The following is a 43,656-nucleotide window of genomic DNA, read 5'->3' on the forward strand; positions in this document are numbered from 1 at the left end:
TGCCCATTCGCTGAAGGTCGCGCGCGACACCGGCCTGCCCCGCTATCAGGTGATCCAGCCCGAATACAATCTCTACAAGCGCGACAGTTTCGAGGGGCCCTTGCGCGATCTGTGCCGCGAGAACGAGATCGGCGTCGTGACCTATTTCAGCCTCGCCGCCGGGTTTCTGACCGGGAAGTACCGCTCCAAGGACGATCTGGAAGGCCGCGCGCGTGGGGCCATGGTCGAGAAGTATCTCGACGCGCGGGGCGAGCGGATTCTCGAAGCGCTCGATGATGTGGCCTCGGCCAAGAATGTCACCTGCGCGGAAGTCTCGCTGGCCTGGCTCATTGCGCGCGAAGGGGTCAGCGCACCGATTGCCTCTGCCACCAGCGTGGCGCAGGTCGAAAGCTTTGCGCGGGCCGCAACACTGACCCTGTCGGACGAAGAGATGTCACAGCTCACCGATGCCGGGGCCTAACCTACCGGGCGCGACTGGCCGGGCGGCCCCAAAGCGCCGCCCGGCCCCCTACAGGCGATCCAGCACGCGGTATCTCACAAGCGCCAACGGCAGTGCCGCGCGCCGCCATGGCCCCATCTCAAAGCGCTTGGGCGTGCGGCTGAAGAATTGCGGCAAATCGCTTGCTTGGCCCAGCAGCCGACGCGCAAGCTGATCGCCGCACCAATTGGCCATCGCGACCCCGTTACCGTGATAGGCAAACGCGCCATGCACGCCGCTGCCCGCGCCCATCTCGCCCACGAAGGGCACCATCTCGCGCGAAAAGCACAGCAGGCCCGACCAGAAATGCGGCGCCTCGACATCGCGCCATGCCGGAAACATCGCGTCGAAATGGGCCCGCGTCTCGCGGCGATGCGTCTCCAGCGCATTCGGCGTCCACCGCGTCGCGCCGCGCATGCCAAACAGCATCCGGCGATCTGGCATCAGGCGGAAGTAATGTAGCAGATGGCGGGAATCGTAGGCCATCAGATCGCTCGACCAGCCCTGCGCGGCGATCTCGGCGTCGCTGAGCGGGCGGGTGACGAGGACCGAGGATTGCAGCGGCAGATAGCGCCAGCGAAGCCAGCCCGGCACATTATCGGAGGAATAGCCATTGGTCGCGATCACCAGATGTTTCGCGCGGATCTCGCCCTGCGTGGTGCGCAGAACGTGATACCCATCGGCCTGCGTGATCTCAAGCACGGCGCTGTCGCCATGGATCCGTCCGCCCGCAGCGCGCACCGCCCCCGCCAGCCCAAGCGCTAATTTGCGCGGGTTGAGCGCGAAGCCCAGATCGAGATGCAGCGCTCCATGCATGCCAGCCGCGCCCAGCCCGCGCTCGGCCAACTCAGCCGGCGCGATCAGGGAGGCCTCAACGCCATGGCGCTTGGCCAGATCTGGGGCATCGCGCGTCATCTCGGCAAAGGCCTTGGGCGAATGGGCCAGTTGCAGCTCACCGCGCGAATGGCGGTCGACCTCCAGCCCAAGGCGTTCGATCTGCGTGCTTACATGATTGATGGCGGCCCGTTCGGTGGCGTGGAAGCGCTCGGCCTCGGTCGCGCCGTAGCGCGCGCGGATCTGCCCACTCGTGGCCGATGCGCCGCCCACGCAACAAAACCCGCCATTGCGACCAGAGGCCCCCCAGCCGGGACGGTGCATGTCGAGCACCGCCACATCCGCCCCGCCCTGCGCCAGCCGCAAAGCGGCGGAGAGGCCGGTGAACCCCGCGCCGATCACCGCAAACTCGACCTTCGCCGCGCCGCTGACGGGCCCGTCATCCGGGCAATCGGGCGCGGTCTGCGCCCAATAGCACCCTGCCAGAGAGCCCGCCTCATAGGCGCCTGGCTCGAAGATGTGGCCGCGCAATTCGGAGGGGCTCACGCGCGCCCCCCTTCTTGCTCTTCGCGGCGCTGCCGGATGATCGCGCGTTTCGAGATCAGCGAGGCCGAAATCACCCCGATCGCCACGACTGAGATCATCAGCGTCGAGAGCGCGTTGATCTCGGGGCTGACCCCAAGCCGCACCGCCGAGAAGATCTTCATCGGCAAGGTGGTGGCCGATGGGCCGGTCGTGAAGCTTGCGATCACCAGATCATCGAGCGAAAGCGTGAAGGCCAAAAGCCAGCCCGACACAACCGCAGGCAGGATAATCGGCAGGGTCACAAGCCGGAAGCTCTCGAAGGGCGAGGCTCCCAGATCCAGTGCCGCCTCTTCGAGAGAATGATCAAAGGTCATCAGCCGCGACGAAACCACCACCGAGACATAGCACATCGAGAAGGTCGTATGCGCCAGCATGATGGTGAAGACCCCGCGATCCAGCCCGATGGCAATGAACAGCAGCAGCAGCGACAGGCCGGTGATCACGTCAGGCATCACCAGCGGTGCATAGATCATACCCGAAAACAGGGTGCGCCCGCGAAAGCGCCCCATCCGCACCATCACGATTGCCGCCATCGTCCCCAGGATCGTGGCCAGCGTCGAGGAACTGACCGCGACTTTCAGCGTAACCCATGCCGCATCGAGGAAGGGTTGGTCGTGAAACAACTCGACATACCAGCGCGTCGAGAATCCGGCCCAGACCGTCACCAGCTTCGAGGCGTTGAAGCTGTAGATGATCAGGATCAGCATCGGCAGATAGAGGAAAGCAAATCCCAGCGTCAGGGAGGTGACATTGAACCAGCTCAGACGTTTGTTCATCGGCCCGCCTCCTCATTTTTCTGCTGGTTACGCTGGAACAGCATGATCGGGATGATCAGGATCAGCAGCAACACCACCGCGACCGAGGAGGCCAGCGGCCAGTCGGCATTCGAGAAGAACTCTGTCCAGAGCACCTTGCCGATCATCAGCGTGTTCGATCCGCCCAAGAGCTGCGGGATCACATATTCCCCGATGGCCGGAATGAAGACGAGAAAGCACCCCGCGATCACGCCGGGGCGCGACATCGGCACGGTCACCAGCCAGAACGAAGACAACCGCGAGGCGCCCAGATCGACGGCGGCCTCACCCAGCGAGTCGTCCATCTTCTCAAGGGCCGCATAGATCGGCAGGATCATGAAGGGCAGATAAGTATAGACGATGCCCAGATAGACCGCCTTGGAGGTGTTCATGATATGCAGCGGCTCGGCGATGATCCCAAGCCACATCAGGAACTGGTTAAGCAGCCCCTGATCCGAGATGATCCCCATCCACGAATAAACCCGGATCAGGAACGAGGTCCAGAACGGCAAGATCACCAGCATCAGCAGGGTCGGACGCCATTCATCGGGCGCGCGCGCCATGCCATAGGCCATCGGATAGGCGACAATCAGCGTCAGCACGGTCGAGATCGCGGCAATCTGAAGGCTCGACAGATAGGCCTTCCAGTAAAGATCGTCCTGCGTGAGGAAGACGAAATTGTCGACGCTGAGCTGTGAGAAGAAATTCTCGATCCCAGCCCAGCCCTGCGTGAGGCTGAAGGTGGGCGTGTAAGGTGGCATTGAGATCGCGGCGCTCGAGAAAGAGATCTTTACAACGATCAGGAACGGCACGAGGAACAGAGCCACCAGCCACAGATAGGGCACGGCGATCAGGATGAAACGGCGCAGGTTCATAACGATACCTCAGCTTTCCAGCACGATGCCGGCAGTCTGGGTCCAGCTCAGCCAGACCTCATCCTCCCAGGTGAATGCGCGACGCTCTAGCCGGCGCGCGTTGGTCATCGTCGCCGAGATCACCTTGCCGCCGGGCAGTTCGACCCGGTAGGTCGAGACATTTCCGAGATAGGCGATATCGATCACCCGACCCTGCGCGTGATTGGCGCGATCCGGATCGGGCTCGAACCCAACGCTGATCTTTTCGGGCCGGATCGCATAAGAGACCCGGCTGCCCTGCGCGATCGGTGCGTTTGCGACCGCGCGCACCGGCGGCTCGCCCTCGGCATAATGGATCTGCACCGCGTTCTCGGGACCGTCGGGACCCGGGCTGGCATTGCCCTCAAGAATATTCACGTCCCCGATGAAATCGGCGACATAGACGGAGTTGGGCTGCTCGTAGATATCGGCGGGCGTCGCGACCTGCATGATGACGCCATTGTTCATCACAGCCACCCGGCTTGCGACGGTCATCGCCTCTTCCTGATCGTGGGTCACGATGACGAAGGTGGTGCCGGTGCGCTCCTGAATATCCATCAGTTCGAACTGCGTATCTTGGCGCAGCTTCTTGTCGAGCGCGCCCAGCGGCTCGTCGAGCAACAACAGCTTGGGTGCCTTGGCCAGTGACCGGGCGAGCGCTACACGCTGGCGCTGGCCGCCGGAAATCTGGTGCGGCTTGCGGCGCGCGAATTTCTCCAGCCGGGTCAGGCGCAACATCTCGGAGACCCGCTCCTCGATGCGCTCTTTCGAGGCCCGCTCGCGCTTGAGTCCGAAGGCGATATTTTCCCAAACCGACAGATGCGGAAACAGCGCGTAGCTTTGAAACATCATGTTCACGGCGCGCTTGTTGGGCGGCACATCGGCGACATTCTGGCCGTCTATGGTGATCGCGCCCTCGGAGGGCGCCTCAAAGCCCGCAAGCATGCGCATCAAGGTGGTCTTGCCGCAGCCCGACGGCCCGAGAAGCGCGAAGAACTCGCGTTCGTAGATATTGAGATCGATATTGTCGATGGCCGTAAAATCGCCGAAGCGCTTGGTGATGCCGCGACATTCGATCAGCGGTTTCGCCTTAGGATCGTTCCAAGGGTCAAAAACGATTTTCGGCTTTGCCTGCGCCATGGGGACCTCGATTTGTCTGGAGTATAAACGAGTACCGCGCCGGGCTGACCCGGCGCGGTTGCATGTCTGGAGGTGATCAGGTCCCGGACTTCACTTTGGTCCAGAGCCGGGTGACGATGCGCTTCACCTTCGGCGGATAGGCGGTCACGGTGTAGAGGTTGTCCATCGTCGCGGCAGGCGGGTAGATCGCCGGATCATCAATGACCGATTTGTCGAGATATTTCTGCGATTCCTTGTTGCCATTGGCATAGTTCACATAGTTCGACGCAGCGGCGATATTTTCGGGGTCCATCATGAAGTTGATGAATTTCTCCGCGCCCGAGGGGTTCGGAGCGTCCGCCGGGATCGCCATCATGTCAAACCACATCAGCGCCCCTTCCTTGGGGATGTGATAGGAGATCGTCACGCCGTTCTTAGCCTCGGCGGCACGGTCGCGCGCCTGCAGAATGTCGCCCGACCAGCCGAAGGCCACGCAGATATCGCCATTGGCCAGCGAGTTGATATATTCTGAGCTGTTGAATTTCCGCACATAGGGGCGGATCGCTTCGAGCACGGGCTCGGCCTTCTCGATCACCTTGGGATCCTTCGAGTTCGGATCCTCGCCCAGATAGCGCAGCGCAGCCGGGATCATCTCTGTCGGCGCATCGAGCATCATCACGCCGCAGCTTTGCAGCTTTTTCATGTATTTCGGATCGAAGACCAGCGAGAGGCTGTCGACCGGCGCATCCGCCCCCAAGACTTCCTTCACCTTTTCATCGTTGATCCCGATGCCGGTGGTGCCCCACATGTAGTTGACGGCATATTGGTTGCCCGGATCGTATTGCGCGGTGCGCTCTTTGATCTTGTCCCAAAGATATTTCGAATTGGGCATCTTGGAGTAATCGAGCTTCTGGAACACGCCCGCCTGGATCTGGCGCTCAAGGAACGAGCCGGTCGGCACGACCACATCATAGCCCGAACTGCCCGACAGAAGCTTGGTCTCCAGCACTTCGTTCGAGTCGAACACGTCATAGACGAGCTTGATCCCCGTCTGATCTTCGAACTTCTGCAAAAGCGCAGGATCGATGTAGTCCGACCAGTTGTAGACATGCACCTCTTCGGCGGCTGCCATAGTGCCACTGATCGCGATTAGTGTCGCTGGAATGAGTGTCTTGAACATCTAGTTTCCCCGTTGGTTGTTCTTTACAGACAAGCCTTGCGGCATTATTTGATCAAATCAAGCGCCTTTCTGCAGAATGTCCCGAACCACCGACCACATTTGTGTTTTTTTCAGGCATCGGCGCATTTTTGGGCGCCTCAAAAACGACAAGGATCTCAAGTGGCACGCATCTCTTTGGACAAACAGCCCGCACATTTGAGCATCTACACCGCTTTGCGCAACATGATTCTAAGCGGCGACCTGGCCCCCGGTCAGGCGGTGACGATCCAAGGATTATGCGAGCTTTTGGGCGGCTCGACGACGCCCGTGCGCGAGGCGATCAGGCGCCTGACCTCAGAGAGGGCACTGCATTTCCAGGGCAATCGGCGGGTCTCGGTGCCGGTGCTCACTCTTCCCCAGATCGACGAGCTGACATTCGCGCGGGTCGCGCTTGAGCCGGAACTTGCCCGTCGCGCTTTGAAAAACATGACATCTGAGTTGATTGACGAGCTTGCGCAGATCGATGCGCAGGTGGATCTGGCCATCGAGCTGGGCGACGTGAAGAGCTACCTGCAAACCAATCACCGCTTTCACATGACGCTCTATGATGCCGCACATTCGGACATACTGCTGCCTGCGGTGAACAGTTTCTGGCTGCGTTCATCGCCTTCCCTGCGGGTGATTTGCGGCCGCAAGGGCACCCAACATCTGCCCGACAAACACCAAGAGACGATCGCCGCGCTGCGTGCGGGTGACGGCGAAGCCGTGGCCCGCGCCATCGGGCAAGATATCCGGCAGGGCATGGACAATATCCGCGCCGCACTGCTCGAAACACGGGCGCAGGACGGCGAGGTCACGCGCAAGGTTTCTTGACCTTACAAATTTGATCATATTATCTAGCTACAATCCGGGCGCACGACGCGAGTCGCGCCCCGCTCTCCTTCACAGTCTCAACAGGATGCGCCCCATGTCGGAAAACCACCTGCCCACCGCCGAGTTGCAAGCTCTCGATGCCGCCCATCACATGCACCCTTTCACCGAAGGGGACGCGCTTAATGCCAAAGGCGCGCGCATCATCACTGCGGCGCAGGGCTGCTATCTGACCGATAGCGACGGGATCGAGATCCTCGACGGCATGGCCGGTCTGTGGTGCGTCAATATCGGCTATGGACGCCAAGAGATGGCCGATGCCGCCGCCCGCCAGATGCGCCAGCTTCCGTTCTACAACACCTTTTTCCAGACGAGCCATCCGCCCGCGATCCACCTTGCCGCGAAACTGGCCGAGATCGCCCCGGGCGATCTGAATCACGTGTTCTTCAACGGTTCGGGTTCGGACAGCAACGACACCAACCTGCGCATGGCGCGCGTCTACTGGGCCCATCAGGGCAAGCCCGAAAAGCAGGTCGTGATCTCGCGCTGGAATGGCTATCACGGCTCGACGATGGGGGCGGCAAGCCTCGGCGGGATGAAGGGCATGCATAAGCAAGGCGGCCTGCCGATCCCGGGCATCGTGCATATCAACCAGCCCGACTGGTGGGCCGAGGGCGGCGATATGAGCCCCGAAGAATTCGGCATCGCCCGCGCACGCGAGCTGGAAGAGATGATCCTTGAGGTCGGCGAAGACAAGGTCGCGGCCTTCATCGCAGAGCCCGTTCAGGGTGCAGGCGGCGTGATCGTGCCCCCCGACAGCTACTGGCCCGAGATCAAGCGCATCTTGGCGAAATACGACATCCTGTTCATCGCCGATGAGGTGATCTGCGGCTTCGGGCGCACGGGCAACTGGTTCGGCTGCCAGACCTATGACCTGCATCCCGACATCATGACGATCGCCAAGGGCCTGTCCTCAGGCTATCTGCCGATCGGCGGCAGTCTGGTATCGGACAAGGTGGCGCAGGTGATCAATGCGGGCGACGAATTCGCCCATGGCTACACCTATTCCGCCCATCCGGTTGCGGCGGCGGTCGCGCTCGAAAACCTGCGCATCTTGCAAGACGAAAAGATCATCGAGACGGTGCAGGCCGAAACTGGCCCCTATCTCAAGGAGAAATGGGAGGCGCTGACCGATCACCCGATGGTGGGCGAGGCCAAGATCGTGGGTATGATGGCCTCAATCGCGCTGACACCTGACAAGGCCAGCCGCGCGAAATTTGCCGCCAAAGCGGGCACGGTCGGGCTGATGGCTCGCGAGCGCTGCTTTGCCAACCATCTGGTGATGCGCCATGTCGGCGACCGGATGATCATCTCGCCGCCGCTGGTGATCACCAAGCCTGAGATCGACTTGCTGATCGAGCGCGCCCGCAAGGCGCTCGATGAAACCTATGCGCAGGTGAAGGCCGACGGCTTGTGGAAGGCCGCGGAGGCCTAAGCGCCCCCCGCACTTGCCCCCTTGGACTTGGACGGGCCCGCGTCTGTGCTCACAGGCACGACGCGGGCCTTGTTCACCCGCACCTCGACGGACAGACCGGGGACAAGTTTGTCCAGATCGGGCTGACCCGGATCAATCGAGATCCGCACCGGCACGCGCTGCGCCACTTTGGTGAAGTTGCCCGTCGCGTTGGAGCTGGACAGCAGCGAGAACTGCGCAGCCGTCGCGGGCGAGAACCGCTCGATGCGCCCGGTGAAGGTCTCGCCGCCCAGAGCATCAACGCTGAACTGTACCGCATCGCCGACCGTCATCCCTTTCAGCTCGGTCTCTTTGTAATTCGCGATCAGCCACAGATCGTGGGGGACCAACCCCATCAAGGACGACCCCGCCGACACGAATTGCCCGACCCGGACGCCGACTTGCCCCAGAGTACCAGCCTCCGGGGCGCGGATCACGGCATGATCAAGCTGCACCTTCGCGGAATCGAGCGCCGCCTGAGCTGCATCGACATTTGCGTCAAGCGAATGGCGGTTCAACTCGGCTGTCTTGACCGCCTGCGTCGCAACCTCGATGGCGCTTTTGGCCTCGCGCAGATTGGCATTGGCCTGATCGAGCGCAAGCTGGGCCTGATCGGTGTCGGATTGCGACATGTAATTCTTGGCATTCAGCTTGGTCGCGCGATCCATCGTGGTTTGCGCGGTTCGCGCGCTCGCCTGCGCCGACGCCAGCGCCGCATTGCGCGCATCGAGCGTTGCTTTGGCCGAGGCCACGGCCTGCTCGCCATTGGCCTGTGCCGCACGGGCCGCTTCCAGCTGGGCCTTGGCCTGCGCAAGGGCTGCAACGAGCGAGCGGTCATCGAGCTTCACCAAGACTTCGCCCTTGCTGACCGTGTCGAAATCCTTGACCGGGACTTCGGTCACCAGCGACGAGACTTGCGACGACAGCGTGGTCACGCGGCCATGCAGATAGGCATTGTCGGTCCACGCCACTTGGCTGGTGAAAGGCGGCAGACGCCATGCATAGAGCACGACCAACAGCCCCAAGACCCCCATCAGCACGACGATGCCGGTATTGATATGACGTTTACTCAAAGACATGAGAGACCTCGTTACGCTAAAGACGGCGCAGCGCCGCGCGCTGGGTGGCGCGCAAACCAAGCGTCCATACAGACATGAAGGATCAGGCCAGCCAGCGCCGCGAGGGCAAGCCAGCACACAAGAAGAAAGGAGTCGTTATAGGCCAGCACACTGCTTTGCTGTGACAGGGACGCGCCGATCTGCTGCATCGCGCCCGCTTTGCGCATCGCCCCATCCGAGATCGTCGGCGCATATTGCGCCGCCAGCGCCTGCACCTGCCCCGCAAGCTGCGGATTGGCCGTGGAGATCTGCGGCGAGAGCTGCGCTGCGTGATAGGCGGTGCGCTCGATCACGAAAGTTCGGTACAGCCCAGAGCCCACCACGCCGCCAAGGCTTTGCGTGGCAAGAAACACGATCACGAAGCTCAGCAGGTAATTGGGCCCCTTGGCCAGCGCCGAGGCCAGCCCTTTGGCCATGGCAGGCGGCAGGAAGAGAATGCTCGCAAGACCGATCAGCGCTTGGCTGAAATACATCTGCTCGGGCCGTGTCAGGACGGTGGAGTGCGAATCCAGAAATGCGCCCGCTGCAATCAGCACAAGCGAGATGGCATGAAACAGAGGCGCCCGCTCGGCCTTGGTGAACAGCGCGCAGATCCCGCCCGCCACCGCCGTCGCAAGCGTCACGATCCCCCACAGCCCGATCTGCTGGTCGGGCACGAGACCAAAGGTGCGAAACATGCCCACCACGCCCGCGCTCTGCTCGGACAGCAGGATGCGAAACAGCAACAGCGTGCAGGCGAGGTGAAAGATCGTCGGGCTGAAGACCCAGTTGAGATCCACCAACGGCTCCTTGCGGTTCAGCTCGATGGCGGCTGCCGCGACCAGCGACAGCACCACATAGGCCAGCAGCACACCGATCCAGCGCGTCTGCGTCCAGTAGTCATAAGCGCCGAACATCGAGGCCACGACCAGCCCGCCGAACCCCGTCGCGATCAACCCGAAGCTGAGAAAATCGAGCGGCGCGATCACCTTCTCCAGCGGCTTGGGCGTGAGCGGCAGCAGATAGACGAAAGCCAACGCGATCATCGCCATGCCGATCTCGAATTCGGTCACGCCAACCCAGCCATTTGGGGCCGAGAGGAAGGGAAGCAGCATGCGTGCAAGCGGACGTCCCGCCATGATCATCGTGAGCGCCACCGAGAGCCCCACCGAAAGTTTGTATTTCGCCGGGAGGTGCTCGAGCATGTAGAGGATCGCAAGGCTCGAGAGCGGGGCGGCCGCGATCCCGCTGATCAGCGCGACGATGATGGCCGAATGCAGGTCGTCCACCCAGAAGTTCAGAAAAGACGCGCCGAAAAAGCACAGGATGCCGATTTCTGCGAAACGACGCAGGCCGAACTGGGTGCGGATCTTGATCAGCATCAGCGACATCGAGGCGCGCGGCGCAAGGAATGCCGCCATCACCCATGTCGCCTGAATGGTCGTGGCGTGCAGATCACCCGCAAGCTGCGGCACATTGGCCGACACGAACCCCATCGAAAGCGATTGCGACAGCGCAATGATCGACGAGGCGAGCACGTAAATCAGGATCTTACCCAGCGGCGCGGGGGTCTCGGCCGGGGCCTGAGACGGGGCTGGGGCTTCCTGGGGCTGCAACTCAGCGCGGGGCTCAGGTGCCTCTGCGGCCCCTGCCCCGGGCTTCACGGAAAGCGCCGCGTTTATGTCAGCGCGCTGGTTCATAGCAGACGCATCTCCGCCATGTTGGCCGCCATCTTGTCGAGCGTGCGCTGTAGCTGCGCCATCTCCTGCACAGAGACGCCCTTGTAGACCTGAGCCCGCAGATCCTGCAGAAATCTCTCGATCTGATCGGCATTGGCGCGGGCATGCGCGGTCAGGTAGATCTGGCGCACACGTTTGTCATCAGGATCGGGGCGGCGCTCGAGAAAGCCAAGCTTCTCCAGCCCGTCCAGCGTGCGGTTGAGCGTCGGCGTCTCGATATCAAGGCACTCGGCCAGAGCGGTCTGGTTCAACCCCTCGCGGCGCGAGACCTCGAGGATCGTCTGCGCACGGGCATAGGTCAGGCCCATATCATGCGCCTGATCATCAAAGACTGAGCGCATCCGACGCACCAACCGTACCATCGCGCGCGACGCGGTCAGGCGCGGATCGGTATCATGTGCCGCCACTGGATCTTTGTATGTCTCTGTCATCTCGGCCCCAACAAGTTAGCTAGCTAACATTTCGCATGCGAACGAGATAACGCGGCCCTCGCGTCTCTTCAACACGAAGGACTGCACAGGGGGGCGTGCAAATCTGCAAAGAGGTTGATTGGAACCCCGCCCGCGCGCCTCAGAGAGCGAGAAGCGCGATCAGTCCCAGCGACAGCACCACCAGAAGCAGCAACGACATCGTGACCGTTGCGATCACACGCGGACCGGCTGCGGCGACGGCGCGGGCATCAACCCCAAGCCCCAGTGCCGCCATCGCAATCACCGTGAACACGGACGCGCCGCCATCGAGCACTGGCAGGGCTTGGTCCGGGATTGCCCCGAGTGACCGCAGCGCGATCATGGTAAGAAAGCCCAAGATGAACAGCGGCGGGATCAGCGCCGCGCGCGGCACGGCGCGCAGCCCCATGCCCCGAGGCGCGACCTCTGCCCGGCCCTCCGAGGGCAGCGTGGCGGCCATGATTGAGAGCACGACCGTGATCGGGCCCAGCATCAACACACGCACCAGTTTGACCAGCGTGCCGATCTGGATCGCCGCCGCCCCCATCGGTGCGGCCGCCGCCAAGACCTGCGGCACGGCGTAAACGGTCAAGCCCGAGAGCACGCCATAAGACAGAGCGGGCATGTGGATCGCATGACCAAGGACCGGCAGCAACAAGACGACGAGCACGCCCAGCACAGCGGTAAAGGCAATGGCCGCGCTCACATCGTCACTATCCGCGTCGATCACGGGGGCCACGGCGGCGATGGCGGAGTTTCCGCAAATCCCGTTTCCGCAGGCAATCAGCAAGGCCATGCGCGCAGGCAGGCCGAAGGCGCGGCCCAGCAGATAGGCGCCGGGCACGACAAGCGCCACCACGGCGACCACGCCGATCAACATCTCCGGCCCGACCGATAGCAGAGTCTGCGCCGAGACCGACGCCCCGAGCATAACGATCGCGATCTCAAGCACGGTCTTTGCGGCAAAATCGATCCCGGCCTTGCAGCGCGCGGGCGGCACCCACAGGCTACGCAAAGCGGCGCCCAGCACGATGGCCAGCACCAACGGCTCCAGCCATTGCGCCCCGAACACAGCCTCCTCCACGCGCCCCAGCGCCACGGCTGCGATGCCGACCGCCGCGCTCAGGGCAAGCCCCGGCGCATAGGTACGGATCGATGAGAGCTGATGCTCGAACGCGGGTCTGGCTTTCAGGGGTTTTGGCAACACGGCGGGCCTCGCGGCTGGCTTGAACACCTGCGACATGTTGTCCAGTGAAACCAATTGTTCAAACGAAATGTTTTTGTCATTATGATCGAGAAAATCGATTGAAAGACCTCGCATGACCCCCGATCAACTCCGTGTCTTTCTCGCCGTGGCCGAAACCGAGCACATGACACGCGCTGCGCAGACGCTGAACATGACGCAATCGACCGCCTCTGCGGCCATCGCAGCACTGGAGCGGCGCCATGACGTCAAACTGTTCGACCGGGTCGGGCGGGGCATCGTGCTGACCCAAGAGGGACGCGCGTTTCTGCCCGAGGCCCGCGCGGTGCTTGCGCGCATCGCCGAAGCCGAAGCAGCACTTGCCGAGACGCGCGGGCTGGCGCGAGGCCATATCCGCATGATCGCGAGCCAGACGATTGCGGGCTATTGGCTGCCGGGCCATCTCGCGGCGTTTCGGGCGCGCTACCCGGGGATCTCGCTCACGCTCGATATCGGCAATACGGAGGAGGCCGCCGCTCAGATCGGGGCCGGCGGTTTCGATCTGGGCTTTGTCGAGGGGTGGATCGACGAGAGCCATCTGGTGCGCCACGAGATCGGATCGGACCGCATGCATCTCGTGGGCGCGCGTCCCGCACCCGAAGCCCCGCTGCGCCCAGAGACGCTCTCACGCCAGCCTTGGGTGCTGCGCGAAGCCGGATCCGGCACCCGCTCGACGGCGCAGGCGGCGATGGCAGAACTGGGGGTCTCGGGCCGTGCGGCAAAGCAGGCGCTGATCCTGCCCTCGAATGAGGCGGTAATGAGCGCGGTTGAGGCAGGCGCCGGGATCTCGATCCTCTCGGCCCATGTCACCGCCCGCTCGCTCGCCAGCGGCGCGCTTTTCGATTGGGGGATCGCCCTGCCCCCGCGCAGCTTCTACGCGCTGCGCCACCGGGACCACCACACCAGCCGCGCGATGCACGCCTTTCTTGAGCATTTGCAAACGGGCGCAGGCGGCACCTAAGCCGCCGGTCGTTCGGCGCTAGATCAGGCCCCGGGGGGCTGCTGAGGCCGCACGATATCGTCGAGCTTGGATTCGAGATCCGAGGGGATCGCGGGCTTGGGGCACAGACGCGCCTCGGGATAGCGTTGCAACAGTTCGCGCGCATCGGCATGGCCGGAATGGAACAGGATCGTCACCCCGGCTGCATACAAAAGGTCGGCGAGCTCATAGACTTCGCCATCCGCGAGCATGACATCCAACACAGCCGCCGTGGGCATCTCCCGCTGGGCCTCGGCCAATGCGCCGCGCACCGTGGCACAGGGCCCGATCACGCGCGCGCCCAGATCCTCGAACATAAGCTGTAAATCCAAGGCGACGACCGCCTCATCTTCCGCAATCAATATCCGGCATGTCTGCTCGCAGGTGCCTGCTTCAAATGTCTTCATCTGCGTCAAAGGCAATCCTGTAAGTCCGATGCGTCTCTGTTACGTCCTCAGTTACCTCAGCGCCAATTTGCGCAGCAGAAATCTGAACGAGCGTCGAGCCAAACCCGGGCGTCGATGGAGTGGAACTCGCTTTTAACGTCTCATCGTAGATTTCGTTCCATTCAAATGTCACTTTTTTGTCGTCAACGACCGACCAGCGCAATTGAAGGCGGCCCGCGACCGGCCCGAGCACCCCGTATTTGGCGGCATTCGTGCTCCATTCATGCAAGATCAGCGCAAGCGAGGTCAGCTTTTCAGCCCCCACGGCGCAGGGCGGCCCGTCGATATCGACCGTATCGCCAAGCTGATAGGGCGAAAGCGTGGTGCGCACCAGCTCCTCAAGCGCGATCTTGGCCCCGTCACGTCGCGCACGCGCCAGATCATGCGAACGGGCCAGCGCGTTGATCCGCTGGGTGACATCTTCCACCAACGCGCGCGGCGTCTCGGCCTTGCGTGAGGCGATCCGCAGCATGCCCGACACGATGGAGAACAGGTTCTTCACCCGATGGTTCATCTCGCGCAGCATCAGCTCACGCATCCGCTCGTTCTCGATCTCCGAGGTGATGTCGACGCTGAGACCGATCATGCGCTGCGCGTCAGGCTCGGAGACCATGCGCCCCATCCCGCGCAGATGCATCTGCTTGCCTGAGGGCAGCGAGACTTGGAAGGTGGCGTCATATTCTTCACCGCCCGCGGCAGCTGTCGTGACCGCGCTCCAGACCTGTGACCGATCGCTTTCGATCACACGCTCCAGCAATGTTTCAGCCGAGTAAATACCTGGGCTCTCTTCACCAAAGAAGCGGGCTGTGCGCTCGTCAATTTCGATCAAGCCCGAGGCCGGATCGAGCGACCAGATCCCGATCTGCGCCACCTCAACGGCCAGCCGGACGCGCTCGGCCTCACGCGCAAGGCTGCGCTCCAGCATGAACGCCTCGGTCACATCCGTGAAGATCAGCGTGACCCCGTCGACCTTGTTATCCGCCGAGCGATAGGGCGTGGCCGAGAGCGACCAGACCTTGGCGCCATCGCCAGAGCGGATCTGAACCGGGCGCGCCTCATCACCCGACAACGTCGCTTCGATCTGACGCTCGATTTCTGCGGGCGTATCGACGTTGAATTGCAGGTCGTTGATCGGTCGCCCGCGATCACTCTGGCGCAGTCTCATAACCTCGCTTGCGCCTTCGGTGAAGTTGCGCAGCCGCCGCTTGCGATCCACGGTGATCAAGGCGTTGACATCGGAATCGAAGAAGTTCCGCAGATCGGAATTGACCTGAGACAGCTCCTCGACCTTGCTCTTGAGCTCGTCATTGACGGTGGCCAGCTCTTCATTGGTCGATTGAAGCTCTTCGTTCATCGACATCATTTCCTCGTTCGAGGATTTGAGCTCTTCGTTCGCGGTCTCCAGCTCTTCGACCGTCATGCGCAGGCGCGAGCGGGTGGCGCGCAACTCGGCCTCCAGCACCTGCACGTGGCTTTCGCTGGGCGTAATCTCGTCGAATTCTTCCTCGCTGATCGCCTCGAAGGGCGCGCGGTCGCGGAACACCACAAGGATCGTCTCGTCGGGCAAGGGATCGGCCACGACGTCTACGCGCTGGCGACCGGTCTCCGAGATCACCTCGACATCGCGGGCCATCTTGCGCTTGCCGTCCTGATTGGCGCTGCGCAGCAGGGCAGAGAGCGACTCGCGCAGTCCGGGGCGGGCCACGCTTTGCGCGAAATCCTGTCCGGTCTCAGCCGGGTCGGTCTCGATATAGCGCGAGAGCCGCCCCGTGGTCGCAAGGATCGCCCCGTCTCGACCCAACTGCATCGTTGGGGGGGCATAAATATCTATGATGCGGTTCTTCGCCACGTCACTCTTCCACTCACTATCGTCATAATTCAGACGCGCGACAGGCCGTCGGGGCGAGACGCGCGGTTTGCTCGGAGAGCCAGAAAATTCCACCGGATAGGGCGAGCGCCCGCCGGTGCTTTTGAACAGCCGCGCCTTGCTGGACACGGCTTCAAACAACTCTTCCACCCGACCGATGCTCTCGGACGGACCCAGGAAGAGAAAGCCCTCGCTGTTGAGGGCGTAGTGAAACAGCGGCAACACTTTCGATTGCAGCTTGTCGTCGAAATAGATCAGCAGATTGCGGCACGAGATCAAATCCATGCGCGAAAACGGCGGATCCTTGATCAGCGAATGGCACGAGAAGCGCACCATGTCGCGCAGGCGGAGATTGAGCTGAAAGCTGCCTTCGCGCCCAATTGCATAGCGATCGCGTAGCGTCTCGGGGATGTCGAGCAGCGCCGAGATCGGGTAGCGCCCGGCGCGCGCGATCTCGAGCATCCGCTCGTCGATATCCGAAGCGAAAACCTGCACCGGAACGGTCTTACCAGTGCGCATCATCTCGTCATCAAAGAGCATTGCGATGGTATAGGCCTCTTCGCCGCTCGAGCAGCCGGGCACCCAGACCCGGATTTCACGATCGGCGGTGGCACCTGCGACCAAAGGCGCGATCACCTCCTCGCGCAGCTGGTTGAAGTGATCCTTGTCGCGGAAAAACTTCGTGACGTTGATCAGCAGATCGCCCAGCAAGGCCTCGGCTTCCTGCGGGTCCGAATTCAGCTTGTCGAGGTATTTCAAGCTGTCGGTCAGCTCGACCACCTGCATCCGGCGCTGGATCCGGCGCTCCAGTGTCGAGCGCTTGTAATTGCCGAAATCATGACCGGTAAGCTGACGCAGCGCGGCGCAGATCTCGGCCAAAGTACCCGAGACCGGCACCGCCTCTGCGGCACTCACCACAGCAGGGTCGACATTGCGGTAGCGCGCGATGCGGTCCGTGACCTCGCCGGGGGCGCAGACGAAATCGACAAGCCCTGTGGCCACCGCCGAATTAGGCATCGAGTCGTAGCGCGCCGAGGCATCCTGCGCGATGCACAGACCGCCATATTCCTTGAGCGCACGCAAACCGACCGAGCCGTCCGACCCGGTGCCCGACAAGATCACGCAGATCGCACGATTCTGCTGATCGCGCGCAAGGCTTTCGAAGAAATCATCAATCGGACGGCGCAATCCGCGCGGCTGCTCAAAGGGCTCCAGCCGCAGCACGCCCTGCTCCAGCCGCAACCCGCTGCCCGGGGGAATGGTGTAGACATGCCCCACCTGAACCACCGTGCCATCCTCGGCCTGCCGCACGCTCAGCTCGGTCTGTCGATCCAGCAACTCTGCCAGAAGCGAATCGTGGTTGGGGTCGAGATGCTGGACCACGACAAAAGCATAGGGGTCATTCGCGCGCGCGGGCTCCAGCAACTCGCTGATTGCTTCCAGCCCACCCGCAGACGCCCCGATCCCCACGATATAGAAGGGATCAGGCTGGGTTTGCATGTCGGGAGAGGACGTCACAAGGCACCGCCCAACGGGCTTTGCCCCGCCACATGCCTCCGAAAGGAGCGCGCGCAACAGTTCATATTGCCCGGAGCGATCTCACTGTCAGAGTATTCGCGCAATAAGATATGACATACCGGCGGCATAGAGTTCACGAGCCTTCATCGCGATAGATCAAGTTCGCCATCATCGCGACACTTTCGCTCAGCACTTTGGCCGAGCCGATCATCGCAAGCCCGAAGCCACGTGAAATAATGTCGATATCGCCTACGGCCGCATCGAGAGCGGCATCATTTTGTGACAGTCCGGCCCGCCGGGAGGCTTGGCTGAGATCGAATTGCGACCCCAGAAACAGACGCGTCGCGCCCGAGGCGTCACGCATTCGTGACATGAAAACAAAGTTTTCGAACACATCGCCAGATTTGCGCTGATTTGCGATGCGAAACCGCCCTGCATCCTGCGCCTCGTCCCTCAGAAAGGCCCGCACCTCGTCGCGTTGCGACTCGGTGGTCTCGTCGCATTGCAAGAAGCGGCAATTGCGATCGAGAACCTCATGGGCTTCATAGCCCGTCAGCTTGAGGAAAGCCGCGTTGACATAGACCAAAGGCAGGTCGTCCCGATCGGCGGTCGCAAGGGTCAGGGCCACGTTGGACTTGTCGCAATAGGCGATCAAGGGCTCCGGCAGGGTCGTAATTTCAGAATAGGCCATTCGTTTCCCGATGCTCTCCGGCGCCGCGCATGGATCAGAAGATTGCACGATCCGGTCAAAAGTCCAGAAAGAACTTGGTTTTGCGCAGGATACGCATGCATCCGCAATCCAGATTTCCTGCAAGGGGAGATGGTACCGCCTCCCCGGCTTGAACGGGGGACCTCTGGATCCACAATCCAGCGCTCTAACCAACTGAGCTAAGGCGGCACTGGCGGCGGATTTAGACCGGGCTGCGCCGGAATGCAAGCCCGATGCGGTACGAATTTTACGCCGAGGCTTGCTTGACGCGCAGTTGAGCGTTACCTGAGTTTTCTCTCATGAGGGTCAGGAGGCTACCGATGGGCATCGACAAGCAAAGCGATATTTCGGCCAATCTGCAAATCGGGCCGACCGATCTGGGTATGGTCCGGCTTTATGTCGAAGGGGACGGCATCGAATTGCCACTCGATTTCGACCCCGAAGAAGCCGAAGAAATCGCCGAAGAATTGCAGGCAGCGGCCCAAGCGGCGCGCGAAATGGGCAAGGGTGGCAAAGGCAAGAAGGGCAAGCGCTAACGCCTTGCCCTAAAACGCGCCCGGGGCACCGGCCTCTCCCGCCAGCCCCGGATCGCACAGACGATGCAGGCGCCGGGCGGCGGCCCGCGCGAAATCCAGCGTCAGAGCCTTCCGGCGTGCGGGTGCCAACTGGCTCAGAGGGGCCTCGCGGATCATCTCTGCCCCGTAACCATCCGCGATGAACAGCCCCGTCTCCTCCGGCAAAAGCTCGGTCGGGAAATCGGCATCTACCGCCCAGAAATAGCGGTCGCACCACTCCAGATAGCCCTGCCACTTGCGGTCGGACTGAAAATCGCTCCGGCTCGATTTGCACTCAACAATCCAGATCTCGCCCTTGCGCCCCACAGCCATCAGATCGGCGCGCAGGCGGGGGCGCAGAACCATCTCGGGCAGGCTGTCAAAGCCTAGCGAGGCGAGCGCGCGGGCAGTCCCACGCGCGAGCACCTGGCCCGGTTGCAGATCGGAGAGCGGCGGTTGCATCATCATCTCGCAATGATGAACGAAAGGCGAACATCTGTCCAGCCGTGCAGCCGTGTTTCCGTGCCCCCTTGTCGACGCCGGTCTGCGCGCCTATCTGTCATCCCGACGGTTACTGCTCCTTGCGTGAGAGACCCTTTTCCAGTGGCCTATACCATTCCTGAGGGAGCTGGCTCTGTCGTGGCCCTGGCCTCGTTACCTGGCACCCACCTGACTTTTCAGGTCTCCGGGAATTCTCGTCTCCACCTCCGCTGCGGTTTCCGTCACTTTCCAATCTGCGCAGCAAAAAGCCCCGTCCGATCCGGCGGGGCTTTGCGCTATCTGGTAGTTGCGGCCTCCGGAACCCGGAGTAAGAATCAGCGGCGGCGGTGCAACTGACGATCGCGCTGCGTGCGGGTATCGATCGTCTCGACCGGGATACGGATCGCAATGCGCTCGGGGCTTCCCGGATAGTCACGCAGACCACCAGAGCTGTCTGAATCGTCTGCCAAGCGCATCACGGAGATCGCGAACTGCACGCCTGCAAAGACGATGGTGTTGAAGACGATGAGCAGCGAAAGCGCGATATAACCGACATCCGAAGTGGAAATCAGGTGCCACAGGTTCGCAACATTGAACCAAAGCAAAAGGCCTACAAAGGCCAGCGCGAGGCCGAAACCAAAGGCGATATTTTTAACATAGAGACGCACGAGTTCAGGCATTGTGACTCCTCTCACTTGGACTCTAAGATAATGCCTGACGCCAGAATTTCCAGTGCGAATGCGTCGATTGGCGGCGCAATCGGCGGCCCCCCGCCACCGCATCGCACGCGCCCCGTGTCGGCCCGGTCTCAGCCCGATCTCAGAACGCGTCGGGGCGCATCGCATGGGCCATGTGATCGAGCACGGCATTGACGAATTTCGGCTCTTTGCCTTCGGGGAAGAAGGCCCGGGCCACGTCGACGAATTCCGAGATCACCACGCGGGGCGGCGTCGCGGGGCTCGACAGCTCGGCGCCTGCGGCACGAAACAGCGCGCGCAGCACCGGATCGATCCGGTCGATCGGCCATTTCGCCACCAAGGCGCGGTCGGTCGCTTGGTCGATCTTGCCCTGCCACGTCACCGCGTCATCGATCAGGCGGCGAAACAGGTTGAGATCGCCTTCGGCCATCTCGCCCTGATCTTCGTAAACGGCACCGAAACGGTGAGTTTCGAACTCCGCGCGCACGCGGTCAGCCCCCTGCCCGGCGGCTTCCATCTGGAACAGCGCCTGCACGGCGTAAAGCCGCGAGGCGGATTTCATCTGGCGCTTTTCGTCCTGCGTCGGCTTGCGGCGCTTGGGGGCGTCTTGGGCGGGCTCTTCGGTCATGCTTGGCTCGATCCGTCAGTATCACCGGCGACGCGGAAGGATTGGGTGGGCTTGAACCCAATACCTTTCGTCCGGCGCGCCCATTTGCGCGACAATGAGATAAGATGCAAGGCCGCAGCGGCCGCACCGCCGCCTTTGTTTTGATCGGCAGGGTCGGCGCGCACCGCCGCTTGCTCGTAGGTTTCGACCGTCAGGATGCCGTTGCCGATGCAAATCCCTTCCAAACCCATGAGGGTCAACCCGCGCGAGCTGTCATTGCAAACTGTCTCGTAATGCGTGGTCTCGCCACGGATCACGCAGCCCAGCGCGACAAAGCCGTCATAATCGGCCATCCGGGCCGCCATCGCGATGGCTGAGGGCACTTCAAGCGCGCCCGGCACCTCAATCAGATCGACATATGCGCCGCAGGCCTCAGCGACGCCGCGCGCGCCTGCGACGAGATTGTCGGCGATGTCTTTGTAGTAAGGGGCCACCACAATCAGCAGCCGCGGGGCGCTGTCGAATTGCGGCAGATCGAGCGTGTAATGCGAAACGCCAGCCATGGCTTCACTCCTCGGAAATGGGGCGCGTGCCCACGATGCTCAGCCCGTAGGCGTCAAGCCCGACATAGCGGGTTGCGGGGTTATCTGTCAGCAAGATCAGCTCGTTCAATCCCATGGTCGACAGGATCTGCGAGCCAAGCCCGATCTGTTTGATCGTGCGGGGGCCCTGCTCTTCTTCGCGCAGCAGCTTGGCGCTTGGGTCGCGGAACAGGCAGACCGCGCCGCGGCCTTCTGCGGCCACGATTTCCATAGCCCGGCGCACCTCGTTGGCCGGGCTCGTGCCAATGCCCAGCACGTCATCAAGAATATTGAGCGAATGGGTCCGCACCAGCACCGGCTCGGGTGTGGTGACATCGCCTTTGGTCAGCACGACGTGATCCACGCCCTCGGCCTGATCGGTGAACACCCGCATCTGCCACGTGCCGCCAAATTCCGAATTCACGCTCTGGCTCAGCGTCTCGCGCACGAGATTGTCGTGGCGGCGGCGATAGGAGATCAGATCCGAAATCGTCCCGATCTTCAGCCCGTGCTGCCGCCCGAACGCGATCAGCCCCGGCAGATGCAGCATATGGCCGTCATCACCCATAATCTCGCAGATCACACCGGCAGGCGGCAGTCCGGCCAGCCGCGCGATATCGACGGCGGCCTCAGTATGGCCCGCACGCACCAGCACGCCTCCCTCGCGGGCACGCAGCGGGAAGACATGGCCCGGAGATGCCAGATTTTGCGGCCCCTTGGACGGATCGATCGCGATCGCCACGGTCTGCGCCCGATCATGCGCCGAGATCCCGGTCGTGATGCCTTCGCGCGCCTCGATAGAGACGGTAAACGCGGTCTCATGGCGCATCGAATTGGCCCGCACCATCGGCGCCAGCCCAAGCTGGTCGACCCGCTCGGCGGTCAGCGGCAGACAGATCAGCCCGCGCCCATGCATCGCCATGAAATTGACCGCCTCGGGCGTGCATTTGGCGGCAGGGATATAGAGATCCCCCTCGTTCTCGCGATCCTCGTGATCGACCAGAATGACCATCCGTCCCGCGCGCGCATCCGCGATGATCTCTTCGATTGGCGAGATTGCGTGGCGCAGGCTTTCCTCGACCGCGCCGGGCACGTCATGAGTGCCGGATTTATCGACGGGCGTCGGCGTTTTCATGCGTTCCACTCCTGAAGACGGGCGACGTAGCGCGCCAGCGTGTCTATCTCGAGATTGATCCGATCACCGACTTTCGCCCGCCCCCAATTGGTGACCTGCTTGGTATGCGGAATAATGTTGACGCCGAACGTGTCGCCCTCAACTTCGTTGACCGTCAGCGAGGTGCCGTTGAGCGTGATCGAGCCTTTCGGCGCGATGAACTTCTCCAGACCCGACGGGGCGCGAAAGGTAAAGCGGGTGCTGTCGCCCTCATCGGTCATCGCGACAATCTCGGCCACGCCATCGACATGGCCCGAGACGATATGCCCGCCCAGCTCATCGCCGACCTTCAGCGCACGCTCCAGATTGATGGAATGGCCCAGCTCCCAGCTGTTGCGCCCGATATTGGTCTTCTCGACGCTCTCCGCCGAGATCTCGACGTCGAACCAATTGCGCGGTGAGGTGCCGGTTGCGATCACCGTCAGGCAGCAGCCGTCACAGGCGATGGACGCGCCGATCTCGATGCCATCCACATCGTATTCGGTCGCGATCCGCGCACGCAGATCGCCGCGCTGCTCCAGCTCCAAAATCTCTCCAATATCGGTGACGATCCCGGTGAACATCGCTCTTTTCCTCTCAGATTGCGGTCCTCACCTAGCCCGCACAGATCGAAGCTGCAAGGTTATGCGCGCACAAGCCCCCTGCACCGCTTAACAGTTTGGTCGCACCTGCGCCCTATTATTGCCGCAAGATTGCGGGAAAATCCTTCTCAACCCGTGACTTCGTGGACAAATTGCGCGATCACCAAAGCGCGTCCAAGGAACCGACCCGCAATGACTGCCGCGACCCAAAACACCTTCTTGCTGCTTCAGGGACCGCATGGCCCCTTCTTCCACCAATTGGGGAAGATCCTGCGCAAGGCAGGCAGCACGGTCTGGCGCGTCAGTTTTAACAAGGGCGATGAGAATTTCTGGTTCGATCCCGCCTCGCTGATCCGCTACCAAGGCCGCCCCGAGGAGTGGCCCGCGCGGGTTGAGGCGCTGATCCACGAAAAGGCCATCACCGATCTGGTGGTCTATGGCGACACCCGCCCGATCCATGCGCAGGCCATCGCGGCTGCGCGCGCGGCGGGGCTTCGGGTGCATGTCTTCGAAGAGGGCTACTTGCGCCCATATTGGGTCAGCTATGAACGCAACGGCTCGAACGGCTACTCACGGCTGATGGATATGAGCGTGGCGCAGATGCGCGAAGCACTGGCGCGCCTTGAGATCGAGCATCCCGACGCCCCCTCGCGCTGGGGCGATACGCGCCATCACATCTTCTATGGCGCGCTTTACCATTTCTTCGTGCTGACCCGAAACCGCCCCTATCGCAAGATGCAGACCCATCGGGCGATCTCGGTTTTCGCCGAGTTCCGCCTGTGGCTCAATCGGCTGCTGCTGCTGCCGATGCATATGATGGAGCGCAAGATCGCGACGGCGCGGGTCAAATATAGCGGCTTTCCCTATCACCTCGTGCTGCTTCAACTGGAGCATGACGCGAGCTTTCGCATGCATTCGGAGTTCAAAAGCCAGACCGATTTCATCGATACGGTCATGGCGGGCTTTTCCAAAGGCGCGCCCACGCATCATCACCTCGTGTTCAAGGCCCATCCGCTGGAGGACGGGCGCGCGCCTATCCGCAAGGCGATCCGCGATGCCGCCGACCGCCACGGGCTGCGCGAACGGGTTCATTTCGTACGCGGCGGCAAGCTGGCAGAGCTGCTCTCGCAGGCGCGCTCTGCGGTGACGGTGAACTCGACATCTGCGCAACAGGCCTTGTGGCGCGGCCTGCCGGTGAAGTGTTTTGGCCGGGCGGTTTTTGCAAAGCCCGAGTTCACGTCAAGCCAAGAGATCACCGATTTCTTCCAGGCACCGAACCGCCCCGACGCCCGCGCCTATCGGGAGTACCGCCACTTCCTGCTCGAAACCAGTCAGGTTCCCGGCGGTTTTTATTCGGCGCGCGGGAGGCGGGCACTGCTGCGTCAGGTCATCGACATGATGCTTGCACTCGAAGATCCCTATGACGCGCTCATTTCAGGCAAAGCGGCACCGCGGCAACAGTTGCGGGTCGTCAAATAGTTTATCTGGTTTTCTTTCAAAGATTTGAGTAGGCTTTATCGCAAAACAACAAGGCAGCATCCCGAAACGAGGAGCTCGAGCAGTGACAGGTACTTTGAACCGCAGGGCCGTTTTGACGGGCCTATCGGCGACGCTATTGACCGCTTCTTGCGGTTTGCCGCGTTCCGGCCCCAATAAACGGCAAATCTATTCCGGTTCCGTTTTGCGCCATGGCGACGCATTCGTCGTCAAGGTCAATGATTTCGTAACCCGCGAAACCGCAGTGCAACCGGCATTGGGTTTCACCAGCCAATTCATCAATGCCGGACCGATCGGCTCGGACACGATCCGCGCAGGCGACACGCTGAGCCTGACGATCTGGGAGAACGTCGATGACGGGCTTCTCGCCAATAAAGGCGCCAACGCGACCCAGCTTCAGCAGGTGCAGGTCGACGGATCGGGCTATATTTTCGTGCCCTATGCCGGTCGCATCAAGGCCGCTGGCAACACACCCGACGGGCTGCGCCGCATCATCACCGCCAAGCTCGACACCCAGACCCCCGATCCGCAGGTGCTCGTCACCCGGACGGCAGGCGATGGCGCCACCGTCTCGGTCATGGGCGCGATCAATGGTCAGGGCGTGTACCCGATCGAACGGCCCACCCGCACGCTGTCTGCAATGATCGCCCGCGCAGGCGGCGTCTCGATCAAGCCCGAAGTAGCGCGCATCACCGTCAAACGCGGCAAGATGGCGGAATCGATCTGGCTCAAGGATCTCTACGACAATCCGCAGATGGATATCGCGCTGCGCGCCAATGACGTGATCCTTGTCGAACAAGATCAGCGCGCCTTCACAGCGCTTGGTGCCACCGGCAGTCAGGCACGCGTGCCCTTCGAAACCCAGACGCTCTCGGCGCTCGACGCCATCGCGACCGTCGGCGGGCTGCAAACCAACCTCGCCGATCCAACGGGTGTGTTCGTGCTGCGCAATGAGCCCGCCGCAATCGCCAACAAGGTGCTTGGACGCACGGATCTGGTGGGCGATCAGCGCATGATCTACGTGCTGGATCTGACCGAGCCGAACGGCATGTTCATGGCCCGCGATTTCGTGATCCGCGACGGCGATACGGTCTATGTCACAGAGGCGCCCTTCGTGCAATGGCAAAAGACGCTCTCGGCGATCACCTCTCCGCTTGGCACGGCGGCGACGATCAACAACCTCGCCAATTGATGACGCAGCGAGACGACAACATGGCCGCCGGGAATACGTCCCGGCGGCTTTTCTATTACAATGCGGGCATGCTGCGCCAAAGACGGCTGCGCGCCATCTTGCATGCGGCGGACTATCAGCTGCGGCTGGGTCTTCCCGGCCCTGAAGACGCCGTGGCCGTCTGGGGCCGCTCGCCCTATGCCGCGCGTGGCGAGGCGATCGCGGCGCGGCGCGGGAGCGGGCTGATCCGGCTGGAAGACGCTTTCCTGCGCTCGGTACACCCCGGACGGATGGGCAGCGCGCCGCTTGGGATCTTGATCGACCCCGAAGGCGTGCATTTCGACAGCGCCACCCCGTCACGCATCGAGCGCATGCTGGCTCGCGAGCCGCTGGACGATGGTGCGGTTTTACAGCGCGCCCGTGATGGAATTGCCCGACTTCGCGCTCTGAACTTGTCGAAATACAACAATTTCGACCCGACGCTTGCCGCGCCACCGCCCGGCTATGTGCTGGTCATCGACCAGACAAAGGGCGATGCGTCCGTCACCCATGGCGGTGGCTCGGTTGCGATGTTTCGCGAAATGCTGGCGGTTGCACGCATCGAAAACCCCGGCGCGCCCATCGTCATAAAGAGCCATCCCGAGACGCGGGCCGGTCTGCGCGCCGGGCACTATGATGCGCAAAGCGGCGATGCCAACACCACGCTTTGTGACGCCCCAATCTCGCCCTGGGCGCTGCTGGAGGGCGCAATCGCGGTCTATACCGTGTCCTCCCAGATGGGCTATGAGGCGATCCTCGCAGGCCACAAGCCCCGCGTCTTCGGCCAGCCATTCTACGCAGGCTGGGGCCTGACGCAGGACGAAAACCCGGTCGCCCGACGCACCCGCAGCCTGACCCGGGCGCAGATCTTCGCCGTATCGCATATCCTCGCGCCAAGCTGGTACGACCCCTGCCGCAAACGGCTCTGCAGCTTTGAAGAGGCCGTCGACCAGCTTGATGCCGAGGTCCGCGCTTGGCGAGAGGATCGTCAGGGCTATGTCATGGGCGGCATGTCGCTGTGGAAACGCCCGCATCTGCGCCGTTTTTTCGGCCAGCACGGACCGGTGCGCTTTTCCGGCACCCCGGACCCGAAACGCCCCTATCTGTGCTGGGCCACGCGCCTGCCGAAGGTTCACGCTGCCTCCGCGATCCGGCTGGAAGACGGCTTTCTGCGCTCGCGCGGGTTGGGGGCGGATCTGATCCCGCCGCTCTCTTTGATCCGCGATCCTGTAGGGATCTACTATGACCCGACCCAGCCCTCCAAACTTGAGCCCCTGATCGCGCAAGAGCTGCCAGCGGGCGGTCGTCTGCGTGCCGCCCGGCTGATCAGCCAAATCCGCGCCGCCCACTTGTCGAAATACAACCTTGGCGGTGCGACGCCCGAACTTCCGCCCGGCTACCGTATTCTCGTTCCAGGTCAGGTCGAGGATGACGCCTCGATCCGGCTCGGGGCCGGCGAGATTTGCACGAATGCGATGTTGCTTGCCAAGGTTCGCGCCGAAAACCCCGATGCGGTTATCCTTTTCAAACCACATCCCGATGTCGAGGCCGGGCTGCGTCCGGGCCGATTGGCAGAGAGCGAGGCGCTGCGATACGCGGATGCCGTCTTGCACAAATCCGATCCGATCGCCCTGATCGAGGCGGTGGACGAAGTCTGGACCATGACATCGACCCTCGGTTTTGAGGCGCTGTTGCGCGGCATCCCTGTCACCACCACGGGCGCGCCATTCTATGCGGGCTGGGGGCTGACCCACGATCTTGGCGCCGTGCCGGAGCGTCGGCAGACCCGCATTGATCTGGAGCGGCTCGTCCATGCCACGCTGATCGCCTATCCGCGCTACCATGACCCGGTGAGCGGCCTGCCCTGTCCGGTGGAGGTGGCGCTGGCGCGGCTGACCGACAGCCCCGCTCCCCGCCCGGGACCGTTCAACCGAACGCTTGCGAAATGTCAGGGGGCTCTCGCCTCTTACGCGTGGATCTGGCGCCGCCAGCGGTGAAACAGATCGCCGCCGATGACGCGGCTCTCGATCAGATCGAAGCGCGGCGCGTCCGAAAGGTGGGCGAGCTGCAGCGCCCCCAGACCCGGCCGCCCCTCAGAGCCCAGCCCGACCCCGGCAGTAAAGCCGATCAGCTCATCGACAAGCCCCGCACGCAGCAGCCCGGCACCAAAGGCCCCACCACCTTCGCAGAACACGCGGGTGAGACCGCGCGCGCCCAGCTCCGCCATCGCAGCGCGCAGATCAAGCTGGCCATCGCTGAGCGGCACGCCAATCACTTCGGCACCCTGCCCCGCCCAGTAGCTCCGCGCCTCCTCGGGCGCGTCCGGCCCATGCAGCAGCCAAAGCGGTGCCTGTCCAAGCGAGCCTGCAAGCCTGCCGCGCGGAAGATCGAGGCCTTGCGAGGCCACGACGCGCAGCGGCTGATGCAGCGGGGTGAAGCTGCGCACCGTGAGCAGCGGATCGTCGGCGCGCGCCGTGCCGCCGCCCACCATCACCGCGTCGAACCGCGCGCGCAACGCATGCACATGGGCGCGCGCCTGCGGCCCGGAAATCCATTGGCTCTCACCGCTTGCCGTGGCGATACGCCCATCAAAACTGGTGGCCAATTTCAACGAAATCCACGGACGACCCGAGGTGATCCGGGTCAGGAACCCGGCCTGAAGCGCACGTGCCTCGGACTCCATCACGCCTACGCTCACCGCGATCCCGGCGTCCCGCAACATCTGATGCCCACCGCCGTGCACCCTCGGATCGGGATCTTCCATCGCACTGACAACACGCGCCACGCCCGCCGCGATCAGAGCGCTCGCGCAAGGGGGCGTCTTGCCGTAATGCGCGCAGGGTTCCAGCGTGACATATGCGGTGGCGCCGCGCGCCTCATCGCCTGCCTGTTGCAAGGCACGCACCTCGGCATGCGGCCGCCCGCCGGGCTGCGTCCATCCGCGCCCGACGATCCGACCCTCGCGCACAAGGACGCAGCCGACCGCCGGGTTGGGCCAGACAGAACCAAGCCCCCGCCCGGCCAGAGCGAGGGCGAGTTGCATGAAACGCCGGTCCGTCGGGGTCACTCAGCCTCGCCGCCGATCGGAGGACGCAGCTCGGAGACGAATTTGTCGAAATCGTCTGCTTCCTGGAAGTTCTTGTAAACGCTTGCAAAACGGACATAGCCAACGGTGTCGATCCGGGCCAGCGTCTCCATCACGATCTCGCCGATGATCTTGGAGGAGATATCCGTCTCACCCATGCTTTCGAGGCGCCGCACGATACCGGAGATCATCTGATCGATCCGCTCGGGCTCCACGGGACGTTTTTGCATCGCAATGCGGATTGAGCGCTCCAGCTTATCGCGGTCGAAATCCTCGCGCTTGCCAGAGGTCTTAATCACCACGAGATCGCGCAGCTGGACGCGCTCATAGGTGGTGAACCTGCCACCACAGGCGGGGCAGAACCGGCGCCGCCGGATCGCGACATGGTCTTCGGCAGGACGCGAGTCCTTAACCTGAGTATCGACATTTCCACAAAATGGGCAGCGCATTGCGTCTCCCTCGTCCCTTGTCCCGCCTCTATCAGGGGTCTTCACGCCCCGGTTATCCACAAGACCTTAGCCCGTCGCGGAAGATTTGGGTAGAATAAATGTCGATGCGCTAGATATGGCGTCGCGCTGTGGCGCGTGGGACTCAGCGCAGGAGTGCCACGACCTCGCGGTGATGCGGCCGGGCGCGATGTTCGAAAAGGTAAACTCCTTGCCACGTACCCAGCTGCATCCGCCCGGAAATGACGGGAATCTGCAAGCTGGTTGGCAGAAGCGCCGCCTTGATATGGGCCGGCATATCGTCCGGGCCCTCATAGGTATGCGTCAGATAGGCCATGCTCGGATCGGTGCTGGGCGGCACGAGTCGATGGAAATAGCCCGTCAAATCGGTGCGCACTTCGGGATCGGCATTCTCTTGGATCAGCAGACTGGCCGAGGTGTGGCGGATCATCAGCGTGAGCAGCGCCTCATCGGGCGCGCACTCCGCGACCCAAGCGGCAATCTCACGGGTGAACTCGTAGAGCCCCGGGCCGCGCGTTGCGATCTCGAAGGTCGAATGCATCAGGATCTAGGCGCGGGCCGCGCCTGCGCACGGTCGGTGGCAAGGATCGCGAGGCATTCGGGATTCACATCCATCGTCTTGCGCTCTTTCGCCCAAAGCGCATCCGCTGCGGCCCCATCCAGCCCCTTCGTCACCATCGCCTCGGGGGCATCACTGCCGTCGCCTACGCCAGAGACGACCGTGAAACGACCATCGGGCTGATCCTGAACGTAGAGAAAGCAGGTCCCCGCCTGATCCATGCGCGGTGCGCCCGCGGGAGATGCACCATCCATCTGGCAGGCGGCAAGAGCGAAGGGCGCGAGGAGGAAGAGGCGGGTCATGGCGAGGCTCCGAGACTGGCGTTTTTCAAACGCTATCAGGCGCTTTCGCATGTGGAAAGTGAGGAAGGGGGCGCCGCCCCCTCTTCGGCTACGCCGAATTCACCCCCGAGGTATTTGGGCCAAGATGAAGGGGCTGATCACTTGACGGCCAGCCTTAATTACACCGGGCAGAGCACGCTAAGTGCGCCCTGCCCGGGGATCAAAGCGGTCGAGATTTACTGATCCAGGAAGCTGCGCAGTTTGCGGCTTCGGCTGGGATGCTTGAGCTTGCGCAGGGCTTTTGCCTCGATCTGGCGGATCCGCTCGCGGGTCACGCTGAACTGCTGGCCGACCTCTTCGAGCGTATGATCGGTGTTCATCCCGATACCGAAGCGCATCCGCAACACGCGTTCTTCGCGCGGGGTGAGCGAGGCTAGAACACGGGTCGTGGTTTCCTTCAGGTTCTCTTGAATGGCGGAATCCAGCGGCAGCACCGCGTTCTTGTCCTCGATGAAATCGCCAAGCTGGCTGTCTTCCTCATCGCCAATCGGCGTTTCAAGGCTGATCGGCTCCTTGGCGATTTTCATCACCTTGCGGACCTTCTCGAGCGGCATCTGCAGCTTGTCGGCCAATTCTTCGGGCGTCGGCTCGCGACCGATCTCGTGCAGCATCTGGCGACCGGTCCGCACCAGCTTGTTGATCGTCTCGATCATATGGACCGGGATACGGATCGTGCGCGCCTGATCGGCGATCGAGCGGGTGATCGCCTGACGGATCCACCAGGTCGCATAGGTCGAGAATTTATAGCCGCGGCGATACTCGAATTTATCCACGGCCTTCATCAGGCCGATATTGCCTTCCTGAATGAGATCGAGGAACTGCAGACCGCGATTGGTGTATTTCTTGGCAATCGAGATCACGAGGCGCAGGTTGGCCTCGACCATCTCTTTCTTGGCGGAGCGGGCTTCTTTCTCGCCCTTTTGCACCTGATTCACAATGCGGCGGAATTCCGAGATGTCGACGCCGACATACTGACCGACCTGCGCCATCTCGTTGCGCAACTCCTCGACCTTATCGGCGGAGCGCTCGAACAGCATCTGCCAGCCACGGCCGGATTTTTCCTGCATCCGCTCGACCCAGGTCGGGTCCAGCTCATAGCCGCGATATTCCTCGATGAACTCGCGGCGGTTGATACGCGCCTGATCGGCCACTTTCACCATGCCGCTATCGATCGACATGATCTTGCGGTTGATGCCATAAAGCTGATCGATCAGAGCCTCGATCCGGTTGTTATGCAGGTGAAGCGAATTCACCAGCACGACGATCTCGGCGCGGAGCTTCTGGTAGGCGGCTTCGGCTGTGACCGAGAACGAGCCGTCCTCGTTGAGCGTAGCCGACATCCGCTGGTCCTGCATCTCGGCCAGCTCGATATAGTGATCGGCGATCAGCTCGAGCGTCTCGAGCACGCGCGGCTTGAGCGCGGCCTCCATCGCGGCGAGCGACAGGTTCGCGCCCTCATCATCGTCGTCATCGTCAGACTGGATCGGGTTGCCGTCCGCGTCGAGCTCTTGCTCGGTCTCGGTTTTCTTCTCATCTGAGGAGACCGATGCGCCTTCGACGACGGGTGCGCCGACTTCTTCCTCACCATCTTCGTCAAGCGAGTTGCCGAAGGTGGTTTCAAGGTCGATCACGTCGCGCAGCAAAATCTCTTCGCCCAGAAGTTCGTCGCGCCAGATCGTGATCGCCTGGAAGGTCAGCGGGCTTTCGCACAGGCCCGCGATCATCGTGTTGCGACCGGCCTCGATGCGCTTGGCAATCGCGATTTCGCCCTCGCGCGAGAGCAGCTCGACCGAGCCCATTTCGCGCAGATACATCCGCACCGGGTCATCCGTGCGATCGAGCGTCTCGCTGGACGAGCTGGAGACCGCGACTTCACGCGAGCCGGAGCCCGTGGTCGCAAGTTCGCCGCCCGCGGAGGAGGATTGCCCCTCTTCTTCGTCGGCTTCCTCGGCCTCGATCACGTTGATGCCCATCTCGGAGAGCATCGACATCACGTCCTCGATCTGGTCGCCGGAGACATGCTCGGGCGGCATCACCTTATTGAGCTGATCGTAGGTGATGAATCCACGTTCGCGGGCTTCCGCGATCATGCGCTTCACCGCCGCCTGACTCATGTCAAAGGAAGTGGCGTCGTCGCTTTGCGCGTCGGACTTGTTGTCGTCGATGTCTTTGGCGGCCATTTGGGCTCCTCGGTCAGGGCTTGGTGCACTCAAGCTATGACGAAAGCGAATCATATTCAGACTGTTTAGCGAATCGTTGCGGCGAATCACAGAGGCGCGAGGCGCGCGGACGCAAAGTTGATGCGCAATGTGACTCCAACGATTCGGTTTCAGGCGGCCAGGAGGTGCAAAGCCCTGCCCGCTCAGTGTTTCTTGCGCCAGATCTCTCCATCAATCATGGCCTGAAGGCGCGCGGAAAGGGCGGCGCGGTCCTCTCCTGTATCGCTGTTATCCTCCAGCTTCGAATTCTCTGCCTTGTGACGCAATGAGGCGGCCTGCGCCAGTCGCCAGGTCACGCCCTCATCTGCCAGCCCCTCCAAGTCCTCCACAGCATCCGCGATTTCTTCGCGCATTGCGCGCACAGCTGCCAGTTTGGCGAATTCTTCCGCAAGGCACATCTGGGCGAGCTCTGTATCGTCACGTTTCACGATCGGGGGCGCAGATCGCAGGTGGGGCAGTGCCAACAGCTTTTCAAGGTCTGCCCCGGCCAGCGCTTGCAGTTTTTCTTCAATGACATCGGCGGGCGCGGCCGCATGGGCGAGCATCAGGTGACGCAGCCGGTCATGGAGCGCGTCGCGCAGCGCGATCTGCTCGAGCTGTGCTTCGAACTGCGCAATTAGCGCGGGATGGCGTGCGCAGATGCCAAGGATCATCGCCTCGCGCAGCGTCTCGGAGACATCATCGCCCGCCGCCGCCAGCAAGGTGGCGCGGGTCTCGGGCAGCGCATTGGGCGACACGAAGCGCCGCTTGCCCGCGCCGCGCGCGCCCGGCACGAAGTCAGAGCGCCGATTGCCCGCAGGCCCGCCCTGCGCCCCGCCCCGAGAGGCGCCGAACAATTCCCAGCGCAGACGTTTGATCTCTTCGCCGTAATGGGCGCGGATCGAGGGGTCTTCGATCCGCTTGATCGCGGCGCGCAGGCTTTTGTCGAGCGCGGCGCGGCGTTCGGGGCTGTCAAAGACCTTACCCTCGATCTCGCGCTGCCAAAGGAGCGACACCATCGGCTTGGCCTCGGCCAGAACGCGCGCCATCGCCTCGACGCCCTGCGCCTTGATGAGATCGTCGGGATCGAGCCCCGGTGGCATCACCGCAAATCGCAGCGCCTTGCCCGCCTCCAATAGCGGCAGCGCCAGATCGATCACGCGCAGGGCCGCGCGCATGCCCGCCGTATCCCCATCGAGCGCGATGATCGGCTCGTCATGGATTCGCCAGAGCAGGCGCAGCTGGTCTTCCGTGACGGCAGTTCCAAGCGGCGCCACAGCCCCGCCAAAGCCTGCCTCAACCATCGCGATCACGTCCATATAGCCTTCGCAGACGACCAGCGCGGCGGATTTGCCGCAGGCCTCGCGAGCGGGGCCGTGGTTGTAAAGCGAACGCCCCTTGTCGAACAAAGCGGTCTCGGGGCCGTTGAGGTATTTGGCGCGCGCATTGGGATCCATCGCGCGTCCGCCCAAGCTGATCGCACGCCCCCGACCGTCACGGATCGGAAAGATGATGCGCCCGCGAAACCGGTCATAGGGGGCGCCGCCATCGTCTGGCTTGGCACAGAGCCCCGCCTCGACGATCAACTCGGGCGAAAACCCCTTGGCGGTCAGGGCCTGCAATAGCCCCTGCCGCTGATCGGGAGCAAAGCCGATCTCAAAGCGCTTTTGCGCCTCCGCCCCAAGCTTGCGCCCGGCAAGATAATCGCGCGCGCCCTGCCCTGCCGCCGTGGACAGCATCAGCCGGTAATGCTGGACGGCGGCCTCCATGACCTCGGCAAGCTGGGCGCGGTGATCGGATTTCTCCTGCGCGCGCGGATCGCGGGCAGGCATCGAGAGGCCAGCCTCGCGGGCGAGGATCTCCACGGCCTCCATGAAGCCCACATTCTCGGTCTCGCGCACGAAAGACAGCGCGTCGCCCTTCGCGTGGCACCCGAAGCAATAGTAGTACCCCTTGCGGTCATCGACGTGGAACGAGGCCGATTTTTCCTGATGGAACGGGCATGGCGCCCACATGTCGCCCTTGCCCTGATTGGACTTGCGCATATCCCATATGACCTTGCGGCCCACGACCTGAACAATCGAGGTGCGCGTGCGCAATTCGTCAAGAAATCCGGGTGGCAGGCTCATGCCCCCTATATTGGCCCGGAGCGTTGCGGAGTCGAGAGGGCAGATGCGATTTCGCAGCCTTTCGATGGCGCGCGAGAAATGCTGACTGAGCGAGATTGCCGCCCATCCGCCCCCGGGCCCTGCGCCATAGGGCATCGCGACCGCTGCGCGATCAAACTGCGCCGTGATGCACCCGACGGGCGCCTATCCGTCCGCCGCATTGCCCGCGCAATGTGCAGGAATCGCTACAGCTTTGCCCCATCGCCGCCTTATTTCGGCCCCAAGCGTTATGCACTTATCGCAAGTGAAGAAATCTCTCTTGTGACGAGTCCGGTCATCGGGCCCGCCCGCAGGGAAGGAGTAGCGATGATGAACCCGCGCCTGACAAAACTGCTTGGCAAAACCGGCTTTGGCCGCACCAATCGTATCGCTCGATTTGCGCGCGACGAGGATGGGGCGCTCATCTTGCTGAGCCTTCAGCTGCTCATCGTGATGCTGGTGATCACCGGGATAGCCATCGACCTTGTGCGTCAGGAAGAGCGACGCACCGTCATTCAGGCCACGCTCGACCGGGCAACACTGGCCGCAGCCGATCTCGATCAAACACTCGACCCCAAAGAGGTCGTAAAAGACTACATCAAGAAAGCCGGGCTTTCCTATCTCGACGTGGACCCCGTCGTGAAGCAGGGCCAATATGACGAGTACCGCCGCGTGACCGCTGAGGTCACCGACAACATGCCGACGATCTTCGGCGGGCTGCTCGGGATTAAATCGCTCAAAACCCTCGGCAAATCGCAGGCCGAGGAAGCGATCGGCAATGTCGAAGTGTCGATGGTGCTCGATATTTCGGGCTCGATGAATTTCAACATCTATCACGACTCTCAGACCAAGGTCGTTCAAACGCAATACGGCTACCAATACGAGGCCAACGCCTATGCGGGCACCTATCCCACCCGGATGGATCGTTTGCAGCCTGCTGCGGTCGACTTCGTGAAAGGCCTCTATGATCAGGTGCAGCCCCCGGGCTCGCCGGCGGGTCGCCTCTCGATTTCAATTGTGCCCTACAATCAGCAGGTCACACTGGGCTCCACCCTTGGCAATATCTACAACCTGAGCGACGACCACACGAAAAACACCTGCGTGGATGTGCAGACGCTGGGCTTCAACTCGCTCGCGATTTCGCCCACGGACGAGCTGCAACGCACGATGTTTGGCGACAGCTTCGACTATAACGGCCAGAAACCGCAGTGGAATGTCGCGACAATGGCATCGAACCAGAACTGCAAGGAAAACAGTTCGTCGTCGGTGATGGCTTTCGAAGATGACGAGCAGGCCACCATCAACAAGATCAACCAGCTCTCTCCGGGCGGCGATACCGCCATCGATATCGGCGCGCGCTGGGGCCTTGCCCTGCTCGATCCGAGCGCTCAGCCGGTCTCTCAGGCGCTTTACAACCAGAACAAAATCGGCCCGGCGATGACCAGCCACCCAATGCAATACGCTGACGCAAGCACGACAGCCGACAAAACAGCGCTCAAGATCATGGTCCTGATGACGGATGGTGAGAACACCCGCTCTTTCTCAACCAAGATGCCATATCGAACGGGACCATCGGGGTTCTTCTCAACGACGAACGACACCACATTCTCGGCCAATAACACCAACGATCTGTACTGGTTTTCCCAGAAGCGCGAGGACGATGGCCTTAGACCGTATTACCGCTTCCAAGACAAGAAATGGCTGGCCAAAAACGAGATCGGCACGACCAAGCAGGTCTGTCAGAGAAAGTGGGTGAGCCGGGGAAGGCACGGAGGATATTGGAAGGATGTCTGCACCGAGGAATTCGTGGCGCTCGATCTCTACTCGATCACGTGGCAAACGATTTGGAGCAAGAACTACTCGCTGCAATACGTCATTCGGAAGTTCCTAGTTCCGCCGCGTGAAGACATCGACGGAGCAGACGAAGCTACGATCTATGACGAGATGGCGATCCAGTCACAATTCGCCACCAAAAACGCGAACTTGAAATCCATTTGCGATCTCGCGAAATCCAAGGAGATCAAGATCTTCACGATCGCGGTCGATGCGCCTGACTCGGGCAAGCAGGTCCTGGACGACTGCGCGTACCGTCCGTCATTCGCCTATGACGTCTCATCCGACAACCTCGCGGATGCGTTCAAATCGATCAACTCTTCGATCAACGCCTTGCGCCTGAGCAACTGATTGCGGTGCGGGGGGCGAGCCTCCCCCACCCTTTTACGAACCAGAACCGGACAGCACCCATGAGCAGCCAAATCTACCCCTCTGAGACGCCGCCCGCCGCCCGAATGCGCGCCGCGTTTCGGCATGACGAAGAGGGCGCGGTCACGATCCCCTCGCTGATCTGGCTCGTGTTCTACTTCTTTTTGATGTTCTCGGCGGTCGAGATGTCGGTGATGATGATCAAGCAGACCTTGCTTGATCGCGGCGTCGCCATGACGGCCCGGGTGATGCAGATCGGCATTTCGCGCAAACCCGATGAAGCGGTGCTCAAGAAATCCATCTGCGACAATGTCGCCTTCATCGGCGATTGCATGCAAAACCTGACGGTCGAGACCTTCTCGGTCGATCAGGCCGACTGGACCTCCACGCTCTCGGGTCATCCGCTGAACTGCGAATCCAGCTCGGATAACACCGAGGACACCCCGCCCACCGATCCCAATCTCGAATATGGCACGGATGACGAGTTGATGCTCATGCGGGTCTGCCTGCGCGTCAAACCGATGATGCAAGACAACTTCATCTCGAAAGCCCTGACCGCCGCCTGGCCGTGGGGGGATCGCTATGCGCTGGTCGTGACCACCGCTTTTGTCAACGAGCCGCGGGTTTCCTCGGCGGGGAGTGGAACATGATCATGGCAAAATTTCCCGAAATGGCACGCTCTGGCCAATTCCTGCGCCGCATGAGGCTCTTTCGCCGCGACGAGACCGGTTCGGTCGCAATTGAGGGCGTTTTCGGATCGGTTCTGTTGATCGCCTGGCTGCTCGTCTCGTTCCAGGTCTATGACGCCTTCAAGCTGCGCTCTGCCGCGACGCGTGCGACCTTTACGGTGGCCGACATGCTGTCGCGAACACGCGAAGAGATCGGTCCGAAATATGTAGCAGGAATGGAAAAGGTCTTCGCCTTCCTGACCCGTGCAAACAAACCCAACCAGACATGGCTGCGCGTGACGCTCTTCAAATGCAAGGCCGAGCCCGACGACGACTCAAGCGTGACCTATTGTGACGGCAAGAACAAGAAATTCACACTCGACACGGGGAAGGATGGAAAAATCGCGTCCTATGTCTATCCGCCCAGCGCCGCCCAACCCTACACGCAGGCCGGGCTGAATGCCGAAGCCGATCGCATCCCGATCATGGCCATCGGTGACATGGCCGTGCTGACCGAGACGGTCTATCACTTCAACCCGTTCCTCGACATCGGCGACAGGGGGCTGAGCTTTGACAACGGCAAGACCTGGACCCAGATCGGGCTCAAGACCGGCCTGCCTTTCTCGACCTTTGTCGTGACGCGCCCGCGCGAGCCGCGCATTGTGTGGAACGCCGATAAGTAGCGCCAAAGCTGCGGGCTGTGCGCCCAGTGACAGGATCTGTGTCGGGGCATGATGTTGCGGCCCGGCACAAAACGCTTACCTGAGGGGCATCCCAAAGCCGCGTCAAAGCGGCCGTCCTTTCCCTGTCAGGAGCGCTTTCATGTCGATCCGTCCCGTACTTGAGACCCGCAAGTCCCAGCCCTTTGTTGAGGGGGCCGGCGTGCATCTCCACCGCGCCTTCGGCTTTCAAGACCCCTCCGAGGCCGACCCGTTTCTGCTCTTCGACGATTTCCGCGGCGATCACCCGTCCGATTACAGCGCGGGCTTTCCGTGGCACCCCCATCGCGGGATCGAGACGATCACCTATGTGCTCGCCGGTGAGGTCGAGCATGGCGACAGCCTTGGCAATCGCGGCACGCTCGGCGCAGGGTCGGTGCAATGGATGACGGCGGGTTCGGGCATTCTCCATCAAGAGATGCCGCGGGGAAATGCGGCGGGGCAGATGCATGGCTTCCAGCTTTGGGCCAACCTGCCCTCCGATCTCAAGATGACCGCGCCGCGCTATCAAGACATTCAGGGCAGCGATATTCCCGAGGTCACCGATGACGATGGCACGGTCGCGCGCATCATCACCGGAAAGTTCTGGGGCCAGAGCGGTCCGGTCGACGGGATCGCCGCCGATCCGCAATATCTCGACATCTCGATCCCGGCAGGCGTGAAGAAGCGCTTCAAAGTCGACACCTACCGCCAGACCTTCGCCTATGTGTTTCAGGGCGCGGCCGCCTTTGCCGACGCCTCTGCGCCCCAAGGGGTGCTGTTGGAAAAAGAGGTGCGCGGGCAAGAGGTGAATATTCGCGACATGTCCGGCAACCGCACGCTTGTGCGCTTTGGCACGGGCGATGAGATCGTCGTGCAGGCCGGAGCGGAAGGCGTGCGCTTCCTGCTGGTCTCGGGCGCGCCGATCCGCGAGCCGGTCGCGTGGCACGGCCCCATCGTGATGAACACCCGCGAAGAGTTGATGACCGCGATGGCCGAGCTGCGCAACAACACCTTCATCAAGCCCGCCCATTGAGGACAGACCCGGGGGAGAGGTTCGCCGCTTCCCCGGCCTATCCCTTGATCTCGGCCACCGCGTCGAGAATGGCCTCGGCGATATAATCGAGATCAGGCCGCGTCAGCCGCGCAGGCAGGCGCGTGTCACAGGCCCGCATCAGCATCGCGCGGGTCTGCGGCAGCTCGGGCAGATCGCTCAGAAACTGCCAGTTCCAGAACGCCCGCGCGTTATCCGTGCTCAAGCCAAAGATCGACAGGCTCACGCCGCGCGCCTTGGAGGCGGCCTGCAAGGCGCGGGCCTCGTCGTCGCTCCACGCGCCGGTCAGGTTGAACTGCAGGGAGTCCGGGGCACGGGTCTCGGGGTCCAAGGATGGCGGCACCGTAATCCAGTCGCAGCCATTGAGGCGGCCTGCCACGTAATCATGATTGGCCCGACCGTCGCGCACCCGGCGCTCCAGCTCGGCCAGTTGCGGGCGGATCACGGCGGCAGAGAGGTTCTGCATCCGGCAATTGTAAAGCGGCAGCTTGTTTTGCCAGTGATGGAAGCTGTTTTGCAGCCCGGGATGCTTTTTCCAGTTATGCTCATAGGCGCCCGACATGATCACCGCGCGCGCCGCGAGTTCAGGATCGTCGGTCACCAAAATGCCGCCCTCGCCCGCATTGAGCAGCTTGTAGGACTGGAAGCTGAAACAGCCGATTTTTCCAATCGTCCCGATCTTGCGCCCATGCCACAGCGTGCCAAGGCTATGCGCGGCATCTTCGATCACCGGCACGCCACGCGCTTCGGCCAGCGCCATGATCGCATCCATATCCGAAGTGTGACCGCGCATATGGCTGATCAGGACCGCCCCGATGGAGTCGTCGAACTTGGCTTCGAAATCGGCCAGATCGATGCGGTAATCCAGCCCGACCTCAACCAGCACGGGGTCGCAATCCGCATGCAAGATCGCGGAGGGCACGGCGGCGAAGGTGAATGCGGGCACCAGCACGCGCGCGCCGCGCGGCAGATCCAGCGCCTTGAGCGAGAGGAACAACGCCTGACTGCAAGAGGAGACCGCCACCGCGTAGCGCACCCCCATCATCGCGGCGAATTCCGCCTCGAGCTTGGCCACGGGCGCATCGTCAGAGGTATAGCGGAACAGATCGCCGCTCATCAGCAGGCGGTCGATCTCGGCGCGCGCGGCCTCCGGGATGGGTTCGGCATCGTAGCAATTGGGCGCTGTCTGTCCGTCACGGGGCATGGGCATAAATCCTGAAACTCACTTTCAGGATTTATTTATACTCCCATCCGCATAAGAGGAAATGAAACTTTCATGAAGAGGCGGGATGCGCGGCCTCTCGCCCAATGTCTTATGACACTGGCGGGGCGTGCGATCCCTCATTCGCCGAGGAATCGCGCCTTGAGCGCTTGGGCGTTCTCGTGAATGCGAGCGCGGTCCTCGGCAAGTGGCAGGCTGCTCTCAGCCTGCTCGGCGGCGCGAAGCGCCTGCTCGGCTGCAGGGCGTCCAAAATGGTCGGGCTCCATATCTGCGAGCGCGCTCAAAACCTGCTGCAAGCGCCAGGCGACCTCGAACTGGCCTGCGCCATCGCGTGCGATCGCGGAGAACGCATCTTCCAGAAGCTGCGCGGGCGGCAGATCAGACACATAGACCCGGTCATGGCGGGCCTTGACCCGATGCGGCGGATGCCAGCTTGCCAGCACCCGCACGAGCCGCCCCAGAATATCGATCCCCGTCCCCGGATCGTTGATCCCGGGCGAGAGCGCGCGCGAGGCGATCTCGGCCAGCGCGATCAGGCCAAATTGCGGATCTTGCTCAAAATCGCGGTCGTGATTGACGGCAAAGGCCTCGAGCAATCGCTCTTCCATCTCGGCATGCGCATGGGCGTCTTGCGGCAGCGCGTCGCAGAGCACCAGATCAGCGGCGCGATGCACGAAGACGCCGGGCCGCGCGCAAATCCAGATCCGGCAGTCCTGCTCCTCAGCGACCGCTTGCAGCTTAGAGATATCGACATACTGCACATGGCCCGTCCGGTCGGGGCTCACAGACCAGACACCGACGGGGGCGTCCTGCCACGGCTGGCCGCCCAGCCACGGATCGGCGCAGCGCGAACGCAAGGCCGCGTCGGCTGCGATCTCGACGCGGCCAATCACATCGCCCAAGCGGCCAAACTCACTCAGATGCTGCACCCAGCGCAGCAGTGAGATGACGACGATCGCCACCACCCCGATCGTCACCAGCAGCAGCAAGAATCGCCCCGACGGGCCGTAGATCCCGGTTTCAAGCGCAATGATGCCCACCAGCGAGAACACGAAGGCCCCGATGAAACTGGCCAATACGTTCTGGGTGATCCGGTCGGACTGCATCAGCTTGACCGCCCGCGGTGTCGCGGCCGTCTGGGCCGAGCCGAAGGCCGTCACCATGATCTGCAGCGAAAAGGTCGTGACCGTCAGCATGGCCGTCGCGATGATCTTGAGGATCGGCTCGACAGAATCGACCCCCATCTGGATGCTCAACTCATCCGGGATCAGATAGCCCACCCCGGCAGAGGCAAGCGCGGTGAGCACGCCAAGCAACCCGAACGCCGTCACGCGCACCCAGATCTGGCGCAAGATGATGCGGATCCGCCAGCGCAGCGTCGAGAGGCTGATAGCCTTTATCGCTTTGTCATCACTCATCCGCTCAAGCCCAGAGTTGGAACGAGATCATGGCCCTTCAGAGTGCCGGATTTAAGCTCCGCCACCGTCTTGCGCACGACATCGAGGCGCAGCGCATTGGCCGGGTGCGTGCCCAGAACCGTCTGCGAGGGCTCGGGCAAACGCTTGAAAAAGGCCGCCCCCTTGAGTGGGTTATAACCCGCATCCCATGTGATGATCGTGCCCAGCCGGTCGGCCTCCAGCTCGTAATCCTGCGCATAGAGGCGGCTGCCAAGCTCTGCCCCGGCCCGCCGGGCCTCTTGGACCGTGCGTGCATCGGCGCCTTGCGCCTGCACCATCATCCCCAAAAGTGTGGCGCCCTTTTGCGCATCGCGCTCGCGTTGGGCGATATGGCCTGCGATGTGATGGGCAGCCTCGTGACCCAGCACAAATGCCAGCTCATCATCGGAATTGACCTCCGCGATCATCGCAAGCGTCACCCCGATCACCGGGCGCCCGCGCCGATCCACGGTCTGAAACGCATTGGGCGGCAGCTCGACGCGGTCATCGACGACCAGCCGGTAATCGCAATTGCGCTGAAGGCTGAAGGCACGACACTCCGCCTCGATCACAGGTTCCATGCGGGTTGTCACCCGCACCAGCCGATCCACGGCCAGACGCGCCTGCTCGGCCTGTTGCTTGGAAATCGGCGGGCCAGCTGCGACATCGGGCGAGACGGCAGGCACGCACCCTGACAGGGCCGCAATCAGCAGCGCCGGTAGAAGAAAGATAAGGCGCAGCTTGGTCATTGTCTCTCGGTCAGGATCACTGGGTTCGCCTGTAGTCTAGCGTCTCGGCGCGCGCATGCCAGCCCGCCCGGAGAATTGAAGAGATTTCGCTTCCTGAGGGCGCGATGCGGCGCTAGCATAGTGACATGTTTACCATTGAACACGAATTCGACGCCACCGTGATCACCCTCGTCGACGAAGGGTCGGATCCGCGCGACTATCTGCAAGAGGATGTGACGATCACCTCTTTCGAGGATTGCGTCGTCGTCGAACAGCTCGACGATCAGACCGATCAGGTGCAGACCATCACCTTCTCGCATGCGCAATTGCGTGAGTTGGCCGCGGCGCTCAACCTGCCCGAAGGGGTCTATCGGTTGCGCCAGTCCGGCGAGACGAGCCCCGCGAAGCCCGAGTAACGCCGCTCCCGCTCAATCGAGCCGGAACACCTTGTCGCGCGCCTGCGCCCCTCGGATCAGTGTGAGCCGGGTCCGGGCCACGCCAAGGTTTTTAGCCAGCATCTTTTGCACCGCCGCGTTGGCCTTGCCGTCTTCGGGCACGACGGTGACATAGGCGCGCAACCCCGTCTCACCCTCGACAATCGCATTGCGCGAAGCCTTGGGTGTCACCCGCAGCGCGATTTCAGTGCCAGACACCGCATATTTCGAAAGATCCGTCATCGCGTTGCAGCATACCGCGCACAGTCTCTAGGGCAAGAAAGCACGGGCTCTGCGGTTGCAATCAGAACTAAGCCGTCCGATATCGAGAGCTGCAAACTGGAGACGCCGATGACCGAGATCCCGACCGTGAACCCCGCCACCCGCAATCAGGCGGCCCTCGATTTCCTGCTGTCGCGCCGTTCGCGTCCGGCCAAGACTTTGGTTGCGCCCGCGCCCGACGCAGATCAGCTCACCGAAATCCTGCAAGCCGCCGCGCGCACCCCCGATCACGGCAAGCTGGAGCCATGGCGCTTTGTCGTTCTCACCCGCGCCGCCGCGCAGCGGTTGGGTCGTGAGGCCGAGACCCGGGCCGCCGCTCAGGGCCTGCCCGAGGATCAGAGCGCCAAGGCCGGCAAGCAATTTTACGACAGCCAGCTTTGCGTGGCGGTGCTGTTCTCGCCCAAACCGTCTGAGAAAGTCCCCGAGCTGGAGCAGCTTTTCTCGGCAGGCGCGGCCTGCCT

General features: G+C 62.4%; 42 protein-coding genes and 1 tRNA gene (1 of these 43 cut by a window edge). 14 read left to right on the top strand and 29 right to left on the bottom strand.

Features of this window, described 5'->3' with window-relative positions; translation table 11 throughout:
* Window positions 1-460 carry the final stretch of an aldo/keto reductase gene (locus tag DL1_RS02755; protein WP_038062067.1) on the top strand. 494 nt of this gene lie to the left of the window's left edge, so 460 of the gene's 954 nt are visible here — the last part of the coding sequence; its start codon lies beyond the left edge, outside the window; the stop codon is at window positions 458-460.
* Window positions 461-508: 48 nt separating this feature from the next.
* On the opposite strand, the gene DL1_RS02760 is transcribed toward DL1_RS02755, so the two are convergent.
* From DL1_RS02760 to DL1_RS02780, 5 genes are all read right to left on the bottom strand, one after another.
* Window positions 509-1,858, bottom strand: coding sequence for an NAD(P)/FAD-dependent oxidoreductase (locus DL1_RS02760; protein ID WP_051693267.1), 1,350 nt, complete (start codon window positions 1,856-1,858; stop codon window positions 509-511).
* Window positions 1,855-2,673, bottom strand: coding sequence for an ABC transporter permease subunit (locus tag DL1_RS02765; RefSeq protein WP_038062069.1), 819 nt, complete (start codon window positions 2,671-2,673; stop codon window positions 1,855-1,857). Before DL1_RS02765 ends, DL1_RS02760 begins: the two co-directional genes overlap by 4 nt.
* Window positions 2,670-3,560: an ABC transporter permease subunit gene (locus DL1_RS02770; RefSeq protein ID WP_038062260.1), complete on the bottom strand. Its 891-nt coding sequence runs from the start codon at window positions 3,558-3,560 to the stop codon at window positions 2,670-2,672. The genes DL1_RS02765 and DL1_RS02770 overlap by 4 nt, the downstream gene beginning before the upstream one ends.
* Window positions 3,561-3,575: 15 nt before the next feature.
* Window positions 3,576-4,724, bottom strand: a complete 1,149-nt coding sequence (locus DL1_RS02775; protein WP_038062072.1) for an ABC transporter ATP-binding protein — start codon at window positions 4,722-4,724, stop codon at window positions 3,576-3,578.
* A gap of 76 nt (window positions 4,725-4,800) precedes the next feature.
* A complete protein-coding gene (locus DL1_RS02780) occupies window positions 4,801-5,883 on the bottom strand; it encodes a polyamine ABC transporter substrate-binding protein (protein ID WP_038062074.1) in 1,083 nt (360 codons plus the stop codon).
* Window positions 5,884-5,895: 12 nt separating this feature from the next.
* Here DL1_RS02780 and DL1_RS02785 point away from each other — a divergent pair, with 12 nt between their 5' ends.
* Both DL1_RS02785 and DL1_RS02790 read left to right on the top strand, forming a co-directional pair.
* Window positions 5,896-6,735, top strand: coding sequence for a GntR family transcriptional regulator (locus DL1_RS02785; protein ID WP_245739550.1), 840 nt, complete (start codon window positions 5,896-5,898; stop codon window positions 6,733-6,735).
* Between the two features lie 94 nt (window positions 6,736-6,829).
* Window positions 6,830-8,227, top strand: coding sequence for an aspartate aminotransferase family protein (locus DL1_RS02790; protein WP_038062079.1), 1,398 nt, complete (start codon window positions 6,830-6,832; stop codon window positions 8,225-8,227).
* Here the strand turns inward: DL1_RS02790 and DL1_RS02795 are convergent.
* The 4 genes from DL1_RS02795 to DL1_RS02810 all read right to left on the bottom strand — a co-directional run bounded on the left by DL1_RS02795 (window position 8,224) and on the right by DL1_RS02810 (window position 12,737).
* The gene (locus DL1_RS02795; RefSeq protein WP_074854716.1) at window positions 8,224-9,324 is read right to left on the bottom strand and encodes an HlyD family secretion protein; all 1,101 of its coding nucleotides are present in this window, start codon (window positions 9,322-9,324) and stop codon (window positions 8,224-8,226) included. The genes DL1_RS02790 and DL1_RS02795 overlap by 4 nt on opposite strands.
* 11 nt (window positions 9,325-9,335) lie before the next feature.
* Window positions 9,336-11,042, bottom strand: a complete 1,707-nt coding sequence (locus DL1_RS02800; RefSeq protein WP_248642579.1) for an efflux MFS transporter permease — start codon at window positions 11,040-11,042, stop codon at window positions 9,336-9,338.
* On the bottom strand, window positions 11,039-11,512 hold the full coding sequence (locus DL1_RS02805) for a MarR family winged helix-turn-helix transcriptional regulator (RefSeq protein WP_051693268.1): 474 nt from the start codon (window positions 11,510-11,512) through the stop codon (window positions 11,039-11,041). Before DL1_RS02805 ends, DL1_RS02800 begins: the two co-directional genes overlap by 4 nt.
* Window positions 11,513-11,651: 139 nt before the next feature.
* Window positions 11,652-12,737, bottom strand: a complete 1,086-nt coding sequence (locus tag DL1_RS02810) for a YeiH family protein (RefSeq protein ID WP_211250615.1) — start codon at window positions 12,735-12,737, stop codon at window positions 11,652-11,654.
* 112 nt (window positions 12,738-12,849) lie between these two features.
* Here DL1_RS02810 and DL1_RS02815 point away from each other — a divergent pair, with 112 nt between their 5' ends.
* Window positions 12,850-13,734 (top strand): LysR family transcriptional regulator, encoded by an 885-nt coding sequence (locus tag DL1_RS02815; RefSeq protein ID WP_038062082.1) that lies wholly within the window; start codon window positions 12,850-12,852, stop codon window positions 13,732-13,734.
* A gap of 23 nt (window positions 13,735-13,757) precedes the next feature.
* On the opposite strand, the gene DL1_RS02820 is transcribed toward DL1_RS02815, so the two are convergent.
* The 4 genes from DL1_RS02820 to DL1_RS02835 form a co-directional block, all read right to left on the bottom strand.
* Window positions 13,758-14,159: a response regulator gene (locus DL1_RS02820; RefSeq protein ID WP_051693269.1), complete on the bottom strand. Its 402-nt coding sequence runs from the start codon at window positions 14,157-14,159 to the stop codon at window positions 13,758-13,760.
* Entirely contained in the window at window positions 14,146-17,583 is a 3,438-nt protein-coding gene (locus tag DL1_RS02825; protein WP_211250616.1) for a CheR family methyltransferase, read from the bottom strand. The genes DL1_RS02820 and DL1_RS02825 overlap by 14 nt, the downstream gene beginning before the upstream one ends.
* Window positions 17,584-17,716: 133 nt before the next feature.
* Entirely contained in the window at window positions 17,717-18,274 is a 558-nt protein-coding gene (locus DL1_RS02830) for a PAS domain-containing protein (RefSeq protein ID WP_051693270.1), read from the bottom strand.
* 130 nt (window positions 18,275-18,404) lie between these two features.
* A tRNA-His gene (locus DL1_RS02835) sits at window positions 18,405-18,481 on the bottom strand.
* A 131-nt stretch (window positions 18,482-18,612) separates the two neighbouring features.
* Between DL1_RS02835 and DL1_RS02840 the strand changes: the two genes are divergently transcribed.
* Complete coding sequence (locus DL1_RS02840) at window positions 18,613-18,828, top strand: DUF6324 family protein (RefSeq protein ID WP_038062088.1); 216 nt, start codon at window positions 18,613-18,615, stop codon at window positions 18,826-18,828.
* A gap of 9 nt (window positions 18,829-18,837) precedes the next feature.
* On the opposite strand, the gene DL1_RS02845 is transcribed toward DL1_RS02840, so the two are convergent.
* The 6 genes from DL1_RS02845 to DL1_RS02870 form a co-directional block, all read right to left on the bottom strand.
* On the bottom strand, window positions 18,838-19,311 hold the full coding sequence (locus DL1_RS02845) for an MmcB family DNA repair protein (RefSeq protein WP_074854806.1): 474 nt from the start codon (window positions 19,309-19,311) through the stop codon (window positions 18,838-18,840).
* Window positions 19,312-19,661: 350 nt separating this feature from the next.
* Window positions 19,662-20,006: a hypothetical protein gene (locus tag DL1_RS02850; protein WP_038062094.1), complete on the bottom strand. Its 345-nt coding sequence runs from the start codon at window positions 20,004-20,006 to the stop codon at window positions 19,662-19,664.
* A 139-nt stretch (window positions 20,007-20,145) separates the two neighbouring features.
* Window positions 20,146-20,652, bottom strand: a complete 507-nt coding sequence (nusB, locus tag DL1_RS02855; protein WP_038062096.1) for a transcription antitermination factor NusB — start codon at window positions 20,650-20,652, stop codon at window positions 20,146-20,148.
* A complete protein-coding gene (locus tag DL1_RS02860) occupies window positions 20,649-21,194 on the bottom strand; it encodes a 6,7-dimethyl-8-ribityllumazine synthase (protein ID WP_038062099.1) in 546 nt (181 codons plus the stop codon). Before DL1_RS02860 ends, nusB begins: the two co-directional genes overlap by 4 nt.
* Before the next feature lie 4 nt (window positions 21,195-21,198).
* Complete coding sequence (gene ribB / locus DL1_RS02865) at window positions 21,199-22,347, bottom strand: 3,4-dihydroxy-2-butanone-4-phosphate synthase (RefSeq protein ID WP_038062102.1); 1,149 nt, start codon at window positions 22,345-22,347, stop codon at window positions 21,199-21,201.
* Complete coding sequence (locus DL1_RS02870) at window positions 22,344-22,949, bottom strand: riboflavin synthase (RefSeq protein WP_038062105.1); 606 nt, start codon at window positions 22,947-22,949, stop codon at window positions 22,344-22,346. Before DL1_RS02870 ends, ribB begins: the two co-directional genes overlap by 4 nt.
* 210 nt (window positions 22,950-23,159) lie before the next feature.
* Here DL1_RS02870 and DL1_RS02875 point away from each other — a divergent pair, with 210 nt between their 5' ends.
* The 3 genes from DL1_RS02875 to DL1_RS02885 all read left to right on the top strand — a co-directional run bounded on the left by DL1_RS02875 (window position 23,160) and on the right by DL1_RS02885 (window position 27,671).
* Window positions 23,160-24,446: a capsule biosynthesis protein gene (locus tag DL1_RS02875; RefSeq protein WP_038062107.1), complete on the top strand. Its 1,287-nt coding sequence runs from the start codon at window positions 23,160-23,162 to the stop codon at window positions 24,444-24,446.
* Window positions 24,447-24,528: 82 nt separating this feature from the next.
* The gene (locus tag DL1_RS02880) at window positions 24,529-25,656 is read left to right on the top strand and encodes a polysaccharide biosynthesis/export family protein (RefSeq protein ID WP_074854718.1); all 1,128 of its coding nucleotides are present in this window, start codon (window positions 24,529-24,531) and stop codon (window positions 25,654-25,656) included.
* Window positions 25,656-27,671: a capsular polysaccharide biosynthesis protein gene (locus DL1_RS02885; RefSeq protein ID WP_051693271.1), complete on the top strand. Its 2,016-nt coding sequence runs from the start codon at window positions 25,656-25,658 to the stop codon at window positions 27,669-27,671. The genes DL1_RS02880 and DL1_RS02885 overlap by 1 nt, the downstream gene beginning before the upstream one ends.
* On the opposite strand, the gene ribD is transcribed toward DL1_RS02885, so the two are convergent.
* From ribD to dnaG, 6 genes are all read right to left on the bottom strand, one after another.
* Entirely contained in the window at window positions 27,641-28,741 is a 1,101-nt protein-coding gene (gene ribD / locus DL1_RS02890; protein ID WP_342725916.1) for a bifunctional diaminohydroxyphosphoribosylaminopyrimidine deaminase/5-amino-6-(5-phosphoribosylamino)uracil reductase RibD, read from the bottom strand. The two genes, DL1_RS02885 and ribD, sit on opposite strands and share 31 nt — an antisense overlap.
* Window positions 28,738-29,208 carry a transcriptional regulator NrdR gene (gene nrdR / locus DL1_RS02895; protein WP_038062116.1) on the bottom strand — a complete coding sequence of 157 codons (471 nt, stop codon included), beginning with the start codon at window positions 29,206-29,208 and terminating at the stop codon, window positions 28,738-28,740. Before nrdR ends, ribD begins: the two co-directional genes overlap by 4 nt.
* A 142-nt stretch (window positions 29,209-29,350) precedes the next feature.
* Entirely contained in the window at window positions 29,351-29,767 is a 417-nt protein-coding gene (locus tag DL1_RS02900; protein WP_038062119.1) for a secondary thiamine-phosphate synthase enzyme YjbQ, read from the bottom strand.
* Window positions 29,767-30,087 carry a hypothetical protein gene (locus tag DL1_RS02905; RefSeq protein ID WP_038062121.1) on the bottom strand — a complete coding sequence of 107 codons (321 nt, stop codon included), beginning with the start codon at window positions 30,085-30,087 and terminating at the stop codon, window positions 29,767-29,769. The genes DL1_RS02900 and DL1_RS02905 overlap by 1 nt, the downstream gene beginning before the upstream one ends.
* 215 nt (window positions 30,088-30,302) lie before the next feature.
* Window positions 30,303-32,306 (bottom strand): RNA polymerase sigma factor RpoD, encoded by a 2,004-nt coding sequence (gene rpoD / locus DL1_RS02910; protein WP_038062123.1) that lies wholly within the window; start codon window positions 32,304-32,306, stop codon window positions 30,303-30,305.
* A 182-nt stretch (window positions 32,307-32,488) separates the two neighbouring features.
* Window positions 32,489-34,453 (bottom strand): DNA primase, encoded by a 1,965-nt coding sequence (gene dnaG / locus DL1_RS02915; RefSeq protein ID WP_038062276.1) that lies wholly within the window; start codon window positions 34,451-34,453, stop codon window positions 32,489-32,491.
* 345 nt (window positions 34,454-34,798) lie between these two features.
* On the opposite strand from dnaG, the gene DL1_RS02920 reads away from it, so the two are divergent.
* The 4 genes from DL1_RS02920 to DL1_RS02935 all read left to right on the top strand — a co-directional run bounded on the left by DL1_RS02920 (window position 34,799) and on the right by DL1_RS02935 (window position 39,075).
* Window positions 34,799-36,655 (top strand): TadE/TadG family type IV pilus assembly protein, encoded by a 1,857-nt coding sequence (locus DL1_RS02920; RefSeq protein ID WP_038062126.1) that lies wholly within the window; start codon window positions 34,799-34,801, stop codon window positions 36,653-36,655.
* Window positions 36,656-36,714: 59 nt separating this feature from the next.
* Window positions 36,715-37,323, top strand: coding sequence for a TadE/TadG family type IV pilus assembly protein (locus DL1_RS02925; RefSeq protein WP_038062129.1), 609 nt, complete (start codon window positions 36,715-36,717; stop codon window positions 37,321-37,323).
* Window positions 37,320-38,024 (top strand): hypothetical protein, encoded by a 705-nt coding sequence (locus DL1_RS02930; RefSeq protein ID WP_038062132.1) that lies wholly within the window; start codon window positions 37,320-37,322, stop codon window positions 38,022-38,024. The genes DL1_RS02925 and DL1_RS02930 overlap by 4 nt, the downstream gene beginning before the upstream one ends.
* A gap of 139 nt (window positions 38,025-38,163) precedes the next feature.
* Window positions 38,164-39,075: a pirin family protein gene (locus tag DL1_RS02935; protein ID WP_038062135.1), complete on the top strand. Its 912-nt coding sequence runs from the start codon at window positions 38,164-38,166 to the stop codon at window positions 39,073-39,075.
* Window positions 39,076-39,112: 37 nt separating this feature from the next.
* On the opposite strand, the gene DL1_RS02940 is transcribed toward DL1_RS02935, so the two are convergent.
* The 3 genes from DL1_RS02940 to DL1_RS02950 form a co-directional block, all read right to left on the bottom strand.
* The gene (locus tag DL1_RS02940) at window positions 39,113-40,297 is read right to left on the bottom strand and encodes a DegT/DnrJ/EryC1/StrS family aminotransferase (protein ID WP_038062137.1); all 1,185 of its coding nucleotides are present in this window, start codon (window positions 40,295-40,297) and stop codon (window positions 39,113-39,115) included.
* Window positions 40,298-40,434: 137 nt separating this feature from the next.
* A complete protein-coding gene (locus DL1_RS02945; RefSeq protein ID WP_074854720.1) occupies window positions 40,435-41,733 on the bottom strand; it encodes a DUF2254 domain-containing protein in 1,299 nt (432 codons plus the stop codon).
* A complete protein-coding gene (locus DL1_RS02950; protein WP_051693272.1) occupies window positions 41,730-42,500 on the bottom strand; it encodes a M48 family metallopeptidase in 771 nt (256 codons plus the stop codon). The genes DL1_RS02945 and DL1_RS02950 overlap by 4 nt, the downstream gene beginning before the upstream one ends.
* A 125-nt stretch (window positions 42,501-42,625) precedes the next feature.
* On the opposite strand from DL1_RS02950, the gene DL1_RS02955 reads away from it, so the two are divergent.
* Window positions 42,626-42,895, top strand: a complete 270-nt coding sequence (locus tag DL1_RS02955) for a hypothetical protein (RefSeq protein ID WP_038062139.1) — start codon at window positions 42,626-42,628, stop codon at window positions 42,893-42,895.
* A gap of 12 nt (window positions 42,896-42,907) precedes the next feature.
* On the opposite strand, the gene DL1_RS02960 is transcribed toward DL1_RS02955, so the two are convergent.
* Window positions 42,908-43,156: a DUF167 domain-containing protein gene (locus DL1_RS02960; protein WP_038062143.1), complete on the bottom strand. Its 249-nt coding sequence runs from the start codon at window positions 43,154-43,156 to the stop codon at window positions 42,908-42,910.
* A 108-nt stretch (window positions 43,157-43,264) separates the two neighbouring features.
* On the opposite strand from DL1_RS02960, the gene DL1_RS02965 reads away from it, so the two are divergent.
* On the top strand, window positions 43,265-43,656 hold a 392-nt coding region (locus tag DL1_RS02965), incomplete at its 3' end, for a nitroreductase family protein (RefSeq protein ID WP_211250617.1).

It is taken from the genome of Thioclava dalianensis (assembly GCF_000715505.1).
GTDB classification, from domain to species: Bacteria; Pseudomonadota; Alphaproteobacteria; order Rhodobacterales; family Rhodobacteraceae; genus Thioclava; species Thioclava dalianensis.

Excerpts from the sequence above, each read along its gene's own strand:
- DL1_RS02765 (WP_038062069.1), bottom strand. The coding sequence starts at position 2,673 with ATGAACAAACGTCTGAGCTGGTTCAATGTCACCTCCCTGACGCTGGGA.
- ribB (WP_038062102.1), bottom strand. The coding sequence starts at position 22,347 with ATGAAAACGCCGACGCCCGTCGATAAATCCGGCACTCATGACGTGCCC.
- nusB (WP_038062096.1), bottom strand. The coding sequence starts at position 20,652 with ATGACCGAAGAGCCCGCCCAAGACGCCCCCAAGCGCCGCAAGCCGACG.
- DL1_RS02790 (WP_038062079.1), top strand. The coding sequence starts at position 6,830 with ATGTCGGAAAACCACCTGCCCACCGCCGAGTTGCAAGCTCTCGATGCC.
- DL1_RS02815 (WP_038062082.1), top strand. The coding sequence starts at position 12,850 with ATGACCCCCGATCAACTCCGTGTCTTTCTCGCCGTGGCCGAAACCGAG.
- DL1_RS02860 (WP_038062099.1), bottom strand. The coding sequence starts at position 21,194 with ATGGCTGGCGTTTCGCATTACACGCTCGATCTGCCGCAATTCGACAGC.
- DL1_RS02800 (WP_248642579.1), bottom strand. The coding sequence starts at position 11,042 with ATGAACCAGCGCGCTGACATAAACGCGGCGCTTTCCGTGAAGCCCGGG.
- DL1_RS02830 (WP_051693270.1), bottom strand. The coding sequence starts at position 18,274 with ATGGCCTATTCTGAAATTACGACCCTGCCGGAGCCCTTGATCGCCTAT.
- dnaG (WP_038062276.1), bottom strand. The coding sequence starts at position 34,453 with ATGAGCCTGCCACCCGGATTTCTTGACGAATTGCGCACGCGCACCTCG.
- DL1_RS02780 (WP_038062074.1), bottom strand. The coding sequence starts at position 5,883 with ATGTTCAAGACACTCATTCCAGCGACACTAATCGCGATCAGTGGCACT.
- DL1_RS02820 (WP_051693269.1), bottom strand. The coding sequence starts at position 14,159 with ATGAAGACATTTGAAGCAGGCACCTGCGAGCAGACATGCCGGATATTG.
- DL1_RS02960 (WP_038062143.1), bottom strand. The coding sequence starts at position 43,156 with ATGACGGATCTTTCGAAATATGCGGTGTCTGGCACTGAAATCGCGCTG.
- DL1_RS02845 (WP_074854806.1), bottom strand. The coding sequence starts at position 19,311 with ATGATGCAACCGCCGCTCTCCGATCTGCAACCGGGCCAGGTGCTCGCG.
- DL1_RS02920 (WP_038062126.1), top strand. The coding sequence starts at position 34,799 with ATGATGAACCCGCGCCTGACAAAACTGCTTGGCAAAACCGGCTTTGGC.
- DL1_RS02775 (WP_038062072.1), bottom strand. The coding sequence starts at position 4,724 with ATGGCGCAGGCAAAGCCGAAAATCGTTTTTGACCCTTGGAACGATCCT.
- rpoD (WP_038062123.1), bottom strand. The coding sequence starts at position 32,306 with ATGGCCGCCAAAGACATCGACGACAACAAGTCCGACGCGCAAAGCGAC.
- DL1_RS02950 (WP_051693272.1), bottom strand. The coding sequence starts at position 42,500 with ATGACCAAGCTGCGCCTTATCTTTCTTCTACCGGCGCTGCTGATTGCG.
- DL1_RS02940 (WP_038062137.1), bottom strand. The coding sequence starts at position 40,297 with ATGCCCCGTGACGGACAGACAGCGCCCAATTGCTACGATGCCGAACCC.
- DL1_RS02795 (WP_074854716.1), bottom strand. The coding sequence starts at position 9,324 with ATGTCTTTGAGTAAACGTCATATCAATACCGGCATCGTCGTGCTGATG.
- DL1_RS02925 (WP_038062129.1), top strand. The coding sequence starts at position 36,715 with ATGAGCAGCCAAATCTACCCCTCTGAGACGCCGCCCGCCGCCCGAATG.
- DL1_RS02955 (WP_038062139.1), top strand. The coding sequence starts at position 42,626 with ATGTTTACCATTGAACACGAATTCGACGCCACCGTGATCACCCTCGTC.
- DL1_RS02870 (WP_038062105.1), bottom strand. The coding sequence starts at position 22,949 with ATGTTCACCGGGATCGTCACCGATATTGGAGAGATTTTGGAGCTGGAG.
- DL1_RS02930 (WP_038062132.1), top strand. The coding sequence starts at position 37,320 with ATGATCATGGCAAAATTTCCCGAAATGGCACGCTCTGGCCAATTCCTG.
- DL1_RS02935 (WP_038062135.1), top strand. The coding sequence starts at position 38,164 with ATGTCGATCCGTCCCGTACTTGAGACCCGCAAGTCCCAGCCCTTTGTT.
- nrdR (WP_038062116.1), bottom strand. The coding sequence starts at position 29,208 with ATGCGCTGCCCATTTTGTGGAAATGTCGATACTCAGGTTAAGGACTCG.
- DL1_RS02885 (WP_051693271.1), top strand. The coding sequence starts at position 25,656 with ATGACGCAGCGAGACGACAACATGGCCGCCGGGAATACGTCCCGGCGG.
- DL1_RS02900 (WP_038062119.1), bottom strand. The coding sequence starts at position 29,767 with ATGCATTCGACCTTCGAGATCGCAACGCGCGGCCCGGGGCTCTACGAG.
- DL1_RS02875 (WP_038062107.1), top strand. The coding sequence starts at position 23,160 with ATGACTGCCGCGACCCAAAACACCTTCTTGCTGCTTCAGGGACCGCAT.
- DL1_RS02840 (WP_038062088.1), top strand. The coding sequence starts at position 18,613 with ATGGGCATCGACAAGCAAAGCGATATTTCGGCCAATCTGCAAATCGGG.
- DL1_RS02945 (WP_074854720.1), bottom strand. The coding sequence starts at position 41,733 with ATGAGTGATGACAAAGCGATAAAGGCTATCAGCCTCTCGACGCTGCGC.
- DL1_RS02905 (WP_038062121.1), bottom strand. The coding sequence starts at position 30,087 with ATGACCCGCCTCTTCCTCCTCGCGCCCTTCGCTCTTGCCGCCTGCCAG.
- DL1_RS02805 (WP_051693268.1), bottom strand. The coding sequence starts at position 11,512 with ATGACAGAGACATACAAAGATCCAGTGGCGGCACATGATACCGATCCG.
- DL1_RS02850 (WP_038062094.1), bottom strand. The coding sequence starts at position 20,006 with ATGCCTGAACTCGTGCGTCTCTATGTTAAAAATATCGCCTTTGGTTTC.